The sequence below is a fragment of the Sorangium sp. So ce448 genome, assembly GCF_051520915.1.
GTDB lineage: Bacteria > Myxococcota_A > Polyangia > Polyangiales > Polyangiaceae > Sorangium > Sorangium cellulosum_B.
Window position 1 is genome coordinate 4,920,584 of record NZ_CP150343.1, and the last position, 57,671, is coordinate 4,978,254.

43 protein-coding genes and 1 pseudogene (2 of these 44 running past the window's edge) are annotated in these 57,671 nt (G+C 71.1%); 19 read left to right on the forward strand and 25 right to left on the reverse strand.

The features are described 5' to 3' along the window. A protein-coding gene (locus tag WMF45_RS18485; RefSeq protein ID WP_437718194.1) for a hypothetical protein crosses the window boundary here: on the forward strand, positions 1–720 show its 3' portion. 39 nt of this gene lie to the left of the window's left edge; only the last 720 of its 759 coding nucleotides appear in the window; its start codon lies off the left edge, out of view; it ends in the stop codon at positions 718–720. A gap of 10 nt (positions 721–730) precedes the next feature. Further along, complete coding sequence (locus tag WMF45_RS18490) at positions 731–1,234, forward strand: hypothetical protein (protein ID WP_437718195.1); 504 nt, start codon at positions 731–733, stop codon at positions 1,232–1,234. Between the two features lie 25 nt (positions 1,235–1,259). Here the strand turns inward: WMF45_RS18490 and WMF45_RS18495 are convergent, their stop codons facing one another. From WMF45_RS18495 to WMF45_RS18510, 4 genes are all read right to left on the reverse strand, one after another. Beyond that, positions 1,260–5,447: a DNA methyltransferase gene (locus WMF45_RS18495; RefSeq protein WP_437718196.1), complete on the reverse strand. Its 4,188-nt coding sequence runs from the start codon at positions 5,445–5,447 to the stop codon at positions 1,260–1,262. Next, entirely contained in the window at positions 5,444–9,088 is a 3,645-nt protein-coding gene (drmD, locus tag WMF45_RS18500) for a DISARM system SNF2-like helicase DrmD (RefSeq protein WP_437718197.1), read from the reverse strand. The genes WMF45_RS18495 and drmD overlap by 4 nt, the downstream gene beginning before the upstream one ends. A gap of 328 nt (positions 9,089–9,416) precedes the next feature. Then, complete coding sequence (locus WMF45_RS18505; protein ID WP_437718198.1) at positions 9,417–11,237, reverse strand: tetratricopeptide repeat protein; 1,821 nt, start codon at positions 11,235–11,237, stop codon at positions 9,417–9,419. 64 nt (positions 11,238–11,301) lie between these two features. Further along, positions 11,302–11,466, reverse strand: a complete 165-nt coding sequence (locus tag WMF45_RS18510; protein ID WP_173427417.1) for a hypothetical protein — start codon at positions 11,464–11,466, stop codon at positions 11,302–11,304. Positions 11,467–11,881: 415 nt separating this feature from the next. On the opposite strand from WMF45_RS18510, the gene WMF45_RS18515 reads away from it, so the two are divergent. The 3 genes from WMF45_RS18515 (at position 11,882) to WMF45_RS18525 (ending at position 13,612) form a co-directional block, all read left to right on the forward strand. After that, positions 11,882–12,652: a hypothetical protein gene (locus tag WMF45_RS18515; protein ID WP_437718199.1), complete on the forward strand. Its 771-nt coding sequence runs from the start codon at positions 11,882–11,884 to the stop codon at positions 12,650–12,652. Then, the gene (locus tag WMF45_RS18520; protein ID WP_437718200.1) at positions 12,649–13,263 is read left to right on the forward strand and encodes a hypothetical protein; all 615 of its coding nucleotides are present in this window, start codon (positions 12,649–12,651) and stop codon (positions 13,261–13,263) included. The genes WMF45_RS18515 and WMF45_RS18520 overlap by 4 nt, the downstream gene beginning before the upstream one ends. 85 nt (positions 13,264–13,348) lie before the next feature. Next, the gene (locus WMF45_RS18525; RefSeq protein ID WP_437718201.1) at positions 13,349–13,612 is read left to right on the forward strand and encodes a hypothetical protein; all 264 of its coding nucleotides are present in this window, start codon (positions 13,349–13,351) and stop codon (positions 13,610–13,612) included. 107 nt (positions 13,613–13,719) lie between these two features. Here WMF45_RS18525 and WMF45_RS18530 read toward each other — a convergent pair whose 3' ends face one another. The 5 genes from WMF45_RS18530 to WMF45_RS18550 all read right to left on the reverse strand — a co-directional run bounded on the left by WMF45_RS18530 (position 13,720) and on the right by WMF45_RS18550 (position 18,776). Further along, positions 13,720–14,817 carry an AAA family ATPase gene (locus tag WMF45_RS18530; protein ID WP_437718202.1) on the reverse strand — a complete coding sequence of 366 codons (1,098 nt, stop codon included), beginning with the start codon at positions 14,815–14,817 and terminating at the stop codon, positions 13,720–13,722. Beyond that, positions 14,814–15,023 carry a hypothetical protein gene (locus WMF45_RS18535; protein ID WP_437718203.1) on the reverse strand — a complete coding sequence of 70 codons (210 nt, stop codon included), beginning with the start codon at positions 15,021–15,023 and terminating at the stop codon, positions 14,814–14,816. Before WMF45_RS18535 ends, WMF45_RS18530 begins: the two co-directional genes overlap by 4 nt. 37 nt (positions 15,024–15,060) lie before the next feature. Then, positions 15,061–15,819, reverse strand: a complete 759-nt coding sequence (locus WMF45_RS18540; protein ID WP_437718204.1) for a hypothetical protein — start codon at positions 15,817–15,819, stop codon at positions 15,061–15,063. After that, complete coding sequence (locus tag WMF45_RS18545) at positions 15,816–17,015, reverse strand: AAA family ATPase (protein ID WP_437718205.1); 1,200 nt, start codon at positions 17,013–17,015, stop codon at positions 15,816–15,818. Before WMF45_RS18545 ends, WMF45_RS18540 begins: the two co-directional genes overlap by 4 nt. A 738-nt stretch (positions 17,016–17,753) precedes the next feature. Beyond that, positions 17,754–18,776, reverse strand: a complete 1,023-nt coding sequence (locus WMF45_RS18550; RefSeq protein ID WP_437718206.1) for a zinc-dependent alcohol dehydrogenase family protein — start codon at positions 18,774–18,776, stop codon at positions 17,754–17,756. A gap of 104 nt (positions 18,777–18,880) precedes the next feature. Between WMF45_RS18550 and WMF45_RS18555 the strand changes: the two genes are divergently transcribed. Next, entirely contained in the window at positions 18,881–19,816 is a 936-nt protein-coding gene (locus tag WMF45_RS18555; RefSeq protein ID WP_437718207.1) for a LysR family transcriptional regulator, read from the forward strand. A gap of 31 nt (positions 19,817–19,847) precedes the next feature. Here WMF45_RS18555 and WMF45_RS18560 read toward each other — a convergent pair whose 3' ends face one another. The 10 genes from WMF45_RS18560 to WMF45_RS18605 all read right to left on the reverse strand — a co-directional run bounded on the left by WMF45_RS18560 (position 19,848) and on the right by WMF45_RS18605 (position 33,797). Further along, on the reverse strand, positions 19,848–21,185 hold the full coding sequence (locus WMF45_RS18560; RefSeq protein WP_437718208.1) for a hypothetical protein: 1,338 nt from the start codon (positions 21,183–21,185) through the stop codon (positions 19,848–19,850). A 356-nt stretch (positions 21,186–21,541) separates the two neighbouring features. Then, the gene (locus WMF45_RS18565; protein WP_437718209.1) at positions 21,542–21,970 is read right to left on the reverse strand and encodes a hypothetical protein; all 429 of its coding nucleotides are present in this window, start codon (positions 21,968–21,970) and stop codon (positions 21,542–21,544) included. Positions 21,971–22,239: 269 nt separating this feature from the next. Further along, positions 22,240–23,100, reverse strand: a complete 861-nt coding sequence (locus tag WMF45_RS18570; RefSeq protein ID WP_437718210.1) for an SDR family NAD(P)-dependent oxidoreductase — start codon at positions 23,098–23,100, stop codon at positions 22,240–22,242. A 190-nt stretch (positions 23,101–23,290) separates the two neighbouring features. Continuing rightward, positions 23,291–24,013 carry a hypothetical protein gene (locus WMF45_RS18575; protein ID WP_437718211.1) on the reverse strand — a complete coding sequence of 241 codons (723 nt, stop codon included), beginning with the start codon at positions 24,011–24,013 and terminating at the stop codon, positions 23,291–23,293. Between the two features lie 7 nt (positions 24,014–24,020). Next, entirely contained in the window at positions 24,021–25,109 is a 1,089-nt protein-coding gene (locus WMF45_RS18580; protein WP_437718212.1) for a hypothetical protein, read from the reverse strand. 2 nt (positions 25,110–25,111) lie between these two features. Continuing rightward, positions 25,112–26,536, reverse strand: coding sequence for a hypothetical protein (locus tag WMF45_RS18585; protein ID WP_437718213.1), 1,425 nt, complete (start codon positions 26,534–26,536; stop codon positions 25,112–25,114). Further along, complete coding sequence (locus WMF45_RS18590) at positions 26,536–29,304, reverse strand: TonB-dependent receptor domain-containing protein (protein WP_437718214.1); 2,769 nt, start codon at positions 29,302–29,304, stop codon at positions 26,536–26,538. Before WMF45_RS18590 ends, WMF45_RS18585 begins: the two co-directional genes overlap by 1 nt. 109 nt (positions 29,305–29,413) lie before the next feature. After that, entirely contained in the window at positions 29,414–30,097 is a 684-nt protein-coding gene (locus tag WMF45_RS18595) for a potassium channel family protein (RefSeq protein ID WP_437718215.1), read from the reverse strand. 116 nt (positions 30,098–30,213) lie between these two features. Then, complete coding sequence (locus WMF45_RS18600; protein WP_437718216.1) at positions 30,214–32,172, reverse strand: TrkH family potassium uptake protein; 1,959 nt, start codon at positions 32,170–32,172, stop codon at positions 30,214–30,216. Between the two features lie 62 nt (positions 32,173–32,234). Beyond that, positions 32,235–33,797 carry a CotH kinase family protein gene (locus tag WMF45_RS18605; protein ID WP_437718217.1) on the reverse strand — a complete coding sequence of 521 codons (1,563 nt, stop codon included), beginning with the start codon at positions 33,795–33,797 and terminating at the stop codon, positions 32,235–32,237. A 250-nt stretch (positions 33,798–34,047) separates the two neighbouring features. Here WMF45_RS18605 and WMF45_RS18610 point away from each other — a divergent pair, with 250 nt between their 5' ends. Continuing rightward, entirely contained in the window at positions 34,048–35,331 is a 1,284-nt protein-coding gene (locus WMF45_RS18610; protein ID WP_437718218.1) for a hypothetical protein, read from the forward strand. A 19-nt stretch (positions 35,332–35,350) separates the two neighbouring features. Here the strand turns inward: WMF45_RS18610 and WMF45_RS18615 are convergent, their stop codons facing one another. Then, the gene (locus tag WMF45_RS18615; protein ID WP_437718219.1) at positions 35,351–35,809 is read right to left on the reverse strand and encodes a hypothetical protein; all 459 of its coding nucleotides are present in this window, start codon (positions 35,807–35,809) and stop codon (positions 35,351–35,353) included. A 376-nt stretch (positions 35,810–36,185) separates the two neighbouring features. Between WMF45_RS18615 and WMF45_RS18620 the strand changes: the two genes are divergently transcribed. Beyond that, positions 36,186–38,390 carry a bifunctional alpha,alpha-trehalose-phosphate synthase (UDP-forming)/trehalose-phosphatase gene (locus WMF45_RS18620; RefSeq protein ID WP_437718220.1) on the forward strand — a complete coding sequence of 735 codons (2,205 nt, stop codon included), beginning with the start codon at positions 36,186–36,188 and terminating at the stop codon, positions 38,388–38,390. 114 nt (positions 38,391–38,504) lie between these two features. Beyond that, complete coding sequence (locus WMF45_RS18625; protein WP_437718221.1) at positions 38,505–40,205, forward strand: DUF389 domain-containing protein; 1,701 nt, start codon at positions 38,505–38,507, stop codon at positions 40,203–40,205. A 31-nt stretch (positions 40,206–40,236) separates the two neighbouring features. On the opposite strand, the gene nhaA is transcribed toward WMF45_RS18625, so the two are convergent. After that, positions 40,237–41,646 carry a Na+/H+ antiporter NhaA gene (gene nhaA / locus WMF45_RS18630; RefSeq protein WP_437718222.1) on the reverse strand — a complete coding sequence of 470 codons (1,410 nt, stop codon included), beginning with the start codon at positions 41,644–41,646 and terminating at the stop codon, positions 40,237–40,239. 276 nt (positions 41,647–41,922) lie between these two features. On the opposite strand from nhaA, the gene WMF45_RS18635 reads away from it, so the two are divergent. After that, the gene (locus WMF45_RS18635; RefSeq protein ID WP_437718223.1) at positions 41,923–42,933 is read left to right on the forward strand and encodes a phosphotransferase family protein; all 1,011 of its coding nucleotides are present in this window, start codon (positions 41,923–41,925) and stop codon (positions 42,931–42,933) included. On the opposite strand, the gene WMF45_RS18640 is transcribed toward WMF45_RS18635, so the two are convergent. After that, on the reverse strand, positions 42,902–43,549 hold the full coding sequence (locus WMF45_RS18640) for a histidine phosphatase family protein (protein WP_437718224.1): 648 nt from the start codon (positions 43,547–43,549) through the stop codon (positions 42,902–42,904). The genes WMF45_RS18635 and WMF45_RS18640 overlap by 32 nt on opposite strands. Before the next feature lie 232 nt (positions 43,550–43,781). On the opposite strand from WMF45_RS18640, the gene WMF45_RS18645 reads away from it, so the two are divergent. The 4 genes from WMF45_RS18645 to WMF45_RS18660 all read left to right on the forward strand — a co-directional run bounded on the left by WMF45_RS18645 (position 43,782) and on the right by WMF45_RS18660 (position 50,953). Next, positions 43,782–45,488, forward strand: coding sequence for a serine/threonine-protein kinase (locus tag WMF45_RS18645; RefSeq protein WP_437718225.1), 1,707 nt, complete (start codon positions 43,782–43,784; stop codon positions 45,486–45,488). Between the two features lie 2 nt (positions 45,489–45,490). After that, complete coding sequence (locus WMF45_RS18650; RefSeq protein ID WP_437718226.1) at positions 45,491–48,238, forward strand: FG-GAP repeat domain-containing protein; 2,748 nt, start codon at positions 45,491–45,493, stop codon at positions 48,236–48,238. Continuing rightward, a complete protein-coding gene (locus WMF45_RS18655) occupies positions 48,235–49,518 on the forward strand; it encodes a PEGA domain-containing protein (protein ID WP_437718227.1) in 1,284 nt (427 codons plus the stop codon). Before WMF45_RS18650 ends, WMF45_RS18655 begins: the two co-directional genes overlap by 4 nt. A gap of 106 nt (positions 49,519–49,624) precedes the next feature. Continuing rightward, positions 49,625–50,953 (forward strand): DUF2403 domain-containing lipoprotein, encoded by a 1,329-nt coding sequence (locus tag WMF45_RS18660; protein ID WP_437718228.1) that lies wholly within the window; start codon positions 49,625–49,627, stop codon positions 50,951–50,953. A gap of 37 nt (positions 50,954–50,990) precedes the next feature. Here WMF45_RS18660 and WMF45_RS18665 read toward each other — a convergent pair whose 3' ends face one another. Continuing rightward, positions 50,991–51,272: a hypothetical protein gene (locus WMF45_RS18665; protein ID WP_437719699.1), complete on the reverse strand. Its 282-nt coding sequence runs from the start codon at positions 51,270–51,272 to the stop codon at positions 50,991–50,993. A gap of 16 nt (positions 51,273–51,288) precedes the next feature. On the opposite strand from WMF45_RS18665, the pseudogene WMF45_RS18670 reads away from it, so the two are divergent. The 4 genes and pseudogenes from WMF45_RS18670 to WMF45_RS18685 all read left to right on the forward strand — a co-directional run. Then, positions 51,289–52,056: pseudogene (locus WMF45_RS18670) on the forward strand (glycoside hydrolase family protein); the annotation flags it as partial. 730 nt (positions 52,057–52,786) lie between these two features. After that, positions 52,787–52,936 carry a hypothetical protein gene (locus WMF45_RS18675; protein ID WP_437718229.1) on the forward strand — a complete coding sequence of 50 codons (150 nt, stop codon included), beginning with the start codon at positions 52,787–52,789 and terminating at the stop codon, positions 52,934–52,936. Next, positions 52,933–53,667, forward strand: a complete 735-nt coding sequence (locus tag WMF45_RS18680; protein ID WP_437718230.1) for an alpha/beta hydrolase family esterase — start codon at positions 52,933–52,935, stop codon at positions 53,665–53,667. The genes WMF45_RS18675 and WMF45_RS18680 overlap by 4 nt, the downstream gene beginning before the upstream one ends. Positions 53,668–53,898: 231 nt before the next feature. Then, positions 53,899–55,263, forward strand: coding sequence for an extracellular catalytic domain type 1 short-chain-length polyhydroxyalkanoate depolymerase (locus WMF45_RS18685; protein WP_437718231.1), 1,365 nt, complete (start codon positions 53,899–53,901; stop codon positions 55,261–55,263). A 21-nt stretch (positions 55,264–55,284) separates the two neighbouring features. On the opposite strand, the gene WMF45_RS18690 is transcribed toward WMF45_RS18685, so the two are convergent. Both WMF45_RS18690 and WMF45_RS18695 read right to left on the reverse strand, forming a co-directional pair. Further along, positions 55,285–56,646 carry a PQQ-dependent sugar dehydrogenase gene (locus WMF45_RS18690; RefSeq protein ID WP_437718232.1) on the reverse strand — a complete coding sequence of 454 codons (1,362 nt, stop codon included), beginning with the start codon at positions 56,644–56,646 and terminating at the stop codon, positions 55,285–55,287. Between the two features lie 150 nt (positions 56,647–56,796). Continuing rightward, the gene (locus WMF45_RS18695; RefSeq protein ID WP_437718233.1) at positions 56,797–57,207 is read right to left on the reverse strand and encodes a VOC family protein; all 411 of its coding nucleotides are present in this window, start codon (positions 57,205–57,207) and stop codon (positions 56,797–56,799) included. Positions 57,208–57,489: 282 nt separating this feature from the next. Between WMF45_RS18695 and WMF45_RS18700 the strand changes: the two genes are divergently transcribed. After that, positions 57,490–57,671 carry the 5' portion of a nitric-oxide reductase large subunit gene (locus WMF45_RS18700; protein ID WP_437718234.1) on the forward strand. 2,137 nt of this gene lie beyond the right edge of the window, so 182 of the gene's 2,319 nt are visible here — the first part of the coding sequence; its start codon is at positions 57,490–57,492; its stop codon lies beyond the right edge, outside the window.

Genomic DNA, 57,671 nt, shown 5'->3' on the forward strand with positions numbered 1-57,671 from the left:
CATTCCGTGGGGGCGCTCGTGTTGACGGGAGGCATGGTCGCGGCGCTGGTGCCGGCATGCACGATCCACCTCCGTCCTTCCGATGGGGATGAGATCGAGGACGAATCCGCAGAGCACCCGCCGTCGGCGCGGCCCGACGAGGACAGCGAGAGCGAGACGGACGACGACGACGTGGAGGACGATCAGGAGAGCGAGACGATGTCGCCCGAGGCGGAGGCAGCCTACGACGAGCTCATGAGCATCGACCCCCAAGAGGTCGCGCTCAAGACGATGGCGACCTCCTACGCGGCGGTGATGGTCGCGAGCCTCGTGGAGACGCAGGTCGTCGATCCAGCGGCGCTCGACTTGGAGGCGCTCGACGCGCTGATCCAGCAGTACGCACCGGCCGGGTGGGACTCGGCGCGCCTCTGGATCGAGACGCCCGAGGCGACCACGCTGGCTGCGACTGATGGCGTGTACCCCGATTTCGCGTGCTTCAATGAGCCGTATGGGTGCCCTCAGACGACCGAATGTCCGTTGAGCAACGGCGAGCAGGCATTCTGCATGGTGACACACTGTGGAACAGGTGAATGTCCGTGGTGCCCGTGGGGGCTCGGGAACATCCTTTTCAAGTCGTGGTGTGCCTACGGCTGTCTCAAGAACGGTAACCTTGTGGCTGGGGCCTACATCCTGGTTTCAAGCGGCTGGGGCCCCGGTAAACGTCAATGTACGTACTGGTGAGGGAGGAGCCATGAAAATCACATTCGAGGACGGGAACACCCTCACATTTACGAGCGGCGATGGGAGAGAGGACATCGAGGACACGACGGATGTCATCAATGTTATCTACTGGCTATCGGCGTTTGCTGCCCCGCGTGTCTACGGGACATTTGGCCGTGTACCGCCACGCGAGCACATCCTGCGCTTGCTGGATGTCTATACTGCGTACGTGACGAGGGGGGCTCACCATATGGCACCGCAGTTTCAGCCGGTGCACTATGAACGCCGCCTGCCGCTTGCGATACGGCTGCGTGAGCTCTTCGCGTCCTGGGCACCGCCTGAGCTGCCTCAGGAGGTCATCGAGATTTCACGGGCGCTCATGGAGCATGAAGGCATCAAGCCACCCGCCTGCGGGTGGGATGCGTACGAAGATCCGGAGGCAGGCGGGATCAAGCTTGAGGACGCGCTCCTGTGGCCTGAAGGCGTGCCGGCCATTCTCAAGGGCCAATGGCCACCGAAGCAGGGGAGAGCGTAGCCTGGAGCACGCGCGCGGGCTCGTCTCAGAAGAGCTTGCGCTGCGCAGTCGCGGGCTTCTTGCCCTTGCCCGGCTTCTTCGGTGCCGAGGGTTCCTGCGGCGCGGCCTCGTTCGCATCGGCGTCGTCGCTCGTCGCGTGGCCCTTCTTCTTCCCCGCCAGCCCGAGCCGCTGCTCCTCGCGCGCGCGCTCGGCGTTCAGCACGTAGAGACGGTCGATGACCTCGTCCTCGAACGCCTGGAGCGCCTCGCGGTCCTTGTCCGTCAGGGGACAGTAGGGCGGCACGGCGATGTCGCTCCAGCCGTAGGCGGCGAGGACGGCGCGGTCCATCTCCTCGTGGAGGTGGCGCAGCTCGAGGATGCGCGGGTCGTCGCACGCGGGGTCTTTGATGGCGTTGTAGGTCTTCGTGAGGCCTTGGTTGGTGTTGATCATGAAGCGCGCGCGGACGTCGTAGAGGCGCTCGCCGATAGCCTCGAGATCGGGAATCACTGTGCGCGGGTCACTCTTCGGGAAGGGGAAGGTCTCGAAGCCTCGCGATGCGTTGTAGCGTTGATCTTCCTTTATTGTTCCTGAATGCTCGACAGACCACTCCTCATGCACCCGTGACTGGAGGATTGAGAAGTGCGTGTCAGCAGCGAGTGGAAATACGATCAGCGTCTGATCCAAAATGCGATCTGTTGGCTGCCACGCAAAAGATCGGTGTTTGCCGCTTATCGCCGTAACGAGGCAGCGATCGAGCTGCGCAAGGCTGGCGTACAGTTCTGGTCGATCGGCCCAGAATCGCCACCAGTGCTCCCGCATCCAATTCCCGATCGTGTTATTCTTCTGCCGATCTCGCTCCGGTTTTACCTTGTCTCGCACGATCTGGATCAGATCGGGCCATCGCTCCGCGGTGGTGAGATCCATCTGTCCGAAGCTGATGATATAGCGCTCGGATTTTTGTGTGGGACTCGTGTTTGCCTCTACGCCGTTGATATACGGGAAAATGCGGTCGGCGTTCTTCTGATGCCTCTTGACTAGTGCCTCCTGTTCGTCGGGTTTTAGTATGAATCCTGTTCCGACAACGATCGAACCCTGGGAGAAGCATCCAGAGTTGGCCATCAGTCCAATCGGGTTAGAGCGCTCCGGCTTGGGTCGAAGGCGCGAGTTGATGATGGAAACGTTCTCGCCGTTGAGCTGGAGCCGACGGCGCCCTGCTGCGTGACCATGTGCGGCGTGGACGAGCGATACTGTGACCGACGCAGCCCCCGGCCATGGCATCGAATCGGTGGCATCATAAAGCGTCCATCCTTGCCCCACGAGCGTTGCAAGCCCCGTAGCACGGGTGTCGCCCTGCGCGATTGTGTTGGTTGCGATCAGGCCAAAGCTGCCGTGTTTTCCAAGAAGTCGCGCCGCGCGACGAAAGAAGTGCGCGGAGAGATCGCTGTTGCCATGCGCTCCCTCGTGGATGATTTGAAGCCACTCGATGTACCCGGTCGGGTGCGAATCGATTAGCGTGTTTTTCCCCGCGAATGGTGGATTGCCCACCACCCCCTCCATCAACGCAACGCCGGTTACCTCCCCACCTTGGAGTGGGTCCGGCCGTTCCTCGAAGAACACCTCGGGAAACTCGATCCACCAATGGAACGGCGGAAGCTTCTCACGCACCTCGGCCGAGAGCCCCTCCAGCTCCTCGCGCGCTGCCGTCGCGGCCGCGAGGTCAGCCTCCCGCTCTTTCTCCGTGCGCGTCTCATCCTGGGCGCGCTTCTCCCGCCCCAGCCACGTCTCCACCAGCGCGAGCCTTCGCTTCCGCTCCTTGTCGCGCCCCGCGTCCTTCGTCTCGGCGAAGAACGCCCCCACGCACGCATCCGCCACGATCCGGACCCGCTCGATGGCCTGCTGCGAGAACTCGAACAGCCGCCGCTTCTCGCCCTGCGACACCGGATCCTCGTGGTCGGCCAGCGCCAGAATCTGCTGCCGCAGCTCCACCGCCTGGTCGAGCGCATCCCGCAGCAGCACCCGGACCGTCTCCGTCTGCCCCGACGGCGCCCAGTGGAACGCCTCGATCTGCTTGAAATCGAGGCCCACGAGGCTGTCCCCGTGCCGTAACGCATGATCCACGAACGTGAACGGCAGCGTCCGGCTCAACGTCACCAGCCACAGCGACAGCTTCGCCAGCTCGACCGCCGCCGCGTTCTTGTCCACGCCATACAGGCACTGCTGCGCCACCAGCCGCCGCGCGTGGAGGTGCGCATCGCCGTGCTGCTCGATGACCCGCGCGAGCTCGCCCTGCCGCGTCCAGGCGGCGACGATCTCCCCGGCCAGCTCGCGGCACGCGGCGACCAGGAACGCGCCGGATCCCATGGCCGGGTCGCAGATCTTGAGCTGCAGGATCTGCTCCGGCGTGCGCGCCTCGCCCAGGCACGCGAGCAGCGGCTCCAGCGTGCGCCGCACGACCTTCTCGGTGAGCGATCGCGGCGTGTAGTGGCTGCCCGTGCGGCGGCGCTCCTCGCCGGGCTGCAGCGCCAGCCGGCCGGCGCCCGCGCGGTGGCGGTTCCCCTCGCCGCGGCGGCCTGCGGCATACCCCGCGAGCGCCTCCGCGAGCGCGCCGTCGTCCTTGCCGGCCTCCTTCACCGCCTTCTCGATCGCCTGGACCGGCCCCGGATTCAGGCCGCACGTCTCCTTGAGGAAGCGCGCCCTGTCGGTCGGGCTCATCGCGCGGAGCGCCCGGGTCTCGACCCACACGCCGAACTTGCCGAGCCGCACCGCGGGGCTCTCGAGCCGGAGCACGTGGTAGCCCATCAGCGACTCGTAGACGCTGCCGATCTGCTCGACGTCGAGCGTGCGGTAGCTGAGCCGCTGCCCGCCGAAGACGATGAGGCGGTGCAGCACCTTGTAGACCGTGCCGTCGTCGATGCTCGGCGGCCGCGCCTGCGCCCGCGCCCCCGGGTCGGTGACCGCGGCCGTCCACCCCGGCAAACCGCCCTCGAGGAACGGGTACGTGTTCGGGTCGAACAGGCGGCCTCGCCGCGGCGGGAGCTCGATCGTGCCGTGCTTCACGCCGAAGAAGACGGCCCGGAAGAGCGCGAGGAGCTGCCCGTACGCGCCGAAGCGGTGATGCATGCTCTCGGGGTGGGCGCCGGCGTCGTGGCTGAGCCGCGCGTACAGGCCGCCGAGGCTCAGGTGCTCTGCATACGTGCGGTGCTCCACCGGCAGGAGCGCCTGGTCCTCCGCGTAGAGCAGGAAGACGAGCCGCAGCACGACCGAGAGCACGCCCTGGTAGAAGTGGTCGCCCCCCGCCTCGATCGCCTGCCTCAGCCAGTCGAGATCGTCGCGCCCGCAGTCGCGTGCGGCCGCGGCCTCGAAGCCGGCGACGAGCGTCTCGACCGCCTCGAAGACCTGCTTCGCCAGCTCCTCGGTGACGTCGGCCTGTCGGCGCCGGCTCTCGGCGAGCAGCCCCTCGAGCGTGTGCTCGGGCGAGGCGCTGTACGCCCGCCGCGCGTGGAGCAGCAGGTCGAGCGCCGTGAGGAGCGGGCGGCCCTCCGAGCCGCGCAGGTGCTCGACCCGGAACGTGAGGTGCGCCGCCGACTCGCCGGCCGGCGCGTAGACGAGGCGCAGGTGCGCGCCGTTGAAGAGGAAACCGACGGGGACGCCAGCGTGCCGCAGGAGGCGCTCGAGCTTCGCCGTCGGCGGGTAGCGCCACGGCCCGGTCTCGCTCTCCGCCTCGTCGAGGTCGAGGCTGGCGCCGGTCTCCGTGAGGTCCCACAGGAGCGCGAACCACGGCTTCTTCGCGTCGGAGGCACCCGCCTGTGAGGCGGGCTCCGAGGAGCCCCGCGACCCGCCGTCGCTCGCCGCCCCGTCCTGCGAGGCGCTCGGCGCCTCGTCGAACGCGGCGAACGGATCGTCGGCGGCGAACGGGCCGCGGCCGAGGGCAAAGCTCGGCCGGATCTCCTGCCCGCCCTCGGCGGCATAGAACGAGAGCTCGGCCGGCAGCTCGGCGCGCGGCGCCAGCATCCCGGGCGACGCGTAGCCGAGGAAGTCGCGGAAGAACGCCTCGAGGCTCCGGATGCGCGGCGGATCGCCCGTGATCTGCGCCTCGAAGGCCGCCGAGAGCTCCGGCCGCTCCTCGGGGGCGATCTGCGCGTCGGCGAGCGCGGGCACGCTGAAGACGAGGCCCTCGATGGGCTGCGCGAGGCCGAGCCACTTCTTGTGAAAGAGAACGTCGCGATCGTTCATGTCATCGACTCCGGCCATGCGACGACGAGCCCCACCGGCGTGAGGCGCGACATGCGAACGTCGTAGAGCGCCTCGATCGCGGCCGGCTCGGACTCCATCTCGCCCGCGGCCGCCGCGCGCCGCCGCTCGAGGTGCCGCAGATCGAGGTCCACCTGGCGCTTCTGCTCCTTGTCCTGCACGTTGAAGAGGTCCGGCTGGCGCAGGCGCGCCTCCGCCTTGTCGATCGCCTGGCGCTGCCGCGCGAGCAGGCCGCGCAGGTCGTCGGCCTCGCGCCGCGCGCGCTCGGCGAGGCCCTGGCGCGCCTCGACCGCCAGCGCGTCGGCCTCGGCCTCCAGGTGCGGCCAGAGGGCCCGGAAGAGCGCGTCGGCGTGCTGCTGGATGCGCTTGCCGATCGTCGCGTTGGGCGCGCGGCCCGAGCCCGCGAGGAGCCGCTCGGTCGAGGTGATCGCGTTCACCGACGTGGCGCGGTCCTTGTACGGCTTGATTTCGCTCGCCTCGCCGGACCACGCGGCCGCGACCGGGACGAGCTGGTCGTGGAGCCTCGCCGCCCCGATGCCGAAGAGCGTGAGGCGGGCGAAGCCGACGACGCGCACGACGCTCTCGCCCGGCGCGACGACGGCGCTCACCCGGGTGAGGTCGTGCGCGCCGAAGCCCTGCGCGAGGAAGCGATCGAGGATGCGCTTGACGAGCGGGTGCGCGAGGTGGAGCTGCTCGGCCCCCTCGGAGAGGCTCGCCAGCGGGTGGAAGGTCACCGGCCGCGGCGGCTTCTGGCGCCACTCCCAGAAGTCCTCGGTGCGCGCGCGGGGCGGCCTCAGCGTGTCGAGCGTCGCCTCCCAGGAGCGGTCGAGCGCCGGCAGCTCGTACGTCGGGCGGCCGTCGCTCGTCTTGCCCGCGTCCTTCAGCGACGACGCGCCCGCGAGCCGCAGCCCGATCTCGACGACGCCCCGCAGCGACTCGGGCTCGACCTCGAGCGTGCGCCGGGAGCTCTCCAGGCGCCGGCCGGCGCGCTCGACCTCGGCGCGCACGGCCTCCAGATCGGTGCGCCGCGCCTCGAGCTCCGCGTCGACCGTGGCGGTCTTCGTGTCGGAGCCGACCTTCTCCACGGTGGCGCGCGCCTTGTGCGTGATGCCGTTCGCGAGCGTCGCCTCGATCTGGCCGAGCAGCACCGCCCCGAGGGAGCCGAGCTCGCGCTGCACCGTGGCGATCTTGCGCACGACGGTCTCGAGCACCTGATCCTCGGTGCGCTGCGGGTAGACGAAGTAGTGGCAGCGGACCTCCGGGGCCGGCTGGAGCGTGCGGTCGATGCGGCCGTTGCGCTGCTCCATGCGGCCCGGGTTCCAGGGGATGTCGATGTGGAAGAGGTCGGCGCAGTGCGCCTGCAGGTTGACGCCCTCGCGCGCGGCGTCGGTCGCGACGAGGATGCGCACGGGGTGCTCCTCGGGCGCGCTGTTGAACGCCCGCTGCACCTCGTCGCGGGCGTCGTCGCCCATGCCGCCGTGGAACTGCATGATCCGCTGGTCGCCCTCGTCGGTGTGCGCGACCGCCGCGGTGAGGAGCTCGACGAGGTAGCGCTTCGTGTCGGCGTACTCGGTGAAGAGGATGACCCGGCGCGGCGTCCAGGCGCGGCTCGCGCGCGCGTCCGCGCCGAGGCCGATGGCCGGGCACAGGTGCTCCCGCATCCAGCCGAGCAGCGCCAGCGACTTGGCGTCGGGCTCCCCGCGGGCCTTCTCGGCGAGCGCACGCATCTCGGCGAGGAGCGCGCGGGCCTCGTCGGTCGGGCTAGGGAGCGCCGCGCTGGCGCGACGGACGGCCGCGTCGTTCTCCTCGGCGAGCGCCTCGTCGGAGAGGCCGTGCGTCTCCGGGTCGGCCTCGACATCGGTCGTGGCCAAGCTCTTGGCCGCCCGCGCCTTGAGGGAGAGCTTCTGCTGCTGCGGCGCGGCGACCGGGCCGCCCTTCCTCGCGAGGCCCTGCGCATGGACCTCGAGCGTGCGCGCGAACGCCTCGGGGCTCGAGAGGAGCCGCTGCTGCATGTGGATGAACGGAAGCCGCCCCTGCCCGGACTCCGGCGCGCAGAGCTCCATGTAGCGCTGGAGCTTCTCGCTGAGCGAGAGCTCGATCGGCTGCCCTTGGCCGATGTCGCTCGCCACCGTCTTGCTCTCCGCTCCGGTCTCGGCGTCGTAGCTCGTCCGCTCTAGGCGCCAGGTCCCACCGCGGTTCGAGAGGGCGAGCTGCACGAGGAGGCGGCTGGGGAAACGCTCGACGCCGAGCTGGCGGAGATCCCGCTTGAGCCGGCGCACCATGACCGGATCGAGATCCTTTTTGCCCTCGACAGGGACGCCGCGCGTGAAGCGCACCGGGTCGAGGATCTCGAGCAGCGCGCTGAAGCTGTTCGAGTGCCCGTTGTGCGGCGTGGCGCTGAGGAACATGCGGTTGTCGAAGCGGGGCGCGAGATCGCGGATCGTTCGGGTGATGTCCGTGTCGGTCGCGTACTTGCTGGCTGAGGCCGGCGCGGCGACGTGGGCCTCGTCGAGGATGAGCAGGCCCTTGCGCGCCCGCTCGCCGAGGTGATGAAGGAGCGGATCGCGGTACTCGGGCCGGCGCAGGAGCGCGTGCGAGACGATGAAGCGGTTGTGGGTGCTCCAGGGGTTGATACCGAACCCGTGCTCCTGCCGCCGGTAGGCGACGAACTGCCGGGTCATGACCTCGAAGCGCAGGCCGAAGCGGCGCTGCATCTCGCCCTGCCACTGGAGGCAGACCGAGGCGGGGCACACGACGAGGACGAAGCTCGCCTGCTGGCGCAGGAGCAGCTCCTGGAGCACGAGGCCCGCCTCGATGGTCTTTCCGAGGCCGACGTCGTCGGCGATGAACAGGTTGGCCCGCGGCAGCTCTAGCGCCTTCATGAGCGGCGTGAGCTGGTGGGCCATCAGCTTGATGCCTGCCCGGAAGGGGGACTGGAACCGGGTGGCGTCCGCGGCGCTCACCGCGCTCCACTTGAGGGCGTGCAGGTAGGCGCCGAAGTGCGCGGGGGGATCGAGCCGCGAGGCGTCGCCCAGGCCGTGGGTCTCCGGCTCGACGACGCGCGCGCCGAGCTCGAGGTTCCAGAGCACGTCGAGCTGGCGTCCGGGATCGTCGTCGTCCAGGCAGACGAGGCGGACGAGCGGTGACTCGTCCCCCGCGCCCAGGACAACGTCGTCGACGAGCCACTGGCGGTGCCGGGCGTGCACGATCTGGCCCTTGGCCGGTAGGCTGTCCGCGCTGGCGACGGGCGGCCGCACCGTCGCCGCACGCGGGTCGAACCCGGCGGCCTCGAGCACGAGCGCCTGGAGGTCGCCGCGCGCCCGGGCGGACGGGTCGAGGCCGTGCCGGCGGCAGACGGCGCGGAGCTCGTCGCGCCCGAGCTCACGGAGAAGGGTAGGGAGCCGCCTGCCCAGGTGCTCGGAGAGCCTGGAGGCGAGGCGGTCCTTGTTGCCGGCGATGTCGCGCACCTCGCAGCCGAGCAAGCGGCAGAGGTCGAGGAGCCGTCCTGCGGAGATGACGGCGAGGACCGAGGGGACGGTGGGCGTCGATGGATCCGCGGGGGGGCCGAAGGACTGAAGGGTAGCGGTGGTGTCGGGCGCTTTGAGCGATCGTCTCGCGGGCATTCCTGCCTCCGGCGGTGCCCGAGCGCGGGCAACGGCCTCAAGGGGCCGGAGCATATCAGGGGATCGCGCGAGGTGTCGGGTCACGAGACGGGTGCTCGATCTACCCACCCTGGTGGCCGCGTGGGTCCGGGCCCGGCGCGACGAGCTCGGGCCTGACGAGGCCATAGGTCCGCTGCTGCAAGCCTCGCGAATCCGGAGCCGGCGGCTGCTTGTGCGGCGGCCAAGTCCGGGCGCACATGGCTACCTAGCGGACGAGCTCAACGATCGTCACCCGGGCGACGTGGGCGACAATCTCCGTGTTCGCCTGAGTTGAGAGGCGCCGCCCCCTTCAAGGCTGTCGCGAGCGTCTTGCGGTCTCAATGTGCTCTTGATTCGCGATGCCCCCTGCTGCGCCACCGTAGAAGGCCGCTTGTTGCTCCAGCCTGCGCGCTTCGCGCTCGTCGCCCAGGGCACGGCGGCACCTCGCCAGGCCGTGCAGGGACGGAGAGTGGCGGGGGTTCATCTTCAATGCTCGCTGAAAAGAAGCCTCGGCGTCAGATGGACGGTTGAGCTTGATGAGGCACTCGCCATGTACATAGTGGGATATGGCTGTCCGGCCACCATGCTCAAGCGCGGCCTCGGCCTCGGCGAGCGCTTCGCGAGGCGCTGCGTCGACCAGCAGCAGGGCCAGGTGCTCCCGCGTCTCGTAATCGTCTGGTCTCTCGCCCAGGATAGCGTAGAGGTGCGCGATGGCCTCGTCGGTCCTGCCGTGGCCAACAAGATGGTCGGCCAGATAGCCACGAGCGAACACAGAAGAGGGCGAATGAGCGACCGCCTCGCGAAGGAGCGCCTCGCGCGCAACCTCGGTGAGGTGCTCCCATGGAGCAAGTGCCCGAAGAACCAGGGACTCCGCCGCGAGCTCATCGTTGCTCTCGTGCAAGCTCCTGAAGGCTGCCTCCGGCGCGGCAGAGCGCTCCGCCGGCGCCTTGGTGAGCTCGGTGAAGAGTGCGGCGCCCTGCTCTAAGATCCGTACCGGTAGCCATGCTACCTTGGACGTTCCCAGGAACTCGTGCTGCTCCAGGTCGCGTCGTACCTGCTGTGCCATCTCCGACATCTCCGCGGCCATCTCGCGCATCGCCTGTTCGGGTTGCGTGCTCATGAGCGCATGGATGCGCGCTGCGCGCTGTTGTTCCTGCATGACCAAGCTGAGGATGCTCTCGAACGCGTGCGTCTGGAAGATGCGCTGTAGTGCGTCGGCCTGCGGCGAACGCATGCCTCGAACGACGACCACCGCAAGCTCGTCGCGTGTGTATGCTCGCAGCTCTGAGCGCAGCCGCTGGAGATGCGCGAAGTGCTCGCCGAGGATGACGCCCAGCGATCGATCGGCCTGTGTATGAGCGCGCACGCGGGCGACCGCACAGGCAATGCGCAGCTCGAGCTCGATCTCGGCGGCTGATAGCCGGCCGCCGGTGCGGCTCGCCACGTCGTACGTGGCGAACGCGCTGGCGAGCTGCACGAGGGTTTCGCCCTGGGGCAGCTCGCCCGTGCCCTTCCGAATGGCCTGCAAGGTGCGCTTGTCCAGGCGAGTGTCTCGGCGGAGGCGTTCCTGGGATGGGACGCCTCTGCGCGCCCGGCGGACCAGATCGTCGTAAACGCCTTGGAGACCAGGTTGCTGGTACCACGCCGGGATCGCCTCGAGAACGGGATGTAGGTCTCGGTATAGGACGAGGTACGCGGCGCACCGTACGAGGACGTCCGCGAGCAGCCCGGTGGATTGCAGGAGCGACGAGAAGAAGAAGGAGTCGGCCGGGAGCGCGCTGGGATTCAACAGCCGTGCGAGCTCGTCCCATCGATCGAGCACATCTTCCAATGCGGCGGCCACCAGCTCATTGTGGATGGGTATCTCGTCGGCTGTGAGACCTCGCGCGGCGAGGTAGTCAGGGGTGAAGAGGGCTTCAAGCAGCACGCGGACAAGGGCGGCCCGCTTTTCGGAGCGAACCTGCGGCTCGTCTCCGAGGACGCGCTTGGCGGTGGTCGTGGACATGCCGCCAGGCCGATCCTGGATGCGCTCGCGCAGCCGGAAGGCCGAGGCCAGCAGGGCTAGGAGGCCCCCGCGCATCGGCAAGGGCCCGGGGATGACAGGGGGGCTCATCACTTTGGCCTTGGGCATAGGTCGCGACGTCGAGGATCAGGGAGGCGCCCCAGCAAGGAGCACCGGGGCGCCTCCAAAGCCGTCATTTCTTCGTGGGCTGCGACGCCTCGGGCTGCGGCGCAGGTGGGGGCGGCGGGTTGGGGTGGCCTTGGGCGATCCGGTTGTCCCGGTCGGCCCGGTACGCGTCGCTGGTGGGGTTCTTGGTGACGGACCGCTGATCGTTGGGGGTGGGCTTACTCTTGGACATGGGCGCTCCTTTCGGTTCTCCGGGATGGCGGCCGTCCGTGAGGGCCGGCCGCAGAAGAAACATGCTTCCGCCCGCGGCACGGTGGCAGGGTGAAAACCGGGCTCATGAGGCGCGAGCGAGTCGGGGGCCGCTCGCCCGCCGGGGTATAGGGCTCGTGCATGGCCGTGCCGGTTCGCAGCCGAGGAAGGAGGGGGTCTCCAGGTCGCCGATGTAGGTTCGGTTCGCCATCGTACCACGCGGCACGCACCTCCTCTATGGCTCCACCCGGCGCCAAGAAGCCCGAAGCCGTCCCGACGCCCCCCGGAGGAGCGCATGCTCGGCGACGACCACGAGGCACGTGCGACGACACGGCGTCGGTGGCGAGCACGCTGTCACGGATGACAGCCGGCGCAGCAAGACGGTAGCCTCGTCGTGCATGCTGAAGGCGCTCCTGCACGGGAAGCTCGGCCGGGTGGCGGTCGGCGTCGACGAGGAAAGCGACGGAGACACGCTGGAGGAGGGAAGCACCCAGGAGACGGCCGCGGACGGGCTGACGGAGCTCGAGGACCCGCTCACGTCGATGGTGTTCGAGCGGCTGGAGTACCTGCCGGCCGAGCTCGCGTGGGCCATCCTGCGTGGCGCGAGCAAGCCCCTGGGCGATGGTCCGCCGATGCCCGCGATCCCTCCCGTGGGGGTGCCCTCGTGGTCGTTCTGGCCCAGCCTCCGGCCAGGCGATGGAGGGCGGAACAAGGTGCGGGTCGAGCCCGATGTGCTCGTCTCGTGGGGCGACACGCTGCTCCTGGTCGAGGCCAAGCATCGAGGATTCCAGGATCCGGCACAGTGGGTGGAGCAGATTCGCGCGGTGCGGGCGACTCCCGCGCACTCAAGCAAGCAGCTATGGCTCATCGCGGTGGGAGGGCTCGTGATGCAGGAAGGGCATGCCTACCTTGCTCGTGTCCGGCGCGAGGTCGCGAGCGATGTCGCCGGGGTGCTCACGATCCGATGGGAGGATCTGCGCGAGGCGCTCTATCCGATCGAGGCCTCGACGCGCGTATCACCGCAATCGGCGATCCTGCGCGACATGGCAGCGGCGCTCGAAGCGTGGGGGTACCGTAGGAAGACCTGGTTCTCGTCGTTGCCAACGGTCACAGAGCGACTCGGGAGCGAAGGCTCGGTGTGCATGATCCAGCGGTGGAGGATCCGGTGAGCGAGAAGAACGTCGATCTGACTGGGGCGCTCGCCGATGTGCGTCGCGCGTACAGGCTCCTGCACGCCTACCATCGGCGGCTGTGCGATCTGCTGCAACTGACAGACGAATTTCTAGCCGAGCGGGGCTTCGAATTCGAACGATGGGCTCCCATCAACGTCGCGAGGCTCCCCCGGTCGACGAAGCCGTTCTTCCGGCCTGAACACTGGGCATGGGACCTGACGCCGGCCTACCAGGTCGAGTGCGTCTGGCAGGCATCTGGCAACGGAGCTCATTGCAAGGTCCACATCCATGCCATCGCGGATACCGGATACGATGACTCCTGCGACGGCGAACCTGACCCTGCCAGCCTCAAGCCCGCCGAGATGGCGGCCTCCGAGCTCCGGATCGGCTTGCACCGCACACGAGCCAAGAAGCCCGATTGGAGCTCCGCCTGGAGCCAGCTCTCGCGCTCTGCCAACAGGAAGAATGGGGCCGAGCACAAGGTCAGGGTCGGCGGAGATGAATACGCGTATCGTTACTTCGATCCGAATCTCGCCGCGCTCGGGGACGAGGGGGCCATCAAGGAGAAGCTGCTCCTTCCGCTCGACAGGTGGCGGCTGGGGGCGTGATCCATCTCGGCAAGCGCAGCGTCTCGGATAGGTCCGGGATCTTGCGTGACCTTTCCACGGTCCGCTACCATCGCCGCGCATCGTCATGCTGACCGACGAACAGCTCACCACCGTCTGGAAGGGCTTCACCCCACCTGCCGGGTGGGCGAAGTGGCGAAGAGACTACCTCGACTTCCTCTCCTGGCTGCGCAACGCCTCCGGGTCCGAGCTGCGGACCGATGCTGCGCAGAGGAAGCTCTGGAATGTCGGTGATCATCGCGTCCCGCGTCCGATCGGTGTCAGGCGAGCGTGGTCCGCGAACGCCTCGGCAGCGCCGGCGCATTCGCTCTCGAAAGGGAGCTTGGGGTAGGCCTCGACCTCATCGAGCGGCTGCCCTTCAGGAACAGACCGCGACATGTCCAGCGCGTAGATCCATGTCTCGATGTTGCGCTTCGGCACCAGCCGAACTGCGCGCGATCACTCACCGTCCCACCCGCGCGCGACCGTCTCGGCAGCCGTCAATCCTTCGGCGCCGGCGAACGGCGCGACGCGCGTGGGCCCTCGACCGCGGAAGAACCTCGTCCCGTGCGACGGAGCGAGCTGGTTGAGCAGCTCCGGGTGGTGGCTGATGAACCATACTTGCGGCCCGCTCGCCGACAACGAGAGCTCGAGCACCTCGCTCAGCCAGGGCTGGACTTCCCGAAGCGCGACGTAGTTGTCGGGCTCATCGAAGATGACGAGCCTGCCCGGCTGCAGGACGGCGTGCCTCAGGAAGTACAGGCTGCAGAGCTGCCGCTGCCCCTCGGAGAGCTCGGAGAAGTCCACCACGTACGGGCTGCTGTCCTCCAGAAGGAAGGTGGCCTCGAGCTTCGGCGCCGTTCGACTGACCTGCAGCGCCTGGAAGCCATCCAGCACCTGCTGGAGAGTCTGGGTGGCGCGCATCGCCCCGCTGAAATCCTGCGCTATCCATCGAGGAAGCCAGGAAGCGAAGTTGGACAGGTCCGGGGTGAGCTCGTCCGCCTCTTCGTCCGTGCGTGAGGACATCGCGCGCGGATCCGGGCGAAGAAACCACAGATCGTCACGCAGCCATCGCTTGAACGCCGTGAGGCGCTTGTTGTCCTTTCCGGCCGCGATGGCGCCCAGCCCGGAGCGGGCCCAGTCACCGCTGACGCGGGGGCCGCGGGCGCCGTCGTCATCGAAGAGCTGCAGTTCCCCCATGGCGAAATCCATGAGCAGCCGGTCCCCCAGCTGGAGGGTCTCACGCTTCACGCGGCTCTTGTTCGGTTCGTGTGGACTGTGCTCGATCGTCAGCTTGTAGGTATAAGCCTGCTGCTCGATCTGCACGTCGAGCTCGATGCTCAGGTCGAACCTCTTCTCCCACCGCGCGCGAGAGACACCGGGAAACCAGCGCCGGAGCTCACCCTGCTCCGCGACCAGCGCGCGGATGCCCCACAAGGCATCGATCACCGAGGACTTGCCGGACCCGTTCTCGCCGAGCAGAAGGGCGAGCTTCCCCGGCTTCCATTCGAAATTGACGAGCGTGCGGAAGTTGTCGATGTAGATGCGGGTGATCACGACGTCTCCAGGTACACCGCCGCCATGTCGGGCGTGTACGGCAGGTTGTACTTCTCGTTGAGGCACACCCGGTCCTCGTGGATGCCGCCGGGCACCGCGAGCACCACCAGGCCGTGCTTGCCGCCGCGGGCGCGCTCGTAGAAGCCGGCGAGCCAGGCCAGGAGGAGCCGCCCCGCGAGCCGTCGGGGGTGGCCTGGCTTGTTCATAGGATCATCTCGGCTCTTGCATCATTGATGCTCATCGCTACGGCTCCAGCACCCCGGCCACCCGAGCCTCGTGTCCAGCCCTCTCGGCCTCATCCGCGAACGGCGCGAAGCTCGCCGGGCATGACGCCCGCAGCACGTGGACGTCGGCCCCTCGGGCCACCTCGGCGAAGTCTTCCGGCGTCGGATCGCGGCCCAGCGCGCGCCGGAGCACGCATTTCGGGTGCCCCGAAGCGCGGTCGCGCTCGTCGCCCCACGTCTCCTCCGGATGCCTCGGGATGGCCGCCGGGTCGCCGTCTTTCCCCGCGACTGCTTGCACCGCCGCCGCGTCGCCGAGCGCCCACGCCTCGATCATCCGGAGCGGCGTCGCCTTCACCCGCAGCACGTGGTCGGCGCCGTCCACGGCCGCGAAGCCAGCCTCGATTTCCTCGTGCAGCGCCTTGACCCGGCGGGCGCGCTCGGTCGCGTTCCGCTTCTCGCCGGATGCCTTGTCGACGTCGTGCGCAAACACCAGGACGCGGCAGTCCTCGACGAGCGTGCTCGCGAGGCGGAGGGCCTTGGCCGCTCGATCGGCGTGTCCCTTGAGCTTCTGCTTCGCGTCGAACCGGCCGAGCAGCGTGATCTTCTGCCCTTCGAACGCCACGTCGTCGCCCAGCAACCTCCGAAGGATGGGCTGGAAGTAGCCTTCGCGCGGCTTCCCGGGCGAGCGCCACTGTGGGGCCCCGGCGAGCTCGCCCAGCTCCGAAGGTCCCTCGGCTGCGATGAACACGGTGTACGCAGCCTTCTTGCGCCCGCTCATCGCCCCTTTTTCCCCGGCACGAGCCGCTCCTCGCCCGCGTTGTACCAGAGCTCCCCGAGCTCGAAGTGCTCCCGTAGCTCCTGAAAACTCTTCGTCTCGTTCATAGGGGTCACCTGCACGCCGCCGCCCTTGCCGCGGGTGACCAGGAGCACGGACTCGGGAGACGAGACGTAGTTGAGGGTGATGGGGCTGTGGGTCGTGACGATCACCTGGGTCGTCCCGGTCCTGGTGAGCTCTTCCAGCATGGCCACCAGGCCGCCGAGGAGGCGCGGGTGCAGGCCGTTCTCGATCTCGTCGAGGAGCAGCACGCTCGGCGGCTCGCGCATCTCGTGCATGGCGGCCACGGCGATGAGGCGGAGGAGGCCGTCGCTCACCTGGCGGGCGTTGAAGGTCGCCTGTTCGCCGTTCCACTTCTCGGTGATCTCGAGGTGAGTCCAGCCGTAGCTCTTGCGCCGGACATGGATATCGACGAGGCGCGGGTAGTGGGCGCGGACGCGCTCGATGAGCCGCGCGAAGTCCTTCGGTCGGGCCTTGATGCGCCCGAGAAACGAGGCGAAATTTTCGCCGTGGAGGCCGAGCTCGTCGAATTTCTCGCCCTTGCCGCGGGACGACGCCCGGAGGGCGACCGGATCGAGGAAGTAATAGGCCCGGATGCGCCGCGCCCACTGCGCCAGCGCGACCAGGGTAGGGAAGCGAGCGCGATCGGCCTTGAGGTCGATCGTGGAGAGCCAGGAGGAGGGGAGCGACAGCGTCGTCTTCTCCTCGCCGGCGTCGGCGAGCTCCGGGAATTGCGCGACGTTTCTACCGCTCCGGAGGAGAATGGACCGCCAGGCATCCTCTTCGGCTCTCTTGATCCACTCGAAGGCGACACCGGGGGCGCGCCGTGAGCCCAGGGTCAGGTGCCACTGTACTCGGGCGGCATTCGGCAGATCGATCTCTGCCCGCATCGAGATGTGTGAGCGCGCGGCGCGCAGGTGCGCGAGGTCGGCGTACTCCCAGTTGTGGGCATCAAGCATCTCCTTGATGGTGCCCGCAGACAACCAGCCGAGCGTGTCGATCGCCTGGAGGATCGTCGACTTGCCCGATCCGTTCGGGCCGACAAGGACCGTGAACGGCTGGAGCGGGATCCCCGGCGCGGTGCGCCCTGGGTCGTCCAGAAAGGCTTTGAAGGATTCGATCCAGAGGGTGCGGATCATCGCTGGTCATCCGGGATCATCGTCGCCCGGGGGCGCGAGGGTCAAGGGCGCGGGGCGGCTCCGGCGGGCGCAGCTCCAGTCGCCGAGCTCGGCGTCGAGGTCGAGAGCGGAAGAAGCCGACGGATGTGCGCTGCGCCGTCGAGAGGATACGTGCCGCAAACGGCGGAGGAGGCCGTGCCCCGGCGCAGGCGCCGGATCGCGGGCCTGAAGGGGTCCCGAACCCGGGCAGGCACAGGGCGCAGTGGACTGCGCCCGGAGGGGGTCCGGGACCCGGGCAAGCGCAGTGGACTGCGCCCTGGAGGGGTCCGGGACCCGGACAAGCGCAATGGATTGCGGTCCGGAGGGTCCCGGACCCCCCTTCTGGCACAAAATCCCGCGCTTCCGGGGGGTGAATGGCACAAAATTGCGCAAAACTGAGCGTTCTTTGGCACAAATTCACACCCGAAAACGCTCCACGGAGCGTTTCATGGGGGTCCGGCACCCGGTGTGTCGCAATGCATTGCGGTTGTGCCGGTGCCGGACCCCCCTCACTTGGCACAGATCACGGCCGGCTGGCACATCCCTCCCACACATGCCGGACGGGTGATCCGCTCTCGCGGGGAACGCCGCCGTGCACGCCACGTCGCGCAGCTCCGGCCGCGCCGCTGTCAGCCCGTCGTGTCCGGCGCCTGCTCACCGCGCGGCGCCATGCCGTGCCGCGCTCGCTCGCGAGCACCGCCCCCTCGCCGCCGCTTCGCCTCAGTCGAGCCCGATCACCACCTTGCCGAAGTGCTTCCCCGCGGCGAGCTTCGCGAGCGCCTCGTTCGCCCGCTCGATCGGAAAGACCTCATCGACCACCGGCCGGATCCCGTGCAGCTCCAGCGCCGCCCCGAGCTCCACGGTCGCCTGCCGCGACCCCACCACGGTCCCCTCGACGCGGATCGCCCGGAACAGGATCGGCATCGGATCGATCTGGCTCCCAACTCCGCTGAGCAGCCCGATCAAGCTCACCACGCCCCCCGTCTTCACCGCCTGTATCGACCTCGGCAGCGTCCCCGCGCCGCCCACCTCGATCACCCGATCCACCCCTTCGCCCCCTGTCAGCCGCAGCACCTCCTCGTGCCACTCCGGCTGCTTCCGGTAGTCGATCGCCTCGGTCACCCCGAGCGCGCGCAGCCGCTCGATCTTCGCCGCGCTGGACGACGTGGCGATCACGCGCAGCCCCGCCGCGCGCGCGAGCTGCGCGGCGAACAGCGACACCCCGCCGGTCCCCTGGACGAGCACCGTCGCCCCCGGCGCCGGCCGCGGCCCCGACTCGAACAGCGCGTTCCACGCCGTCACCCCGGCGCACGTCAGCGTCGCCGCCTCGTTGAACCCGAGGTGGGCCGGCGCGCGGACGATCGCGTCCTCCCCGAACACCACGAGCTCCGCGAGCACCCCATCGTTCCCGCCCGCACCGAGCGTCGCAGCGCTGTACTCCCTCCGGAACGGCCCCGAGGCCCACGCCGGGAAGAACGTCGAGATCACGCGATCTCCCTCCTTCCAGCGCCGCACGCCCGCTCCGACCGCGACCACCTCGCCCGCCGCGTCGCTCAGCGGGACAAGCTCGTCCTTGCGCTCCCCGCCGTACCGGCCGCGCACGACCATGAGGTCACGGTAGTTGAGCGACGCCGCGCGGACACGCACGAGCACCTGCCCCGGACCGGGCTTGGGTGCGGGGCGCTCGGCGAGCGTCCATGCGTCCGACTCCGAGGCGTTCTTCCGAATGATGACAGTCTTCATGGCGTGTCCTCCAATCTTCCCTGGACACCCCATCCGTAGATCCGTTCCTCCGCGTGCAGTAGTCCGCGCGAGGGAACGTCACCTGTGCTATTTCAGCACAGATCATGATCTCGCTCGCCGCGATAGAGCTGCTCGTCGCCACCGTCGAGTCCGGTAGCTTCTCTGGCGCCGCGCGCCGGCTCGGCGTCACGCCGTCCGCGGTGAGCCGGCGCGTGATGCGCCTCGAGCAGGAGCTCGGCGTGGCGCTCCTGGCGCGCACGACGCGGTCGCTCCGCCTCACGGACGACGGGCAGGCCTTCTACGCGCGCTGCGTCCGCATCGTCGAGGAGCTGGGGGAGGCGACCGAGGCGATCGCCCGTGCGAGCAAGAAGCCGGTGGGGCTGCTGCGCGTCGACGCGCCGGTGGCGCTCGGACGGGACGTGATCGCGCCGGGCCTGCCGCGCTTCGCGGCGCGTTACCCCGACGTGCGGGTCAACCTGACGCTGCGCGATCAGCACGTCGACCCCGTGGCCGAGGGGCTCGACCTGCTCGTGCGCATCGGCCCGCTCGGCGACTCGAGCCTCGTCGCGCGGCGGCTCGGCGCGAGCCGCATCGTCCACTGCGCGGCGCCGTCGTACCTCGCGCGGCGCGGCGCGCCCGCGACGCCGGCCGATCTCGCGGGCCACGACTGCGTCGGGTACCTGCGCGACGGGCGGCCCACGGCGTTCCGCTTCCTGACAGGAGACGGCGACGCCGTGCTCGAGGTGCCCATCGCCGGGCCGTTCCACGCGAACGACGTGGATGTCCTGAGGCGCCTCGCGATCGCCGGGAGCGGGATCATCGCGATGTTCGATTTCCTCGCGAAGGACGCGCTGGCCGAGGGGACGCTCGTGACCGTGCTCGACGAGTTCCCGACGACGACCTGGCCGATTCACGCGCTGTACCCGAAGAACCGGCACCTCTTGCCGAAGGTGCGCGTGTTCGTCGATTTTCTCGCGGAGATCTTCGCTCCACCCTCGCCCCAGCGCCGGGGAGAGCGCCGGCGGAGCGGGCGACGTTGAGCGCGCTCCGTCGCGTGAGCCGTCAGACCTGTCAGAACTGGTAGAGCCCGCCCGCCTCGACGCCAAAGCCCGTGCGGTCGGCGTCATGCTGCGCTGCGGCCGCCGGATCGAGCTTGTGGCGCGTGAGCAACAGGGAAGGCTCGAGCACGATCGAGAGCCCCTTCATGGGCGCGAAGGCATACCCCGCGCGGAGGGTCAGGTTGCGCTCGATGCCGGGACCATTGGCGCCCACGCGCGCGGGAGCGGTGGCCGGCGTGCCGCCCGCCGCAGGGGTTCCGGGCGTGTAGCCGAGCTGCATCTCGTCGGTGCTGAGCACCATCGCGGTCCCGGCGACGAGGTGCAAAGAGTGCTTGTCGAACGTGACCTTCCCCGACACCCAGCCGCCCACCTCGGCGACGTCGTCCGTGCGATAGCCCTGCCCGAGCGTCAGGAGGCCCAGGTTGGCGAGGTTCTTCCCGCCGTACGCCTCGGCCCGCACGTTCAGCGAACCGCTCGTGATCTCGGCGAACAGGTTGCCGCCGAGCGCCAGCCGCCCCTCTTCGGTCGGCAGGTTCGCGTCGAAGGCGAGCCGCGTCCCGATCACCGAGGCGCCCACCCACGCTGTCTTCTCGGCGCGATAGCTCGCGCGCAGCGAGACGGTCGGCGTGCGCGAGTACTCGACGTTGTTGAGGATGGCCGTGACGTTCTGGCTGACAAGACCGAGCGCGGCGCCCACCTCGACGCTGCCGACGTTCGCCAGGTACATGAACTGGTGGCGCATGAAGCCCGAGTTTCCGGACTGAAACATCCCACCCACGAGGTTGTACGTGTGCGTGTTCAGCGGCGAGAACAGATCCCAGGTCTGGCCGAGCGTGAGCTTGTGTCCCTCGGCGGGAGTCCAATCCAGGAACGCCTGACGCACGCGAAGGCTCATCCCCTGGGCCGGAGAGGACTTGCCGAAATCGATGAAATCGAGCTCGACCTGCCCCTTCACGGGCGTGCCCTCCCCGACGGCCACGCCAACGCGCGTCTGCTGCGCCTGAAAGGTGAGGCCCACGGCGTCCGGATCGGCGAGGAACAGCGGGTTCACCGCGGCCGTCGGGGCGGAGTAGTTCGGGTTGCCGAAGGACTCAAGGCCGTTCCCCACGACGACCGTGGGCTTGAGGATCCCGTAGACACGCACGAGAGGCTTGTCATCGGCCTTCTTCTGCTCGGCCGGGGGCGGGGGAGGAGCAGGAGGGGGCGCCTCCACGGGCGGCGGAGCGGCCGCGCCGGGCGCAGTCTGCTGAGCCGGCTCCGCAGGCTGCGCGTTGCTCGTGGCCGGCGCAGCGACCCCGGCGAGCGAGAGAGTGACGACAAGGGTTGCGCTGGGCGTCTTCCAGGTGCTCATGATCAATCTCCTACGGCGGTGAATCGGACACGCGGGTTCACGTTCCGACATCCACGAGGGCCGCATCGGCGCCGCCGTCGACCACGCCACTTGTCATGTTGGTGTTCACGTGGGTCTCCCGAGAGCATGGTCCGCGCAAAGCGATTTCAATACGCCGACAATCTTATCGTGGGCTGTGAATGGCGGGACACCCTACTACCGAATCCGTCGGGCTGCCAAAAAATATGCCCCAAATCAACGGGGATCCCCGCGGAGAGCGCTCGACGCGGTGGCGCGAGCTGGAGCGCGTGGACGCCGACAGATAAAGATCAATCCGGATCGTAACTTCCCGCCAGCCGTGGGGGCCAACCCGAGGACTAGACCGTGCCCTCCGGCGCGCGCTGGCGGAGCGCGTCCTCCAGCGCGCGCTCGAACACCGCGCGCGACGGATGGACGGTCAGCTTCCGGATGACGGTATTCGCGATCTGAACGCCGAAGATGACCACCCTGGATTGGAGCAGGAAGTGACCTCCCTCGACCGCATGGAGGACGGAAATCGTCGCCGCGGTCAGCCGCGTGCGCGTCACGTGCTCGTAATCGGTCATCGCCTCCCAGTCATTGAAGACCAGCACTCGGCCCTCCGCGGCCACCCGCCGCAACATGACCTCCTCGATCGCCGCGGCGCCCGCCTCCACCAGCACCCCGGTGACACACGTGACCATCAGCGCCGGCGCGGGACACCAGATCTTTACCGTGCCCTCGCTGCACCAGTGGGTCTGAAGCGGGCGGGCAGGGAGCGGGACCATACAGCTGGCGGGTAGACTGGGCCGCGGGCGACCCTTCGTCGAGGACCTCGTCGCACGATCTGCATCCAGAGGAGGAGCCGCGCAACGGGCCAGGATGTCTGCGCTGTTGTGTTGTGAGAAGCCCGACCATCACGCGAAGTGAAACATTCAATTCGGGCGGCCGAAAAGAACCTGTGCAGTTCTCCTGTTACAGCGACGGATCTTTATGCTGCCCGGGGCCGAGCCCCGCCCCGCCTGCGGGCGGCGCGCGCTCCGGGCAGCCTGGCCCTTCAGGGCTTCGCGGCGCCCGCCATGAACGCGGCGAACGCCTCGGCGTACTCTGGATGCCAGCGCGACAGCGCAGGTCGGTTCCGGATCAGGTCGTCGGCCGCCCACTGCACGCGGCGCTCGTCCATCTCGCGCGTCACCGCGTTGTCGGGACAGAGCAGATAGAAGTCGCCGCGGGCCATGCCGCCGATCATCCGATCCACCACCTGATCGGCGGTCCATGCCTCCGCGGGCTTCTCCGGGCCTCGCGCGGTCATCGCGGTGAACGTGTAGCCCGGGATCAGCAGGTGGGCGGTGATCTTGCAGCCCGCCACGTTGCGCAGCTCGTGGGCGAGCTGCTCTGTCAGCACCTTCACGCCGGCCTTCGAGACGTTGTAGGCCGCGTCGCCGGGCGGGGTGGTGATGCCCTGCTTCGAGCCCGTGTTGACGATGGCGCAGGGGGTGCCCTGCGCGATCATCGCCTCGGTGAACGCCTGCACGCCGTGGATCACGCCCCACAGATTGACCTCGATGAGCCGCCGCCAGCGGTCGATGTCCTTCCACGGCTTGCCGCCGCCGCCGACTCCGGCGTTGTTCATCAGGACCGCCACCTCGCCGAACGCGTCGTAGGCGGCCTGCTTCAACCGATGCACGTCCTCGAGCCTGGCGACGTCGGTCGGCACCGCGCGCACGTCGGCCTGGCCGCCGGGCGCGGCGGCGGCGACGCGGGCGGCGGCCTCGTGAAGCGCCGGTCCGTCCAGGTCGGCGAGACAGACCTTCAGGCCCATGCGCGCGAAGCGCTCGGCGGCCGCGAGGCCGATGCCGCCGGCGGCGCCGGTCACAACGGCGGCGCGGCCAGGTGTCAATGCGGGATGGTCATTCACAGCGGATCTCCGTCATGCGTTGATGGCGCGCCGCATCTGGCGCGGCGATCGGGGCGAGCATAGTGGGCGCCGGCGGGTGGGGCCACGATCCTCCGGCGTGAAGTGGCCACCTCCACGAATGGCTTGCATGTCACCGCAGCGGCCCCTACCATGCGCGCTGGCCGACAGCCGCGCGCGCCGAGAGGCCGCCTCAGCCCGCCACCCATCCGATCATCAGTCGGCCGACGGCGACGATCACCAGCAGGCTGACCGCGAAGCAGCCGAGTCCCGGGCGCTTGCCGCTATCGCCTGCTCCCGCCACCTTCACGCCCACCGCGCCCGGAGGATCCGGGCGCTTTTTTTTTAAGGTGGGCACCCGCTTCCACCGCGCGGGCGCGGCTTCGCCTTCGAGCAGCGCCACCGGGGGCGTGCGCTTCACGATCGCCATCGCGCGCGCCGCCCGGCTCTCCGGAGCACCCCGCCTCGACGCGCGGATCGCCGCCTCGGGCAGCCCGAACACCTCGCCGGAGCCGTACGTCCCCGCGAGGCCCTCGAGCACGCGAAGGTGCCAGTCGGCGGGGATCGCCCCGGGCAGCGCCTCGATCGCCGCCTCCGGGATCGGCGGGAACCACACGGCGAAGTGCTGGACCTGCCTTCCGGTCCAGTCCTTCCGCGCCGGATCGAGGAACCGCGTCGCCACGTAGGGAAACACGAGAGGGCCTCTCGGCCCGGGCTGGTCGATCTCGAGCAGGCCATAACGGAGCTCTCCGGCGCTCGCGTCGGCGTCGCCGATCATGGCCTCGAGCGCCGTGAGCCAGGCGGGGAGCGCCGGGATCTCGGGCACGCAGATGAACTCGTAGTCCCAGTGCTCGCCGCGCGTCCTCCAGAGGAGGCGCGAGGTCTCGACGACGGGCGCTGGCGCGGGCGCGAGCATGGCTGTCCTACTGGTTCTGGTGGTAGGCCCGCGCCCCCTCGTCGTTGCGCAGGGCCGCGGCCATCGCGCTCAGGACCGCCGTGAACGCGTCGCCCCTCCGGATCGCGCCCTCGCGGGTCTTCTGGAGCCTGTCGAGCCGCGTTGTCGCGAAGTCCTTGATCGAGACGAACCGCAGGATCTTGCTCACGATCTGGTATCGCTTCGGGAGGAAGTCGTCGAGGGAGTCGACGAACGTGACCAGATCGCGCAGCCCCTGGAAGAACGTCTCTCCGGCCGACTTCTCCTTCCGCGTGGCCTGCGCCTCGCGGACCGCGCCCTCGACGGTGCTCACAAGGACCGCGGGCGCGAGCGTGCGCACGCCGAGCGAGGTGCCAGGGTCGACCGGCGCGTCGGCGTCGACCGGCGCGGCGACCGACGAGAGCAGCATGAAGCGGTGGCCGAACGCGCGCTCGGCGCGGAGCACGGCGCAGAGCTTCGCGAGCTGATCGTCGGCGTCGCGGCACACCTCGCGCTCGAAGTCGCTCGCGCTGTACTCCGGCGGGAACAGGTCGGCCTTGCTGAGGGCGAGGATCCACTCGCGCGGGAAGCTCACCTCGTCGCCCGTGGCGGCGCTCGTCCGGCGCAGCCGGTCGCACTCGTCGGCGAAGTGCTCGAAGAGCCACCGGATGTAGCCGGTCCCCTCGCTCCGGTACTTCGCGCCGTCCGCAAGGAGGATCCCGACGTGGCTCATGCCGAGCTTGAGCAGGCCCTGGCGCATCGCCTCCCGCTCTTCCGCGTCGATCGGCTCGTCCTCCCACCAGCGCCCGGGGTAGTCGTACCAGTGGATGCGGACCGCCGCCTCCGGCAGGTCCCTCGGGAAGAAGTCGAACTCGTACGCGTCGAAGCGCGTGCTGCCGTCGGGGAACCTGCCCTCTTCGAGGCGGTAGAAGCGCCCGAGGAGCTGGTTGCCCTGCGCCTTGTTGACCGCCTGGATCTTGTACGCGTGCTCGAGCTGAAACGAGGGCTGCGTCTGCGCCCGGTAGAAGGCCGCCAGGAGGACCGTCTTGCCTGCGCCGGAGGCGCCGAACAGGGCGACGTGCAGATCGAGCGGCGGCATGACTACTCCTTCTTACGCACCTCGACCTCTATCTGCTTCACGCTCGCTCCGCCCCGCGTGTCGTGGATGACCGCCCACAGCGACACGGGCCCCGGCTTCGAGGGCGGCGTCCAGGTGGTCCCGTGGCGCTCGCCGGGGCCGGTCACCGCGTCGCTCACGAGGCGCCTCGCCCCGTCGAATCCGCCCCCGTCCGTGTAGTAGTCGACCCAGATCGCCTCGCGCGCGGGCGGCCCGCCGAGCCCCGTGGCCTCCACGTCCACGTCGGCGGCGTCGGACGGCACGATCACGTCGATGTCGTAGGTCGTGCAGTCGTCGGCGTCCGGCTCAGCCGGGCCGCATCCCTGCGCCTTCGTTTCCGGCTGGATGCACGGTTCCACGACGGGCAGGCCGCTCTCGCCGAGCGCGACCTCCTTGTCGTCCAGCTTCAGCGTGAAGCCGTCGATGGGCGGGTTCGTGTTGGCTCGTTGATCCGAATCCTGGAAGACGAACACCTGCGTGTAGCCCACGACGAAGCTGTCCGGACCGAGCACCTTCCCGTCCTCGTCGATGCACTCCAGTGGAATCTCCAGGCCGGCGCCTGCCAGGTCTGCCAGCGCCGCGGACGGGTCAGCGCCTGTCTGCAGCGCCTCCAGCGCTGCGGACAGCGGCGGGGATGGCCGCACCTTGCCGGCGCACAAGGCGAACAACACGTAGGCCGACGAGTACTTCGTTCCGCTCGCGGTGGTTGCTGCGTCCGGGCGCCTGAGGATGTCGCCGGACAGCGTCCACGTAAACGACGCTGCGTTGGGCTTGCCGCTCAGCGCCGACTCGAGCTCCTGTCGCTTGAAGAGAGCGGTCTGCTCCTCCTGTCCGCCATTGCCGCCGTCGGCGCTGCCGCCGCCGTCGGCGCTGCCGCCGTTGCCACCGCCGCCGTCGGCGCTGCCGCCGCCATTGGCGCTGCCGCCGTTGCCGCCGCCGCCGTCGTTGGCACCGCCGCCGCCATCGTTGGCGCTGCCGCCGTTACCGCCGCCGCCGTCGGCGCTGCCGCCGTTGCCGCCGTTACCGCCGTTACCGCCGCTGCCGCTGCCGGCACCTTCTCCTCCCCGCGGCGGGGCCATTGCCGCCATGTAGGTGCCTATCCACTGCCCGAGGCACCCGATCTGCGCGTCCACCCCGACAGGCGGGTTCACGCAGCCCCCGATCCACATGACCTCGACGTTCCGCGGGTCGCCGTTGGCGTCGCCCAGCGCGTCGGCGTACGTCATCTGGAACGTCACGGGCGTGCCCCGCGCCGGGTACGGCTTGTCCGCCGTCACGGCCAGGATGCGGAGCCCCTCCACCTCGGACGACGGAGCCAGGTCGCTCCCCGAGCAGCAGGGGATGCCGAGGGCCAGGGTCGAGAGCGCGGCGAGCAGCGCGCGGCGAGAGGGCAGTCGGGTCCGTTTCATCAGAAGTCTCCTCGCAGCCCGAGCGTGGGCAGGAAGGGGAGCCCCGTCACGTACTCCCGCTTCGTGAAGTTGAAGTTGTAGCTGATGCCCTCCGCGGCCTGGTGGTTGTAGACGTTCTGCACATCCAGGTAGAGCCCGAGCTGCCACCTCTTGAATCGCCACGTCTTGTCGACGCGGACATCGAGCTGATGGAACAGCGGCATCCGCTCGCTGTAGTCGCCCCCGAGCGGGAAGGGCGAGTACTTGCCCGAGGAAGCATGGTAGATCGCGTTCACCCGGTTCGGATCACACCCCTTCTGCTCCGGATCGCAGACATAGGGTGTCTCCAGGTTGCCCGACACGAGGCGGAAGCGCGCGCCGACCTCCCAGCCCCGGCCGAGCTGCATGTTCCCGAGCACGGTCAGCACGTGTGTCTGGTCCCATGGCGTCGGGTGCTCCTCCTCGCCGGGGCCGTCCGTGCGCACCGACCGCGAGAGGGTGTAGGCCGCCCAGCCGAAGAAGCGGTCGTCTGGCTTGTACTTCAGGAGCACCTCGCCGCCCACCGCGTACCCGGTGCCGTCGTTGGCATATCCGTCCTTCTCGGCCGAGAAGACGACCTGCCGATCGAGCTGCTTGTAGAACCCGTCCACCGTCACGTCGATCTGCGGCGTGATCTCCTGCTCCACCCCGAGGCCGTAGTGGATGGATCGGTTCGACTTGATCTCCGGGTTTCCGAACGGCTCGACGCTCTCCTGGAACTGGGGCGCCTGGTAGTAGAGGCCCACGCCGCCCTTGGCCGTCGTCCGCGGGAAGCCGCTCCGGATGTCGTAGCGCGCGTTGATCCGCGGGCTCACGTCGAGCGTGCGCGTGTCGAGCGCGTAGTCGACGCGCACCCCGGGGACGATCCGCGCGCGCGGCGAGGGGACCACCTCGAACTCGGCGTAGGCGGCGGGCCGGGAGTACGGGCCGTCGAACGACTGGTCCTGCGCGGGGAGCGTCGAGAACGGCTGGTTCGACGGGTGGCCTGCAGGCACCCTCGTCGGCGCGTGGAGCTTGACCGTCGCGATACCGCTCGTCAGGTCGGTGCCGACGTTCATCGTGAGGAACCTGGCGAACCGGTGCGAGTACTCCAGCCGCAGGTCGAGCGAGGCCGTTGTGATGTTGAAGGCGAAGGGCGCGATCCCGAAGTCGAAGACGTCCCTGCCGAGGGCCAGCGACCAGAGGATCCTGTCCCGGTTCCCCAGGCGGTTCTCGTAGCTGAGCTGGAAGCGCTGGAAGGCGGTGTGCAGCCCGAAGTCGCCCGTCAGCGCCGGCTCGTCCTCCGGCGGCTTGTCCAGGGTGATCTTGAACGCGTCGTCCGATCCGTAGAAGCTCGCGCGCACGCGCTCGCCGGCGGAGGGGCGGCCCTCGACGACGAACTGGTAGTCGTAGTAGACGGGCGCCTGCGTCACGCTGGAGCCCGCCTCCTTGAGCACGGGCCCGAGCCACGCGTCGACCCAGCTCCGCCGGCCCGCCGCGATGAACTTCCAGTCCTTGAGGTACGGGATGGGCCCCTCGAGGAGCACGCGCCCGTCGATGAGATCGAGCTGGACGACGCCGTGGTACTTGCCGTCCTGCTTCGGCGAGCGGAGCCCGACGTCGACGATGCCGCCCATGGCGCGGCCGTACACGGCGCTGAAATTGCCCGGGTAGAAGTCGATCTTCTCGAGCATCTCGGTCGGCACGACCGAGGAGAGGCCGCCGAAGTGGTAGATGATCGGCACCGGGGTGCGATCGATGAACGTGAGCGTGTCCTGCGGCGCGGACCCGCGCACGATGAGCAGCCCGAACCCGCTGCGCGCGACGCCGGGCAGGCTCTGCAGCGAGCGCAGCGCGTCGCCGCCGGTCCCCGGGATGCGGTCGATCTCGCGGCGCTCGAGCGTCCTCCGGGTCACCTCGCGCGGCGGGCGCTCGCCCTGCACGGTCACCTCGATGCCCTGCGGCGCGCCGTCCTTGGGCTTCGCGAGCGAGATGCGGTAGCGCACCTCGATCGCCTCGCCCTCCGCGATGTCCTCGTCGGCCGTGAACGGCTCGAACCCCGCGGCGGCGACCTCGACGCGGTACTTGCCGGGAGGGAGGTTCTTGAAGCGGAACTTGCCGCGCTGGTCGGTCTTCACGTCCTCGCGGCCGCCGTCGGGCCGGAGGAGGCCGACCGAGATGTCCGGGAGCCCCTCGCCGGTGCTCGCGGACAGGACGGTCCCGACGACCGTCTCGACGTCGGCGGGCGGCGCCGGCGCCGCCGCGCCTTCGGGCTTGGGGGTGAGCGTGAACCCGTACCGGTAGAGGATGCGCGCCGGCGCCGGCGTGCCGTCCGGGCGCCGCGCCGGCTCGAACACGAGGCCGGGCGCGGCCGCGAGCGCGGCCTCGTCGAAGCCGTGTCCGCCCGGCGTCTGGACCTCGGCCTTGGTGACGCGCCCGGTCCTGTCGATGTCGAGCTTGAGGATGACGCTCCCCTCGACGCCCGCGCGCTGGGCCTCTTCCGGATACACCGGCGGGGCGTACGTGATCAGCTTCGGCGGGCTGACGGCGGCGGGCTGCGCCGGCTGGGCCGTGCCCGGCTGGGGGACGACGACCGCGCCGGCTCCGCCGCGAGGAACGGAGGCCCCGCCCACGTCTCCCTCGATCGGAGGCTCGGGCGGCGGCTCGTCGGCGGGCTGCGCGCGCGCTGCGCTGGTGGTCACCGCGACCGCGAGCAGCAGCGCTTCCGAGCCAGCGAGGCGCATCGCAGAGGGCGCTTTGAAAGAACGCATGTGCCTGGCGCTCTCGCACATCGAGGACGAGGGGAAAAGCCGGAACGCGCGGCCGGGATGTGCTCGGGTGGCCTGTTCGGGGCGCCTCGGCGCGGGGCAGGGAGGCCGATCAGCCCCCGACCTCGGCCACGAACCGGCTCACGTCGTCGCCGTCGCCCACGAGCAGCAGCGTGTCTCCGTCCCGGATCACGTAGTCCGGTGTGGGCGCCTCGAGGCGCGGCTTGTCGCCGGGCAGCTTGCTGGTGTGCGGCCGCACGCCGAGCACGTTGATCCGGTACCGCTGGCGGATCTTCGCGCCGGCGAGCGTCTGCCCGACGGGCTGGCCGTGCGCGTTCCAGGGGACCACGCGGTAGTGGCTGGCCAGATCGAGCAGATCCTGGGCGAGCGGCATCGTGATGTCGGCGCCGATGCGGCGGCCCATCTCGGTCTCGAGCTGGATCACCCGGGCCGCGCCCACGGCGCGCAGGATGTCGGCCTGGCGATCGGTGGCGGCGCGGGCGATCACCTCGCGCACCCGCATCCGGACCAGGGAGGCCACGCAGAGCACCGACGGCTCGAAGTGCTCGCCGAACGTCACGATCGCGGTGTCCACGTACTGCGCGCCGATCCCCTCGAGCACCTTGTGCACCGTCGCGTCGCCGACGAAGGCGGCCGAGGTCTTGTCCTTCACCGCGTCGACCGCCTCGGGGTTGTTGTCGATCGCGATCACCTCCGCGCCGTTCTTCCAGAGGGTCTCGACGATCGACGTGCCGAACCGGCCGAGCCCGATGACAAGGATGCTCTTCGATCTCATGGTCCCGCGGCGCGCGCCGCCGCCTGGCGGCGCGGCGCCGCGAACGTCTCACGGATCCGCGGCAAGCGCCACTCGTGCGCGGGCCGGGCGGGGGGCGCCGGGGCCGGGCCGCGCGCTCAGCCGATGCCGACGCGCTCCTCGGGCAGCCGGTAGCTCCGCGCCCTCGCCTGGTTGGCGAGCGCCAGGGCCATGGTCAGCGGCCCGATGCGGCCGATGAACATCGCGACCGTGACGACGACCTTGCCCGGCGCGCTCAGCGACGGCGTGACGTTCGCCGACAGCCCGGCCGTGGCGAACGCGCTGACCGCCTCCATCGCGAGGCCCATCGGGTCGTGCGGCTCCAGGGCGAGCAGGACGAGCACGAACACCGAGACGAGCACCATGCTGAGGAACGCGACCCCGAGGGCGCGGCGCACCGTGGCCGCGGGGAGCGTCCGCCCGAGCAGGTGCGGCGCCTCGTCGCCGCGCAGCTCGGCGCGCAGCGCCGCGAACAGCGCCGCGACGGTCGTGACCTTGACCCCGCCCGAGGTCGAGCCCGGCGCGCCGCCGATGAACATCATCATGGAGGTGAGCATCAGCGCCGCCGGGCCCATGAGGCCGAAGTCGACCGTGGTCAGGCCCGCCGAGCGCGTCATCGCCGACTGGAAGAAGCTCGCCATCACCTTGACGGGCCACGGCAGGCCGGCCATCGACCGGCGCCACTCGAGCAGCAGGAAGCCCGCCGCGCCGGCCACGAGCAGCACAGCGGTCGTGAGCAGCACGACCCGGCTGTGCAGCGACAGCCGCGGCGGCCGCTCGCCGCGGAGCCGCAGCCGGAGCCGGCGCACGAGCTCGTCGTGGACCGGGAAGCCCAGGCTGCCGAAGATCACGAGCCCCCCGAGCACGGCGGAGACCGCGGGCGAGCCGACCAGCGGGACAAGCCCCCCGCCGAACAGCGAGAAGCCCGCGTTGCAGTACGCGCTGATCGCGTGGAAGACGGCCGCCCAGAGGTGATCGCCGGCGCCGGACAGGGGCTCGCCGGGAACGGGCCCGGAGGCGATCGCGTGGTACGGCAGGAAGCTGAACAGGAGCGCGATCGCCCCCACGAGCTCGACGCCGAGCGTGAACAGGACGATCGCGGCCACGTTGCGGCGGAGGCGGGCGAACGACTCGGCGTCGATGAGCTCGGCCATCACGGCGGCGTCGCGCAGCCTGAGCCGCCTGCCGGCGAGGATGGCGAAGAACGTCGACAGCACCATGATCCCGAGCCCGCCGATCTGGACCAGCAGGATCAGGACCGCCTGGCCGAACGGCGTGTACGTGTCGGCGATGCCGTGGACGGCGAGCCCGGTCACGCACACGGCGCTCGCGGACATGAACAGGCCGTCGACGAACGAGGCGTCCTCGATGTTCCGGAGCGACTGCGGCAGCGTGAGCAGGAAGCTGCCGATCAGCGTGGCGACCCCGAACGACACGGCCATGAGCCGCGCCGGGTGCTCCGCGGCGGTGGCCATGAGCCGCTCGAGCGGCCGGCGCCCGAGCAGGCCGCCGAGGGCCAGGGAGAACGCGAGCACGGTGTACGAGCGGTAGAGCACGACGCCGCGGTGCCCCGCGTCGCCGGCCGGCTGCCAGACGAGGATCCACTTCTCGCCGATGCACGCGAGCAGCAGGCCGAGCGCCAGCAGGAACAGCGCGAGCCGGGGCCGGCTGGCCTCGGCCCGCGCGCCGGTGAGCGTCCGGTGCGCGCGCTCCAGCGAGACGACGGCCACGAGCCAGGCCGGCACGAGCAGCGTCTCCAGCGCGGTCAGCGCCATCGAGACGTGCCGGGTGATCGCGAGCGCGAGGTCGGCCCCCAGGAGGACGGCGCAGCCGGCCAGGAGGGAGGCCGGTCGCATCCACGCGGCGCGCGGCCGGAGCGCGACGGCGGCCGCGGCGGCGACCGCGGCGGCGGCCGCGGAGGGCGGCGGCACGGACGGCGCGCCCGGCGAGGCGACCGTCGGCGCGGGCTCCGCGCGGCCGCCGCGGCCGCCGGGCTGGGCCGCGCGCGGCGCTCCCGACCAGGATGAAGGGGGAGGCGAGGGATCCACGCGCAGCATTCACGCCGCCATGTCGGCCGCTGTCAACGTCCGCTCCCACCGCGCGACGAGCGGCCAGCCGCTCAGTAGAGCGCGTCCTGGTGCTGCCACCGCTCCGAGATCCACGCCTTCACGTACGCGATCTCCTCCTCGTATGTCGTGAAGTCGCCGCGCCCGCTCCATTCCTCGTAGCTCCGGTACGCCTCGCCCCACCTCGCCTCGTCCCGGCGCGCGCTCGCGTCGATGCGCGCCACGTAGCCATCCACGATCGCCTGGATCTCGGCGTCGTCGAACGCGCCGCGCAGGACCTCTCCATAGCGGGCGCGCAGCGGATCGCCGATCGACGGCTCCTCCAGGAGGCGCTTGAAGAGGAGGTTCACGTCGAGGTACTCGACGCGATCGGAGGCCGGCTGGCGCTCCGTCTGCCACGCCTGGCCGAAGCTCGCGTTGAAGTCCCACGGCACGTAGCGGAACACGGTGCCTGCGACCGGATCGCGGTAGTGGTAGCTGTTCTTTCCGGCCGAGTCGTCGGCCATGATGAACGTGACGAAGATCCACCAGTCCTCGTAATCGCGCAGATCGATCCGCGACCCGATCTCGGCGGCGAACTCGGCGTTGTCGGACGTGCCGACGAAGCTCACGAGATCCTCCAGGTCCGCGAACGCCTCCGGCTCGCCCTCCGGCGGCGTACCCTCTTTCTTCTCGAAGCCGTCGTGCAGCGTCTCCTTCGGCTCGCCGTCGGGCGCGGTCAGCGCGAAGTTCGCGGCGTGGCTGACCGCCTTGTAGAGGTTGCCGTCCTGCGAGTACCCGTGGTCCTCCATCAGGTAGCCGTTGACGTGATCGGCCACGGTGTAGAGCCCCGCGTACTGCCCGTCGAGGTACACAACCGCGCTGTACGTCTTGATCTGGATGTGCTCCGGATCGAGGCGGTTCCAGAGGTCGTACGCCAGGCGCTGCCGGACATAGGAGTTGTCGTCGAACGTCGTGATGAGCACGACCTTGCGGCGATCGGTGAACCCGCCGGCCTCGTCGGGCTCGTTGAACTTGTCTTCCTTGGGGAACTTGAGGGTGAAGCTGTTCTTCGGATACCCGAGCGAGCTCTCGCCGCGGAGCTCCGCCTCGGCGGTGTACGTGTGGCCGCGGTAGACCACCGTGGCCGGCGCGTACTCCTTCGCCTCGGGGGTCGGCGAGAGGAAGAGCACCGGCAGGCCGTACTCCTCGGGATACCGGGCCGGATCGACGACAGGCACGTTCGCCGGATCGGCAAAGGCGTCGGCGACGCCGATCTTGACGCGCCCGACCTCGGACGTCTGCGCGACGCGGATCTCGATCTCGTAGACGGCGGCCTGATCGAGCCCGGGTGAGAACGTCACCTCGCGCGCGACCGGGTCGTAGGTGGCGCCGTCGGGGAGGGGGCCGACCTCGATCGCGCCGTCGGGGAGCGCGAGGCCGGTCGCGCACGTCACGGGGAACGTCACGCTCTCGCCCTCGAGGAGCCAGTGCGGTCCGCCGCCCGACGGCTCGCAGCGTGACCCATCGGGGCCCGACGACCCGCCGCCGGGCGTCTCGCCGGAGCAGCCGGCACCTTGCAAGGATCCCAGGACCAGGGCCGTCGCCAGCGGCAGGAGAAGGCGGGGGTTGCGCATGCGGGCGATCCTAGCCGAGCGCGCGCGGCGCGGGCCCCCGTGCTGGATGTGCGCTGGCATCCGCACGCGCGCCGACACGCGCCTCTCCGTTCTCACGTCGCCGCCGCTCGAGGACCGCCGCCGCGCTCGTCGAGCTCGGCCCTTGACACACCGCCGACTGGCTATTAAACAACTGTTTGAAACGACCGATTGACAGGAGCCCTCGCGGAGATGCGGCTCCTGAGCCGGCCGTGACGACAGGAGGCGTGGGATGACGAGGGGCGAAGCTGTGCGCAGGGCGCGGAGCGCGGTGGTGTTCGTGCTCGGGGCGGTGGGGATGACGGGGTGTGGGGGCGACGGGGAGGCGCCCGCGTCGCCGGGGCCGGAGGTGACGTGGTACCGGGACATCCAGCCGCTCGTGGAGCGCTCGTGCGCCTCCTGCCATGACGGCGCGGGCGTCGGCGGGGTGGCGCTGACGGACGCGGCGACGGCGCAGCGGCTGGCCGCGCTCATGTCGCTGCGGGTGAGCGCGGGGGACATGCCGCCGCCGGTGATGGACCCGAGCTGCCGCAGCTACGAAGGCGCGGAGAGGATGAGCCTCGGTCAAGAGGAGCGCCTCCTCTTCGAGGCATGGGCGCGCGACGGCGCTCCGCTCGGCGATCCTGTCGATTCGCCGCCGCCGCGGGGCCGGGCGGACAGCATCGAATCGCCCGACGCCACGCTCGGGATGCCCGAGGAGCACGAGGTCTCCCTCGACGACGACGGCAACGAGTACTTCTGCACGATCATCGACAACCCCTTCTCCGAGCCGGCCTGGATCACGGCGTTCGAGGCGGAGGTCGGCAATCCGGCCGTCGTGCACCACATGGCCGTGTACCGGGATCTCGGCGGCGACGCGGGCATCGGTTATGGCGTCGCGCCGGGGACGCGCGCATTTCCGTGCCGCGATCCGGTCATCGAGCTCGACTGGCAGCTGCTCCACAGCTGGGCGCCCGGCGTCGGGGTGACGCGGCTGCCGGAGGGCGCCGGGGTCCGGGTCGAGCCCGGCGAGCAGCTCGTGCTGCAGATGCACTATTTCGGGCGCAGGAACTCGGAGGCGCGCGATCGGTCCGGCTACCGCCTGGAGCTCTCGCGCGAGGCGCCTCGCGCCGAGGTCTACATGGATGTGTTCGGCCCGGTCCCCTTCACGATCCCCGCGGGCGCCGAGTCGCACACCGAGCAGAGCTCCGCGCCGAACGAGGGCCCGCCGCTGCTCGTGTACGGCGTCATGCCGCACATGCACGTGCTCGGCCGGTCGTACCGGGCCTGGATCGAGCGCGACGGCGGAGAGAGCGAGTGCGCCGCGCGCGGCGAGTTCGAGTTCCACCACCAGGCGCTCTACATGTTCGATGAGCCGATGCGCTGGGGGACCGGGGATCGCTTCGTCACCGAGTGCACATGGGACAACACGGTGGACAGCGAGGGGCAGTTCTCCATCCCGCCCGTGGACGTGCCCTGGGGGGAAGGGACGAATCAGGAGATGTGCTTCATGATCGCTTATCTCTCGAAGGAGTGAGCTCCGGCGAGACGCGCGCTTACAGGTCCATGATCTCGACGTGATCCGACTCGGATGCCCCCTCCGTGATGCGCAAGAGGCCATCGAGCAGGTGGCCGAAGACGTCGTCGAGGCTGTCGCCGCATGGCGCGCCGAGCAGCGGCACCGAGTCCCCCCAGTCCGTGACGAGCATCGTCTCGAGCTCCTCCGGCGGCGGCCAGCGCAGGCTGAGGACCGAGCGGGTCCGGCCGCTGATCGCCAGGTCGTCGATCGGGCGGCCCGCGAGCTCGGCCCGCGCGCGGCTGAGCTCGTCGTGGAGCCTTCGCGCAGGGAGCACCACGCGCTGCCCGCCGAGCGCCCCCGCGGCGCCATGGATCGTCGCGAACTCCGCGCTCGGCCGCCCGTCCTCGAGGTGGTGCTGGATGCTGTCGCGCATCAGCGCATACACGATCCAGCGCTGCTCGATCCACCCATTCGGCCCGGAGAAGGACAGGCTCATAACAGAATTTCTAGCCTGCTCATCGTTTGAGATCAAAATAATTTCGCCGGGTGATCGACCCGCATTTCCCTCCATCGGCGCTCGACGCGCCGCGACGGCAGAGAGCGATCGACGCGCGAGGCCCTCCCGCGTGCCGGAACAGCTTGCGCGACGCCGCGCCATATGTTTTGAGTTCAAAGAATTCGTTCGGCCGCTCGCCCGCGGCGATCCCGCGGTGGGCGTCGCGCCCTGTTCGTTTCTGACGGCTCGCGGCACCGCGCCTCGCGGCGCGCGGCTCGTCCCCGCGCCGGCGCGCCTCGCGACCGGCGGATGAGGGAGGTGCCGCGCCTCGCGCCCGGAGAGCGGCGCCTCGTCGCCCGTCGAGGAGGGGAGCTCCATGGCCCGACTGCTCATCGTCTCGAACCGTCTCCCGATCAGCGTGCGCGTCGACCGCGGCGCGCTCTGCCTCACGCGCTCCTCGGGCGGCCTCGCCGCCGCCATGCGCGGGCCCCATGAGCGGCTCGGCGCGCTCTGGATCGGCTGGCCGGGCAGCGTGGCGAGCCTCTCCCCGGAGCAGCGGCGGGATGCCGACGCGGCGCTCGCCGGGGTGCGCACCGTCCCCGTTCACATCGGAGCCGCGGAGCAGCACCGCTTCTACGACGGCTTCTCGAACGGCGTCCTCTGGCCCCTGTTCCATTACCTGCTCGACAAGGTGAACCTGGACGCAGAGCTCGACTGGGAAGCCTACCAGCGGGTCAACGAGCACTTCGCCGATGTCGTCGCCGCGCAGTACACGCCGGGCGACACGATCTGGGTGCACGACTACCAGCTCCTGCTCCTCCCGGCGCTCCTCCGGCGGCGCCTCCCCGCGGCGCGCATCGGCTTCTTCCTCCACGTCCCGTTCCCTTCCGCGGAGGTCTTCCGCATCCTCCCCTGGCGCGAGCAGATCGTGAGGGGCCTGCTCGGAGCCGACCTGATCGGCTTCCACACGGCCGGATATCGCAGGAACTTCGCGGCTTCGGCGGCGCACGTGCTCGGCGTCGAGCCGGGCGAGGCGGCGCTCGAGCATGACGGGCGCAGGGTCGCGCTGGGGGTGCACCCGATCAGCATCGACGCCGCCGAGATCGAGCGGCTCGCGGGCCACCCCGGCGTCCGGGAGGAGGCGGCGCGGATCCGCGCCGAGGCGCGCGGCCGCAAGATCGTGCTCGGGATCGACCGCCTCGATTACACGAAGGGGATCCCGCGCCGCCTGCTCGCGATCGAGCGCTTCCTCGAGCGTGAGCCGGAGCTGCGCGAGCAGGTCCGCTTCCTCCAGCTCGCCGTACCCACGCGCGAGATGGCCGGCGCGTACGCCGACTTCCGGCGGCTCGTGCACGAGATGGTCGGCCGCATCAACGGGCAGTACGGGACGACGTGCGCGACGCCGATCCACTACATGCACCGCTCGCTGCCGTTCGAGCAGGTGGTCGCGCTCTACCTCGCCGCCGACGTCATGCTGGTGACCCCGCTCCGCGACGGCATGAACCTCGTCGCGAAGGAGTACGTCGCCGCGCGGATCGACGAGGACGGCGCCCTGATCCTCAGCGAGTTCGCGGGCGCGTCCTCGGAGCTCGCGGAGGCGATCTCCGTCAACCCGTACGACATCGGCTCGGTCGCGGCCGCCGTGAAGCGAGCGGTCGCGATGCCGCCCGCCGAGCAGCGCCTCCGGATGGCGGCGCTGCGCCGCCGCGTGGCCGCGCACGACGTCCACGCGTGGGCGCAGTCGTTCCTGGACGATCTCGAGCGCGCCGCGCCTCGTGAGCCCGCCGGGGCCGCCGCGCCGTCGCGCCGGGGGATGCCCGAGAGCGTCGTCCAGCGCGTTCGCCTCGCGCCGCAGCGCGTGTGGATCCTCGACTACGACGGCACGCTGGTGCCGTTCGCCCCGGTGCCTGACCTCGCCGCGCCCGACGAGGAGCTCCTCGCGCTCCTCAGGGCGCTGTCCGAGCGCGACCGCGTCCACGTCGTGAGCGGCCGCCGGCGCGCCGACATCGAGCGCTGGCTCGGCGCGATGCCGCTCGATCTCCACGCCGAGCACGGCTTCTGGTCGCGGCCCAGGGCCAGCGACGGCTGGGTGGCGCTCGAGTCGGACGCCGCCGCGTGGAAGGGCGAGATCCGGGCGCTCCTGGAGGACTTCACGCGGCGCACCCCGGGCAGCTTCATCGAGGAGAAGACGGTGACCCTGGCCTGGCACTACCGCGTCGCCGAGCCCGAGCTCTCGGTCGAGCGCGTGCGCGAGCTGCGCGCGCGCCTCGCCGAGCCCATCCTCCCGGACACCCTCGAGATCCTCGCCGGCGCGAAGGTGGTCGAGGTCCGGCCGCGCAGCGTCCACAAGGGCAGGGTCGTGCCGCTCATCCTGGGCGACGTCCCCGCGAGGGCGGCGGTGATCGCCATCGGCGACGACCGCACGGACGAGGACATCTTCGCGGCGCTCCCGCGCTCCGCGTGCACCATCCACGTCGGCAACGAGAGCAGCCGCGCGGCCTACCGGCTGCCCGACCCGGGCGCGGTGCGGACCCTGCTGCGCTCGGTCCACGCCGGCCTCGATGCCGGACGCGGAGCCTGATGGATGCCTGACGTCGTTGCCCGGCGCCGCCGCCGCTCGCGGCGCGGCGATGTCCACGACCGGCCCGCGCTTCGCGGGGCGAGCGCGGCGGAGAGGCGCGTTATAACGCGCGCCATGGATCAGGATCCCGGCCGTGAGACGCCCGCCGCAGGGGCGGCCCTGCAGGACCGCATCGCGGCCGCGCTCGGCATCGAGCCCGAGGCCCGCGAGGCCCTCGTCCGGAGCATGCTGGAGCGGAGCGCCCGGGGGGCCGCGGGCTACTGGCTCCAGCTCTTCCTCGCCATGGGCATCGCCTCGCTCGGGCTCGTCCTCGGCAGCGGGGCGGTCGTCATCGGCGCGATGCTGATCTCGCCGCTCATGGGGCCCATCGTCGAGCTCGGGATGGGCCTCGCGATCGGCTCGCCGTTCCTCGCGCTGCGCTCCTTCACGCGCGTCGCCTTCAGCGTCGTCATGGTCGTGACGAGCGCCGCGGTCCTCACGCTGACGCTACCCTTCTACGAGGTGACGTCGGAGATCGCCGCGCGCACCTCGCCGACGGCGCTCGATCTGCTCATCGCGATCTTCTGCGCGATCGCGGCCGCCTACACCACCGCGCGGCCCGGGTCGGACACGACCTCGACGGCCGCGGGCACGGCCATCGGCATCGCGCTCGTGCCCCCGCTCTGCGTGGTCGGCTACGGGATCGGCACCCGGGTGAAGAGCATCGCGAGCGGCGCCGCGCTCCTCTTCACGGCCAACCTCTGCGCCATCCTCCTGTTCGCCATCCTCTGCTTCCTGCTCCTCGGTTACAGCGCCGTCAGCACCGCCGAGCTCGAGCACGAGGAGCTCGCAAAGCAGAAGCCGGGGGCGATCCGCCGCGTGGCGCGCGCGCTGCAGGTATTCTTCGGGCTGCGCCACGGGTGGATCTTCCGCGTGCTGATGCCGCTCGCGCTCCTCGGGGCCGTGTACCTGCCGCTCCGCGAGGCGCTCGCGCGGGTGTCGTGGCAGGTGCGCGTCCGCACGGCGATCCTGCGCATGCTCGACGCGTTGCCGCAGAGCACGGTGCGGTCGAGCGTGTCGGTCGACCACGGCAGCGTCGCCGTGCGCCTCGTGACCCTCGGGCGAGCCGACGAGGCGGAGCGGATCGAGGACGACCTGCGCGACAAGATCGCCGCCGTCGCGGGCATGACCCCGAAGGTCGACGTGATCGCGGTCCTCGACGCGAGCGCGCTGGAGGAGGTGGCGGCGTCGGTCAGGGCGAGCTCGAAGCCCATCGACGTGGTGCGCAGGGAACCCGATCTCGTGCTCCTGCGCCAGGAGCTCACCGGGTCGCTCGTGGGCGCGTGGCCGCACGCGGCCGGGCCGCTCGTCGCGTGGCGGCTCCGGTTCCCCGAGAACGAGCCGGCCGTCGTGGAGGTCGTGCACGTCGGCCCCGCGCTCGGCGCCCCGGCGGCGGACCTGCTCGGGCGCGCGCTGTCTCGTGAGCTCGGCGCGGAGGTCGCGGTGCAGGATCGCGCCATCCCGCGCGATCCGATCGTCGCCGAGCCGGCGGGCGGGTGGCTCTGGCTCCAGGAGGCGCGGCCCGCGCTCGCCTGGGTGGACGACGTGGAGGCGCTCCACGGGTGCGTCGAGGTGCCCACGACCGTCGGGGAGAAGCCGGGCGGGGAGATCGCGGCGGTCCTCGCGGCGCTCCGGTCCCTGCCGGCCCTGCGATCGGATCGGGTCCGCGTCCGTGAGGGCGCGCAGTGGGAGGCGGTCGTCTCGGCCACGCCGTGCGCGCCGCCGGAGACCGCGCCCGCCGACGCCGGCGCCCCGGCGGACGCCGGCGCTCGCTGAGGCCCGCCGCGCGGGCGGCCGCTGGCGGCGGCTACTGCTCCGTCGACCCCTCGGCCTCCTCGAGCGTCAGCGCCGCGCCGGGCGCCGGCGTTCCGGACAGCACGAGCCTGCCGACGAGGAGCCCCACAACGGCCGCCACGGCCGAGGCGAGCAGGACACCGAGCTTCGCCGCGGCGAGCATCGCGGCGTCGCCGAAGGCGAGGCCCGCGATGAAGATCGCCATCGTGAAGCCGATGCCCGCGACGCAGCCAACGACCGCGATCCCGCGCCAGCCGACGCCGCGCGGCAAGGCGCAGACGCCGAGCCGGACCATCGCGAAGCTCGCGAGGAAGACGCCGAGCGGCTTGCCGGCGACCAGGCCGAGCATGACCCCGAGCAGGATCGTCCCCGAGGCCGGGTGGCCGAGCGAGGAAGCATCGATGCGGACGCCGGCGTTGGCGAAGGCGAACAGCGGCATGATGCCGTACGCGACCCACGGGTGGAGCGCCGCCTGGAGCCGGACCACGGGCGGCAGCGCTTCACGCTGGGCCTGCCGGATCCGCCCGAGGGGCTTGAGCAGCTCGTCCGCGCGGTGGCCGTCGCGCTCGTTCAGCGCGGCGACCCTGTCCACCGCGTCGCGCGCCGCGGCGACGAACCCCTCGGTGCCGAACCAGGAGCGCACCGGCGTCAGGAGCCCGATGGCGACGCCGGCGATCGTGGGGTGGACGCCGGCGCGGAGCATGCCCCACCAGACGACCGCGCCTGGGGCCACGTAGGCAACGGGCGAGCGGACGCCGAAGCGCTGGAGCAGCAGCACCGCGAGCCCCCCGCCGGCCGCGACGAGCAGGCCGCTCCACGCGACGCCGGAGGAGTAGAACAGCGCGATGACGATGATGGCGCCGATGTCGTCGATGATGGCGAGCGCGAGGAGGAGCACGCGCAGGGCAGGGGGCACGCGCTTGCCGAGCAACGCCAGCACGCCCACCGCGAACGCGATGTCGGTCGCCATGGGGACGCCCCAGCCGTGCCGCGAGACCGGCGAGGCGTTGAGCGACAGGTAGAGGAGCGCGGGCGCGATCATGCCGCCCACCGCCGCGGCGACCGGCAGCGCTGCGCGCTTGAGATCCGAGAGCTCCCCCTCGTGGATCTCCCGCCGGATCTCCAGGCCGACGACGAAGAAGAAGATCGTCATCAGCCCCTCGTTGATCCAGAAGTGGAGGGGCTGCGTGAACGCCAGCGAGCCCGCGCTGAGCGTGATCGGGACGTGCCAGAGGTGCTCGTAGGCGTCGCCCCACGGCGAGTTCGCCCACGCGAGGGCGACGGCCGACGCGATCAGCAGGACGATCCCGCTGGCGGCCTCGACGTGCAAGAAGCGCTCGATCGGGCCGAGGACGCGCTCGGCGATGCGGCGCGCGGGGGCCCAGGTTCCGGGGGCAAGCTCGTGAGAGGGGGATCGGCTCAATGAACCACCGAGGCGCGAGCGACGTCGCGCGAGGGGGGAAGGCGGCCCGACCGTCCCATGAACACCTGTCGCGGCGCTCCGCCGCCGCGACACCCGCACGGGAGAATACTCGTTCAGGCGACTGGATCCAGCGCGAACGGGCGCGCCGGGCCGGGCGCGTCGCTCCGGGGCGACCGGGCGCCGCCGCTCCGGCGCGGCCAGGCGCATGGATCGGATTCGAGGCGCAGGGTGGATCGTGAGCTGGCCTCGGCGCATCGTGGGGCCGGGAGGTGGCGGATGACGCGAGATGCCCTGGAGCGCGCCGCGGTGACGGCCTTTCTGGTCGCCCGCCACGGCGATGCGGTCTGCGACTCGGCCGTCGAGATACGCCCGCTCCCCGGCGGGCTCTGCTCGGAGGTCGCGCTCGTCACCGCGCGGCTGCGCGGCGGCGCGCGGGCTCGCCGGGTCACGCTCGTGGCCAAGCTCGTGCACGGCACCGCCGCGCGCGAGGCGGCCGTCTACCGGCGGCTCTCGAGGTCCGTCGGGCGGCGCTTCTCGCCCGAGCTGCTCGGCGCGGAGCGGCTCGGGCGCGGGCGCTGGCTGCTCTACCTCGAGCGGATCGAGCCGGCGCACCCCTGGCCCTGGGCCGACAGCGGGCACACGGCCCGTGTGCTCGATCGGCTGGCGCGCCTCCACGCGGAGGCGGCGCAGGGCGCCGCGCTGCCGTCCTGGGACTACGAGGCCGAGAACCTGGCCATGGCGCGCGATACCCTCTCGCTGGCCGAGCGCCTGCCCCGCGGCGAGCTCCCGGCGCTCGCCCGGACGCTGCCCGCCCTGCGGCGGGTCGTCTCGGCGCTGCCCGCGATGCGCCGCCAGCTCCTCGCGTTCCAGCCGCTCGGCCGCGCGGTGATCCACGGCGACGTGCACCCGGGCAACGTCATGGTCCGGCGGCGCGACGGCGTCGTGGAGCCGGTGCTGCTCGACTGGGCGCGCGCGCGGATCGGCTCGCCGCTCGAGGACGTGAGCTCGTGGCTCCAGGCCCTCGGGTACTGGGAGCCGGAGGCGCGGCGCCGCCACGATACGTTGCTCGCCGGCTACCTCTCGGCGCGCGGGCTCGCCCCCGCGCTGACCCGGCCGCTGCGCGACGTCTACTGGTTCGCGGCGGCGTCCAACGCGCTCGCGGGCGCGCTCGGGCACCACCTCGCGATGGCCTGCGGCGCGAGCGCGCCCGGCGCGCCCGAGGCCGCGGCACGGAACGCGGCGGACTGGCTGCGCGTCATCCGCCGGGCCGACGCGTGCTGGAGCTGAGGTGCTCGCGGTCGTCGAAGCGCAGGAGGACGCCGCGCTCGCCCTGCCACGAGAGCGACGTGAGGCTCGCGTTGCCCGGTCGGAACGGCTCCCAGCGCGCGGGCGCGACGCCGTGCAGCGCCCCGAGGATCTGGCCGATGACGCCCGCGTGCGTGACCACGAGCACGCGCTGCCCCGGGTGCGCCGCGGCGATCGCCGCGATCGTCGCGAGGCAGCGCGTGCGGAGCTCGCGGTAGCTCTCCCCGCCTGGCCAGCGGAAATCGTCGTCGGCCTGCCGCAGGTGCGCCTCCCAGAGCGGGGCGTGGCGCGCCTTGACCTCCTCGATCGGGAGGCCGTCCACGTCGCCGCAGCCGATCTCGCGCAGCCCGTCGTGGGGGCGGACCGGGCCCCACGCGCCGGCCGCGATCCGCGCCGTCTCGAGCGCGCGGCTCAGCGGGCTGGAGTACAAGGCGTCGAACGCCGGGCCTCCGGCGAGGCGGCGGCGCAGCGCCTCGGCCTCCTCACGCCCTCGCGCGTCGAGCGGCGTGTCGGTCCACCCGCTCATCGGTGTCGCGGGGCCGGCGCGGTTGCCGGCGGTGTGGCCGTGGCGCACGAGGACCAGGAGAGAGGGGTGCATGGGTCGGACCGGAGCAGGGGGGCTCGGCCCGGAAGCTAGCGTGAGCCGCGGCCAGATCGAGCGCCGCGCGCGACGGGCTCACCCTAGCGCCGTGGTCGCCCGGCGGTGCGAGCGAGCCGGGCCGGCGCGGGCGCGCGCTTCGCCGCGCTGTTCATCACTGGCGGCGGCGCCTAGACTGGCGTGACGGTCGATGGCCACCTGCCCCGCGTGTCGCTCGGTCTATCCGGAGGATGTGGCGACCTGTCCGGAGCACGGGGACGCGCTGCTGCCGGACGAGGCCTTCTTCGAGGAGGACGCGCGGCTTTCGCCGGGCACGATGCTCGGCGAGTACCGCGTCGAGCGGCTGCTCGGCGCGGGGACGTTCGGCGACGTCTACGCGGGAGAGCACCCCCTCATCGGCAAGCGGGTCGCGATCAAGGTGCTGAACCGGCGGTTCGCGTCCGATCCGACCGTCGTCTCGCGCTTCGTCGGCGAGGCGCGCGCGGTGAACCGCATCCGGCACCGCAACATCATCGACATCTTCTCCTTCGGCGTCGTCGACGGGCGGCACTACTTCGTCATGGAGCTGCTCGACGGGCTCACGCTCGGCGCGCTCATCCGGCGCGAGGGGCGCCTCTCCCCGGGCCGCGCCGTCCCCGTCCTCGAGGGCATCGCCGACGCGCTCGACGCCGCGCACGCGGCGGGGATCACGCACCGCGATCTGAAGCCCGAGAACATCTTCGTGGCGATCGAGAAGGGCGGCCGCCACTTCCCCAAGCTGCTCGATTTCGGCGTGGCGAAGCTCGCCGACGAGGCGCTCGCCCACAAGACGGCCACGGGGGTCGCCGTCGGGACCCCCGCGTACATGTCGCCCGAGCAGGTCCGCGGCAAGGGCGTCGACCATCGCTCGGACATCTACGCCCTCGGCGTGATCGCCCACGAGGTGCTCACGGGAACGCTCGTCTTCCAGGGCGAGTCGATGATGGACGTGATGATGATGCACCTCCTCCACCCGCCGCCGCGGGCGTCGGAGGTCTGCGCGGATCTCCCGCCCGAGCTCGACGCTCCGGTGACGGCGATGCTGGAGAAGCGCGCCGAGGATCGCCCCCCGTCCGCCGGTGCGGCGGTCCAGGCGTTCGTCGAGCAGGTGCGCAAGCTCGGCCTCGAGGGGCTCGACAGCGCGGGTGCCGCGCGGCCCAGGAGCAGCGCGCGCGTGGTGTCCGTCGGCTCGCAGGACGTCAGCTCCGAGGCGGCGACCGACGTGGTGGACGCGCTCGATCCGGAGGAGGGCGGCGGCGCGGACGGGGGCGGCGCGTCCCGGAGCGGCGCCTCCGGGAACGGCGGCTCCTCCGGCACGCTGCGCAGCCCTGGCGAGAGCGGGGCGGCCGCGGCGGGGCGCACGCAGCCCATGCCGCCGGGCTCGGTGGCGCCCGCCGAGATCGGCCGGACGGTGGCGTTCGCCCCGCTCAGCGAGCCCGCGCGTGCGCCGAGAGCCCAGGCCCGCCGCGCAGGGGTGCTCGCGGTGCTGCTCCTCGGCGGCGCGGTGGCCGGGGCGATCGCGTGGCTCCGCCCTGGCGGCGACGCTGCCTCGACCCGCGATGCCGCCCCGACAGCGGCCACGGGCGCGCCGCCCGGCGCCGCAGGCGTCGCAGGCGTCGCAGGCGCGCCGTCCAGCACCCAGGGCCCCCTCGGCGCGCCGCTGGCCGGCGCGGGCGCCACGGGCGGGCCGTCCGGCGCCGCGGATCCTTCCGGCGCGCCGCCCGTCGCGGGCGCCGCGCCCCTCGGTGCCCAGGCGGCTCCGGGAGCCGCCGCGGGGGGACCGGCGAAGGCCGCGCCTGTCGCCGGGGCGGCCGGCGCGGCGTCGACCACGGCGCCGTCGGGCGTCCGGGCGACCCGACCGCGCAAGCACCACACCGATCTGGAGAAGCCGGCGTTCGAAAGCCTCCGCGGAGCACCCTGACCATGAAGGCATCTCACGGAGCGTCGATCGTCCTGGCGATCGCGGCGGCGGGCTGCGCGAACCTCTCGCTGCTCGAGGAGGACGTCTGCGGCAACCGCGTCGTCGAGGCGCCGGACGAGGCCTGCGACGGGCAGGAAGGCTGCGGCGCGCCCGGGAGCGCGCACCAGTGCCGCTACCTCTGCGGGGGCGCCGAAGCGTTCGTGTGCCCCGGCGGCTACGGGTGCGGCGCGGACGGCGTCTGCCGGCGCCCCACGGGTGTGTTCGAGGAGCTCTCGGCGCGCACGATGGTCACGGCGATGGAGCTCTCGGCCGGCGACATCAACGCCGACGGCTGTGACGAGCTCGTGCACACGACGCTCGAGAGCACGACGATCACGGCGCTCCCCAGCCAGGCGCCTGGGCTGTGCGCGCAGGCGGAGCAGGCGCTCCCGATCGCCCGGGCGCCGTCGAGCGAGGAGACGTCGCCCGCTCCGATCCTGCGCGACCTCACGAGCGACGGCCAGCTGGAGCTCATCGTCGCCGGCCGCGGGGACGTGGTCTCCGCGCCGGGGGGCGCCGCGAACGGCCTCTTCGTGTTCTCCGCCTCGGAGAGCGGGGCCATGGCGCCCACGCTCTACGCGACGACGCGCCTCGACAGCGAGGCCGCGCGCCTCCTGTCTGCGCGGCTGCGCGGCCGCGACGCCGCGCTGATCTTCCTCGGAGCAGCCGCCGCGACGGGGGGCCCGAGCGGCGGCGGTACGGGCGGCGAGCCGCCGGCGAGCGGCGGCCCCGGCCGTATCGCGGTGATGTCGGACCCGGCCGCGACGCCGCAGACGCTCGACGGCGACGTCGTGGCCCCCGTCGACATCGCGGCCGCTGTCGCCGCCGATCTGGACGGAGACGCCGCCGCGGACCCGGGGGCCTGCGACGAGGCGATCGTGGCGAAGCGGGGCGACGATCGGATCCGCATCTACGCCGTCTGCGGCCCCGCGGGATCGAGCGCGCTCGCGGCGCTGCCCGAGGTGCTGCTCGGCGGCGGCGCGAGGATCCGCGACGTCAACGCGTCGCTCGCCGTCCACGATCAGAACCGAGATGGCTTCCTCGACATCGTCGTGAACGCCGTCCGCGCCGGCAGCGGCGAGCTCCACGTCGCGTACGGCCTCGGCGACGGACGCTTCCACTCGACGCCCAGCCTCCCGTCCGGCGGCTCGCCCGACCAGCGCACGGGCGCGCTCTCGCTCGATGACGCGGAGCTCGAGGCCGCGCTCGCCGATCCGGACCGGATCTTCGTCGCCGGCGATTTCGAGAAAGACCGCCCCGGGCCAGAGCTCGTGCCGCTCGGCTGCCGCCCCGGCGCGCCGTTCCAGTCTCCCGTCTGCGGCTCGATCGGCGGAGGGTGCGAGGCGATCGCCGCCGACGTGAACGCCGACGGCCACCTCGATATCGTCGCCACCGAGACGCAGCTGCCCGACATCACGGTGTACACCGGCGCCTCGGACGGCACGTTCTACACGCAGCGCGTCGGGACGCAGTGCCCGCCCCACTACCTCGCCGTCGGCGACTTCGACGGCGATCGGGTGAACGACATCGCCTACTTAGACCAGCAGGCGCGGCCGTCGTCGCCGCAGCCCTCGACCCGGCTCGACATCGCCTACGGCAACGCCTTCGCCGCGCCCTCCGCGCCGGCCGGGCACGGCCGCCTCGATCTCGCCGGCGGCCTCGTTGCGGGCCGCGTGCTCCCGGAGGCCACGGGCGCGCAGCTCTTCGCCCTGCGCGGTCTCCCGCGGCCGCCCGACGCGGCGGTGGGCTCCGGCTCCGGGCTGGCGCTCATCGAGGGGGGCCGCGATCGCCTCATCCGCGCGCCGTTCTACTTCGCCGCGCCTCCCGGAGCGCCGGGTGGCATGCCGCCTGGTCCTGGCGCGCCGAGCTCCATCCTGCCCGTGCGGCTCCTCGGCGTCGCGGGCGGCATGTTCGCGGTCGGGCCCGACGGCGAACCCCAGCAGCGCCTTGCCGCGATCACGGAGCTCGCCGTCGAGGGCGGGCCCGGTCCCGTGCCCGAAGGCACGCAGATCTGGCTGATCGCCGTCTCACCGGAGGGGGACAACCTGCGCGCCGAGGCGTCCGGCCGGCCCGGCGAGGGGGCGCCGCCGTGCGAGGCGTGTGTGCTCGCGCCGATCGACACCGACGGCGACCGCCGCGACGAGCTCGTGTGGCTGAACGACGGCGAGCTCGCGCTGTACGCGGCCGACGGCGAGAAGCTTGTCGAGGCGGCCCGGCAGGAGACGGCGCACGTGTTCAAGGCCGTCGTGGAGGACGTGAACCCGCCGAAGTACGCGCCGCGCCCGCTCGTCGCGGATCTGGACGGCGACGGGCAACAGGATCTCCTCGCCCGCGCGGAGACCGGCGAGATCGTCGCGCTCTGGGGCCGCGCCGGCGGGGGCTTCGACGAGACGGCGCTCGTCGCGCCGGAGCCTTGCGAGGGCGACAAGGCCTGCGCGGGCCTCGCCGTGGCGCTGCTCAACGCCGACGCCGACGTCGCGCTCGAGGTCGCCGTGGCCGGGCCCGGGCGGCTCGAGCTCTACGATCTCGACGCCGGCGCGCGGGCGCTGCGCCGCATCGACACCGCGTTCCCCGGGCCTCCGCCGGAGGCCGGCAGCGATTTCGTCGCGCTGGTCGCGGGCGACGTCGACGGGGATGGCGTCGACGATCTCGCGGTGGCGATGAGCTCCGCGTTCCTGAAGGTGTTCCGCGGCAAGCCGGTGCTGCAATGAGGGCGGCAGCGCGTTTCCTCGGCCCGTTGCTCGCCTGGGCCTCGCTGGGCCTCGCGGCGGCGCCCGCCGCGGCCCAGGCGGACGCGCGCCCGACGCCCGAGCAGGTGGCGCAGGCGGAGAGCTACTTCAACGCCGGCGCGCAGGCCTACGAGGCGGGCCAGTACCAGGTCGCCGCGGAGGCGTTCCTGGAGGCGCACGAGCGCGTGCCGAGCCCGTCGCTCCTGTTCTCGGCGGCGCAGGCGTTCCGGCGGCAGTACCTCACGGAGCCGTCGCCGGACGCGCTGCGCCGCGCGATCGCCCTCTACCGCGAGTACCTGCGCCAGGATCCGAAGGCGGCGCGCCGCGAGGAGGCGGTGGCGGCCCTCGGGTCGCTCGTGCCGCTGGAGGCGCGGCTCCCCGGCGAGGGCGCGACGGCGCCGGGCGGCGAGGGCGTGACGGCGCCGGGCGGCGGCGCCGCGGCGGCCGCGAGGCCGGCGGCGGGCGGGACGCGGCTCCTGCTGTCGTCGCCGGCCGAGGGGGCGCGGGTGTCGGTGGATGGCCAGCCGTTCGTCGCGGCGCCGCTCGTGGCGCCGGTCGCTCCTGGCCCGCACCGCGTGCGCGTGCAGGCGGCGGGGCACGACGACGAGGAGCTCACGGTCGTCGCGGTCGCCGGTGAGCTGATGCCGCGGCACGTCGTGCTGCGCGTGAAGCCGGCGCAGCTGCGGGTGACCGGCACGGGCGGCGCGCGCATCGCCGTGGACGGGCAGGTGAGGGGGACGGTGCCGACGGCGGGCGCGATCGCGATCGAGCCGGGGGTTCATGTGGTCGAGGTCTCGCTGCCTGGATACGAGCTCTTCCGGCGAGGGCTCCGCGTGACGCGCGAGCAGGCCGTGGGGCTCGACGCCGATCTCCGCATGACGTCCCGCCGCGTCGCCGCGTGGACGGTGCTCGGCGTCGGCGCCGCGGGCGCCGTCGCGACCGGCGTGCTCGGGGGCCTCGCCCTCGCGAGCCAGAGCGAGGCGGTCGAGCTGCGGGACAGGAAGGACGCGGACTCTCTCACGCCGTCCGAGCGGGATCGCTACAACGCCGCGGTCGACGCGCGCGGCAGTCTCGGCGCGGCGGCGGCCGTCGCCGGCGGGGTCTCGTTCCTGGCCGCCGCCGTCGGGTTCGGGCTCTTCGCGTTCGACGAGCCGAGGGGCCTTGGCGCCGCCCCGCCCGCCGCGCCGCCGCCGAGGGATCCCGGCGTGGACGCGGAGTTCACGGTGGGAGTTCTGTCGGCTGGTGTCCGAGGGCGTTTCTAGTCGAGTCGGAGCCCAACGGCGCGCATGTGGGCCTCGCGATGACCTATCGACTCTGACCCTCCGTTTTCCATCACGGAACGCGCGCGCTCCGGAGACAGTCACCGGCATGAAGCGCTCCTCGTTGATCGTGCAGGCTGCCCTCGTCCTCCTCGCGTGCGCCTGCGGTGACGGAGGCGATGTCGGAGGGCAGGGCGGCCAGGGGGGCCAGGCGAGCGGAGGTCCGTCCACCGGCGCGACGGGCGCAGGCGCAGGCTCGTCCGCCAGCACGACGGGCGCCGGCGCAGGCCCGTCCGCCAGCACGACGGGCGCCGGCGGAGGTCTCGGCCCCCACGTCCCCGAGCCGAGCACGCCCACGCGCGGCGGCACGATGACGTTCACGAACATCGGCGCGCCCGGCTGGTGGCCCCGCCGCATCGACCGCGAGCCGGGCGACCCGGCGTGCGACTACAAGGACGGCGACGACACCTGGGGCGGGCACTGCTGCATGACGGAGCATCCCACGACGAGCGACAGGCTCGCCCCGTTCGATGAAGAGATGACCCTCATCATGAAGGCCATCCGCGTGAAGCAGCTCGCCGTCTACCAGCCCGGCAGCGACCCTGCCGCCTGGCAGATGGTCTCATCGTGGGACGCGAAAAACGGCGCAGGCTCCAATCTGCTCGTCACGGAAGGGCAGGCCACCTCCGCCGATTTCACGGGCGACCTCACGAAGAAGGACTGCGTCACGTACTTCACGCAGGACAAGCCCTTCGCGTGCGGTGACGGCAAGGATTATTACTGCCCCGACGATCCGGGCGTCATGCACCTCGGCTGGGCGGGCTCGAAGCTCGTGGTCTTCCTGGCGTCGATGACGTTCGACGACGCGGGCGTCGAGAAATGCGACGGCGGCGGGCAGGGCCACCCCGGCCCGTGGGTCGCGTTCGTCGCGTCCGAGCTCATTCGCGACGGCGGCCGCAAGTGGAACGGGCTCTGCAACTGCTACTCGAAGACGGGCACCGTCGGCGACGGCTGCGGCGAGATCAACGTGTTCGAGGTCGTGATGGACAACAACGAGTACAGCAACCGCGAGTTCATGAGCACCGGTGTCCGCTCGTACCAGGAGGGGCACATCGGCGGCAGCGTCTGCGGGATCGGCTGCGATCGCGACGGGTTCGCCGAGGATGTCGAGGTGGTCGATGCGTGCGCGCAAAAGGCCTACGACAAGGGGCCCGTCATCGAGGCCGGCGGGCCCTCGGACGGCTGCCCGACATGGCGCCGGCCCAGCGGCGATCGTTACTTCATGATCCTGCTCGATGAGGCGCAGCGCACGATCCAGGTCGCGGTCATCCACCCCGAGAGGATCCCCTCCGCCGCGGCCGAGATGCTCCCCGATCTGCCGGGCGGGCTCTCGCGCGGCTCGATCGACGCCATGATCTCGATGCGCCTGCCGGAGTGAGCCCCATGAAACCGAGGAACACAATGCACAATCTCCGTCAGCTTCCGGTGCGGTGGGTCTTCATCGCCGCTATCGCGTCCTTCGCCGCGGCGCCGGCGTGCTCGAGCAGCGACGACGAGGCACAGGCGTCGTCGGGGTCGAGCGGCGCCGGCGCAGGTAGCGCGAGCAGCGGCGGCACAGCAAGCGCGAGCGGCGCCGGCGCGGGTAGCTCCAGCAGCAGCAGCGCAGCAAGCTCGAGCGGCAGCGGCGCAGCAAGCTCGAGCGGCAGCGGCGCAACAAGCTCGAGCGGCAGCGGCGGCCCTGCGCCGGCGGGCTGCAAGCGCGGCCTCGCGTATGGCTATCACTCGAAGGCGGACATGGATGTCCTCTCCCCGGCGGTGTCCTGGTGGTACAACTGGACTCATGTGCCGGACGAGGGGGTCCGGCCCGATTATTACAGGACGCTCGGCGTCGAGTACGTGCCGATGGTGTGGGGCGGGGGCAACCTCGACAGCGCCGCCGCCGGCCGCATCGCCTCCGAGATCCCCGAGGGCGCGAGGTTCCTGCTGGGGTTCAACGAGCCGAACTTCGGGGCGCAGGCCGACCTTTCCGCGGCCGAAGCCGCGGCGCTCTGGCCGCACGTCGAGGCGGTGGCCGACGCGCGCGGCCTCGCGCTCGTGTCGCCGGCCGTGAACTTCTGCGGCGGCGATTGCCAGGAGACCGATCCCTTCAAGTACCTGGACGACTTCTTCGCCGCGTGCAGCGGATGCCGGGTCGATTACATCGGCATCCACATCTACACCGGCTGCAAGGGAGAAGGCGACAACCAGGCCCAGTGGCTCATCAACCACGTCGAGACGTACAAGTCACGGTTCGACAAGCCCCTCTGGCTCACGGAGTTCGCCTGCGACAGCGCGGGCTCCCTCGCCGAGCAGAAGGAGTTCCTTGTCGACGCGCTGGCGTACCTCGAGAACGAGCCACGGATCGCGAAGTACGCGTGGTTCTCGGGCCGCGCCGACAACGTCCGGCACGCGAGCCTGCTCGGCGACGACGGCGAGCTCAACGAGCTCGGTCAAGCCTACGTCAGCGCGCCGCAGCACGCGTGCGGAGCCTCGACGGAGTGAGAATGACGCGGCGGGCAGGCCGGTCGCCTGCGCGCTCTCCCGCCGTGGCCACCACGCCGCAGCTCCCTGGACCCACCGCCGCTCGCCCCTCGAGCGGCGTCGGCGCGGCAGGCCCGCGCCGCAACGCGTCGGTGCGGCTGCCGTCAGCGACGCGAGCGTGAGGCTCGAAGGCGCGGTCACGCCGCGCCACCAGCTCCGGTCCCCGCCTGGCGCGGGCCTCGCGCTCGCCGCGCCAGTTTGTGATTGACGCCGACTATGTGAGCGTTCACATTCGGCACTCCGAATATTCTTTTGCCTTCCCCTGGATGGGCCGCCAGGCGCACCGGGTCCTGCGCCCTGCGCGTCCACCTCGACGGTCGCGCCATGGCTCCGGACGAGGCGCATGCCGGGGGAAAGGAGGAGCAGCAGTTGGGCTCGGCTGGGATGACATCAGGGCGCGCTCCAGGCGCGGAACATCTGGCGACCACTGTCTGCCAATCTCGCCGTTCGCCGTCGTCGGTCTCACGTGAGCGCTTCGCGCAGGCGCAACGCAACCAGAGGGGCATTGTGCACCACGAAAAGAAAGCCGTCAGTCGCATCCATGTCTTCTGTTTGCTCTCGAGCGTCGCGATGCTGGCGTGCGGCGATGAGGGCGGCGACGCGGCACAAGCTGCGGGCGCGGGCAGCTCGAGCGTGTCAGCCGCCAGCGGGGCGTCGAGCGGAGCCACCGCCGGGTCGAGCAGCGCTTCCGGTGGCACGAGCAGCGGCGAAGCAGCCGGCAGCGGCGGAGCGACCGCCGGCGCCGGTGGAGCGGACTCGGGTGGAACGGGCGGCGCAGGCGGTGCGGGCGGCGCCGGGACAGGCGGGGCCGGCGGGGACGGAGGTGGAGGTGACGCGGTGAAGTCCGCAGGCTGCGGCAAGATGCGCACGCTCCAGAACGGCGCTGGCACCGTGCAGAGCGGCGGAAAGAGCCGCAAATACGCCCTGCGCGCCCCCGACGATTACGATAGCGGCCACCCGTACCGGCTCATTCTCTCCTTCCACGGGGCCACGGGCAACAGCGGCCAGGTTGCGCCCTCCTATTTCGGGCTCTGGTCGCTCTCCGAAGGGAGCACCATCTTCATCGCGCCCGACGCTGTCGGCGGGATCTGGTCAGCCGACGATGTGACCTTCGTCGACGACATCCTCAAGCAGGTCACGGGCGATCTCTGCATCGACACCTCGCGCATCGAGCTCGAAGGCTTCAGCCAGGGGGGGGCGATGGCGTGGACGCTGGCCTGCGCGCGTCCGGACGTTTACCGCGCCGCGGTCGTGCACTCCGGCGGCGGTCTCCCCCGGCCGGCGAGCTGTAAGCCGGTCGCCTTCATGTCTTCGCTCGGTCAGCAGGAGAGCGGCGGAGCCGGACAGACCTCCAACAGCGATTTCTTCGCCAAGCAGAATGGCTGCATGGTGGAGTCCCTGGCCAAGGCGCCCAGAGGTGGCCACGCCTGCTCGGACTACAAGGGCTGCTCGGCGGGGCACCCCACCCGCTGGTGTGACTACGACGGCGGTCATACCCCGTCGCCGAACGACGCCGGGAAGCAGATGTCGTGGATGCCCGAGGAAGTGTGGGCGTTCCTGAGTCAGTTCTAGAACACCCATCGTGTTGAAACCCTGAGAATTTTCACAGGGAGGCGAGGAGGCGGGGAGGAAGAAGAAAAGAACCCCTCCTTGACCCGCCATCTCTCGCTCCCCGCCTCCTCGGCTCCCTGTGAAATTCCTGTTTCTTCTGGGGGTTTCAACCCGTCTGTCGCTCTAGAGTGCGCGAAACAAAGCGGCGCTGGCTTGCGTGCCAGGTTGCCGTTGACATGGAGTCTCTGTTCGATGGACCAATTCAAACGTCACGTCCTCGGGTTCGCGTCGCTCTCGCTGGCGCTGCTCGCTGCGCTGCCTGCGCGCGGGGCATCGCTGCAGAAAGTCAACCAGAGCGAATGGGGGGCGGACGGCCTGCCCAGCTACGTCAACATGTACATTTACGTGCCTGACAAGCTGGCGACCAAGCCTCCCATCGTCGTCGCCCCCCATCATTGCCAGGGAAATGGCCAGGGGACGTTCGGCGAGATGTCGAGCCTGGTGTCCATCGCGAACACCAGCGGCTTCATCATGATCTTCCCGGAGGCCACCGGGCAGAACTGCTGGGATGCGGGATCGACGCGATCGCTCAAACACGGCGGCGGCGGCGACACGGGGGCCATCGTCCAGATGGTGAAATACACGCTCGCGAAGTACAGCGGCGATGCGGGCCGCGTGTACTCGGTCGGCGGATCGTCGGGCGGCATCATGACCGAGGCGCTGCTCGGTGTGTACCCCGACGTGTTCATGGCCGGCGTGTCGCTCATGGGCGTTCCGTGTGGCTGCTGGGCCGAGGGCTACAACGACGTCACCGGGACGGGGAGCTCGGCCCAGTGGAGCGGACCCTGCGGGGGCGGCAACGTCACGAAGACCGGGCAGCAGTGGGGAGACCTCGTTCGTTCGTACTATCCCGGCTACACAGGCCATCGCCCGCGCCTGCAGCACTGGCATGGCACCGCCGACACGATCCTCAGCTACAAGAACATGGCTGAAGACGTCAAGGAGTGGACGAACCTCCTGGGGTTGAGCGAAACCCCGAGCGGGACCGACACGCCGAAGCGCGGAACCACGCGCCAGTCCTGGAAGAGCGCTTGCGGCTACACCGTCTATGAGGCCTTCTCGATGGACGGCGTCGGGCACTCCGTGCCGTTCGACGGACCCGCCGTCGCTGCCTATTTCGGCCTCACCACCGCCGGTGGTCAGGATCCAGAGACGGCGGCTTGTCCCGGCGCTGTCCCCGGCGGCAGCGACACGGAAGGAGCAGGCGGCGCGGCCGGAACCGGAGGCGCGGGGGGCGAGCCCGGAGCCGGAGGCGCGGGCGGCGAGCCCGGAACCGGAGGCGCGGGGGGCGAGCCCGGGACCGGAGGCGCGGGCGGGGTCACGGTGAGTGGCTCAGGCGGCAGCGCAGGCAGCGGCGGCGCGATGGACCCCGCGTCCGGGGGGGCGGACGGACAGGCCGCCAGCTCGGGGACCGGCGACTCGACAGAAGGAGAAAGCTCCAGCTCCGGCTGCAGCTGCGCCGTGGGCAACGACGCGAGAGACTCCGGCGCCCAGGCGGGTCTCCTCCTCGCGGCGCTGGGATTGCTGCTCGGTCGCTCGAAGCGCCGCCCGCGCTGAGCGCGCGGGAAGACCAGGGTCTCACTTGCCGTAGGCCACCCGCCACACGGTGTTGCTCTGGTCGTCGGTCACCAGCAGCGCGCCGTCCCTGGCCACCGCGACGCCGACCGGACGACCCCACACGTCGCCGGTGCTCGTGACGAAGCCGGTCATGAAGTCTTCGTAATACCCCGCCGCCTTGCCGTCCTTGACCGGGATGCGGATCACCTTGTATCCGGTGCGCCGCGAGCGGTTCCACGAGCCGTGCTCCGCCGCGAAGATGTGGCCCTGGTAGTCGGCCGGGAACTGCTGGCCCGTGTAGAAACAGAGGTCGAGGGAGGCCGAGTGCGACTGGATCAGCACGTCGGGCACGATGACCTTGTCCCGGAGCTCGGGGTGCTTGCCCTCGTGCCGCGGATCCTGATGCCCGCCGAGGTAGTACCAGGGCCAGCCGTAGAAGCCGCCCTCTTGCACGCGCGTCACGTAGTCGGGGACCAGGTTGTCGCCCAGCTCGTCGCGCTCGTTCACGCTCGTCCAGAGCGCGCCCGTCGCCGGCTCGATCGCCAGGCCGACCGGGTTGCGGATGCCTGACGCATGGAGCACCTCGTTCTTGCCATCGGGCGTGAAGGCCAGGATGCTCGCGCGGCGGATCTCGGCCTCGTCGTCATCGACGTTGGAGCGGGAGCCCACGGACACGAACATTCGCTGGTTGTCCTTGCTGAAGACGATATCGCGGGTCCAGTGGCCGCCGCCGCCGACGGCCTCCCTGCCCGAGGGGATGTTGGTGACCAGCGCCTCGGCCGGGCCGCTGGCCGTTGTGTCGCCCGCCTTGTAAGGGAACCGCACAACGCTGTCGGTGTTCGCGATGTAGACGTGCGTCGGCGCGTCGGTGCCGGCCGGATAGAAGGCGATGCCGAAGGGGCGGTTGAGGTCCCCGGCGTAGACGCTGCGGAGGTCGGCCTTGCCGTCGCCGTCCGTGTCCCGGAGCACCTGCACCCGGTCCGCCGCGCTCTCGGCCACGAACACGTCGCCGTTCGGCGCCACCTGCACGACGCGCGGCTTCTCCAGCCCCGTGGCGAGCTCGGCGACGGTGAATCCCGACGGGACTTTGGGGAACGCACCGGCTGGACGTTCTGCCTTGTTCGGGCTGTTGGTCACCGACTCCCCCTCGTTGGGCGCGGGGAGGTCGGCGACGGTGATCTTGCGCTTCACGCCGGGCGCGTCCGTCGTCCAGTCGCCCAGCGCGTCGGCGCCGGTGAGGATCCTGTCGGTGGGCGCCGGCTGCGGCGTGACCTCGGCGCGCTTGGGCGAGCAGGAGGCCAGCGCGCCGGCGCCGGCACCGACCAGGAGCACCTGAGCCGCCCTTCGCCGGGCCCGCGGGCCGCCTGAGATTCGGTTGTGCATGGACTCGGGTTGCCATTCGGCTGCTCCTCTGTCCACCGCGCCACCGCTCCTCTGGACCGATGAGCCCGCCGATCTCCTCTGCTCTCGCCACGAGCAGACGGGGGAGGGCCCCTCGCTCCGACCCTGGCTGCCGCCCCGGTGGGCGGCTACCTACCAGTCCGCCTCGATCACCCCGCCGGTGTACTGCGTGCTGTTCGGCGTGTACTGGTGAACCTCGAACTTGTTGCCGTCGGGGTCCGCCAGCCAGATCTGGTACGTGTTGTCGCAGCCGAGCTTCTTCTCGGTGAACGGGATGTCGCGGCTCTTCAGCGTCGTCATCACGGCGTCCATGTCGTCGGTCTCCAGGCAGAAGTGGGCGATCCCGGTATTGACCACCTCGCCGAGGTTCCGGTCCTCGAACATCTCCACATAGTTGCCGTCGGCGATCTCGAGGTACGCGCCGAACGGCGCGCCTTCGCGGGTGAAGCTGAACTTGGTGGCGAACCCCAGCTTGCCGTAGAAGTCGACCGAGCGCTGCAGATCCCTCACGTTGAGACAGACGTGCGCGATGCGTTTGAACATGGGGAGAGCCTCCGCGACGGCGCCGGGGTAGGGGAGCGGCGCGCGCGGCCAAGGATACCCCACCCGGAGGCCCCGGCGCGACGGTAGGCCCAGGCCGCGGGTGCGCCTTCGTGCAAAACGTGCGCCTTGCCGCCTCCGGCGCATGCCCGCGCGCCACGAAAACGAGGGGTGCACCCGTCAGGCACGCCGGCTGCTTAAGAGCCGGGCGTCACGACCGGAGCCCTCGAGGTCGCGCCGCGGAGGCGCGGGCGCGCCGGGGCTCACGCGAACAACGAGGTCGCTATGCATAACCTACGACGACTCTGGCTGGCGCTCGCCGCCGTCATCACCGCTGGCTTCCTGATACTCGGCTTCATGGGTCGGGAGGTGTACCGCAAGGCCCCGCCGATCCCGGAGCGGGTCGAGACGCCGTCCGGCCGGGTGCTGCTCACGAAGGACGATATCCTGGACGGGCAGCTCGTCTA

Excerpts from the sequence above, each read along its gene's own strand:
- WMF45_RS18510 (WP_173427417.1), bottom strand. The coding sequence starts at position 11,466 with ATGTCCAAGAGTAAGCCCACCCCCAACGATCAGCGGTCCGTCACCAAG.
- WMF45_RS18490 (WP_437718195.1), top strand. The coding sequence starts at position 731 with ATGAAAATCACATTCGAGGACGGGAACACCCTCACATTTACGAGCGGC.
- WMF45_RS18635 (WP_437718223.1), top strand. The coding sequence starts at position 41,923 with ATGACGCGAGATGCCCTGGAGCGCGCCGCGGTGACGGCCTTTCTGGTC.
- WMF45_RS18650 (WP_437718226.1), top strand. The coding sequence starts at position 45,491 with ATGAAGGCATCTCACGGAGCGTCGATCGTCCTGGCGATCGCGGCGGCG.
- WMF45_RS18550 (WP_437718206.1), bottom strand. The coding sequence starts at position 18,776 with ATGAAGACTGTCATCATTCGGAAGAACGCCTCGGAGTCGGACGCATGG.
- WMF45_RS18505 (WP_437718198.1), bottom strand. The coding sequence starts at position 11,237 with ATGCCCAAGGCCAAAGTGATGAGCCCCCCTGTCATCCCCGGGCCCTTG.
- WMF45_RS18525 (WP_437718201.1), top strand. The coding sequence starts at position 13,349 with ATGCTGACCGACGAACAGCTCACCACCGTCTGGAAGGGCTTCACCCCA.
- WMF45_RS18560 (WP_437718208.1), bottom strand. The coding sequence starts at position 21,185 with ATGAGCACCTGGAAGACGCCCAGCGCAACCCTTGTCGTCACTCTCTCG.
- WMF45_RS18540 (WP_437718204.1), bottom strand. The coding sequence starts at position 15,819 with ATGAGCGGGCGCAAGAAGGCTGCGTACACCGTGTTCATCGCAGCCGAG.
- WMF45_RS18575 (WP_437718211.1), bottom strand. The coding sequence starts at position 24,013 with ATGCTCGCGCCCGCGCCAGCGCCCGTCGTCGAGACCTCGCGCCTCCTC.
- WMF45_RS18695 (WP_437718233.1), bottom strand. The coding sequence starts at position 57,207 with ATGTTCAAACGCATCGCGCACGTCTGTCTCAACGTGAGGGATCTGCAG.
- WMF45_RS18495 (WP_437718196.1), bottom strand. The coding sequence starts at position 5,447 with ATGAACGATCGCGACGTTCTCTTTCACAAGAAGTGGCTCGGCCTCGCG.
- WMF45_RS18640 (WP_437718224.1), bottom strand. The coding sequence starts at position 43,549 with ATGCACCCCTCTCTCCTGGTCCTCGTGCGCCACGGCCACACCGCCGGC.
- WMF45_RS18565 (WP_437718209.1), bottom strand. The coding sequence starts at position 21,970 with ATGGTCCCGCTCCCTGCCCGCCCGCTTCAGACCCACTGGTGCAGCGAG.
- WMF45_RS18580 (WP_437718212.1), bottom strand. The coding sequence starts at position 25,109 with ATGCCGCCGCTCGATCTGCACGTCGCCCTGTTCGGCGCCTCCGGCGCA.
- WMF45_RS18605 (WP_437718217.1), bottom strand. The coding sequence starts at position 33,797 with ATGCGCAACCCCCGCCTTCTCCTGCCGCTGGCGACGGCCCTGGTCCTG.
- WMF45_RS18690 (WP_437718232.1), bottom strand. The coding sequence starts at position 56,646 with ATGCACAACCGAATCTCAGGCGGCCCGCGGGCCCGGCGAAGGGCGGCT.
- WMF45_RS18660 (WP_437718228.1), top strand. The coding sequence starts at position 49,625 with ATGAAGCGCTCCTCGTTGATCGTGCAGGCTGCCCTCGTCCTCCTCGCG.
- WMF45_RS18590 (WP_437718214.1), bottom strand. The coding sequence starts at position 29,304 with ATGCGTTCTTTCAAAGCGCCCTCTGCGATGCGCCTCGCTGGCTCGGAA.
- WMF45_RS18620 (WP_437718220.1), top strand. The coding sequence starts at position 36,186 with ATGGCCCGACTGCTCATCGTCTCGAACCGTCTCCCGATCAGCGTGCGC.
- WMF45_RS18600 (WP_437718216.1), bottom strand. The coding sequence starts at position 32,172 with ATGCTGCGCGTGGATCCCTCGCCTCCCCCTTCATCCTGGTCGGGAGCG.
- WMF45_RS18515 (WP_437718199.1), top strand. The coding sequence starts at position 11,882 with ATGCTGAAGGCGCTCCTGCACGGGAAGCTCGGCCGGGTGGCGGTCGGC.
- WMF45_RS18655 (WP_437718227.1), top strand. The coding sequence starts at position 48,235 with ATGAGGGCGGCAGCGCGTTTCCTCGGCCCGTTGCTCGCCTGGGCCTCG.
- WMF45_RS18585 (WP_437718213.1), bottom strand. The coding sequence starts at position 26,536 with ATGAAACGGACCCGACTGCCCTCTCGCCGCGCGCTGCTCGCCGCGCTC.
- WMF45_RS18685 (WP_437718231.1), top strand. The coding sequence starts at position 53,899 with ATGGACCAATTCAAACGTCACGTCCTCGGGTTCGCGTCGCTCTCGCTG.
- WMF45_RS18610 (WP_437718218.1), top strand. The coding sequence starts at position 34,048 with ATGACGAGGGGCGAAGCTGTGCGCAGGGCGCGGAGCGCGGTGGTGTTC.
- WMF45_RS18615 (WP_437718219.1), bottom strand. The coding sequence starts at position 35,809 with ATGAGCCTGTCCTTCTCCGGGCCGAATGGGTGGATCGAGCAGCGCTGG.
- WMF45_RS18555 (WP_437718207.1), top strand. The coding sequence starts at position 18,881 with ATGATCTCGCTCGCCGCGATAGAGCTGCTCGTCGCCACCGTCGAGTCC.
- WMF45_RS18535 (WP_437718203.1), bottom strand. The coding sequence starts at position 15,023 with ATGAACAAGCCAGGCCACCCCCGACGGCTCGCGGGGCGGCTCCTCCTG.
- WMF45_RS18625 (WP_437718221.1), top strand. The coding sequence starts at position 38,505 with ATGGATCAGGATCCCGGCCGTGAGACGCCCGCCGCAGGGGCGGCCCTG.
- WMF45_RS18595 (WP_437718215.1), bottom strand. The coding sequence starts at position 30,097 with ATGAGATCGAAGAGCATCCTTGTCATCGGGCTCGGCCGGTTCGGCACG.
- WMF45_RS18545 (WP_437718205.1), bottom strand. The coding sequence starts at position 17,015 with ATGATCCGCACCCTCTGGATCGAATCCTTCAAAGCCTTTCTGGACGAC.
- drmD (WP_437718197.1), bottom strand. The coding sequence starts at position 9,088 with ATGCCCGCGAGACGATCGCTCAAAGCGCCCGACACCACCGCTACCCTT.